This is a genomic window from uncultured Eudoraea sp. (genome assembly GCF_947260015.1).
In the GTDB taxonomy this organism is placed as follows: domain Bacteria; phylum Bacteroidota; class Bacteroidia; order Flavobacteriales; family Flavobacteriaceae; genus Eudoraea.
This window is the reverse complement of sequence record NZ_CAMYOM010000017.1, coordinates 1-44,251: the sequence shown is the minus strand read 5'-3', so window position 1 is coordinate 44,251 and position 44,251 is coordinate 1. Positions and strand designations below refer to the sequence as shown.

Annotated in this window: 48 protein-coding genes and 1 pseudogene; 16 read left to right on the top strand and 33 right to left on the bottom strand. The window is 35.9% G+C overall.

The features are described 5' to 3' along the window. Together Q0X66_RS09140 and Q0X66_RS09135 are read right to left on the bottom strand one after the other, a co-directional pair. Positions 1-825, bottom strand: a pseudogene (locus Q0X66_RS09140) (ABC transporter ATP-binding protein); the annotation flags it as partial. Beyond that, on the bottom strand, positions 818-1,504 hold the full coding sequence (locus tag Q0X66_RS09135; protein WP_297705560.1) for a TetR/AcrR family transcriptional regulator: 687 nt from the start codon (positions 1,502-1,504) through the stop codon (positions 818-820). The pseudogene Q0X66_RS09140 and the gene Q0X66_RS09135, both read right to left, overlap by 8 nt. A 175-nt stretch (positions 1,505-1,679) precedes the next feature. Between Q0X66_RS09135 and Q0X66_RS09130 the strand changes: the two genes are divergently transcribed. Together Q0X66_RS09130 and Q0X66_RS09125 are read left to right on the top strand one after the other, a co-directional pair. Next, positions 1,680-2,243 (top strand): DNA-3-methyladenine glycosylase I, encoded by a 564-nt coding sequence (locus Q0X66_RS09130; protein ID WP_297705559.1) that lies wholly within the window; start codon positions 1,680-1,682, stop codon positions 2,241-2,243. Next, positions 2,230-2,820 (top strand): hypothetical protein, encoded by a 591-nt coding sequence (locus Q0X66_RS09125; protein ID WP_297705558.1) that lies wholly within the window; start codon positions 2,230-2,232, stop codon positions 2,818-2,820. The genes Q0X66_RS09130 and Q0X66_RS09125 overlap by 14 nt, the downstream gene beginning before the upstream one ends. 145 nt (positions 2,821-2,965) lie before the next feature. Here Q0X66_RS09125 and aat read toward each other — a convergent pair whose 3' ends face one another. The 3 genes from aat to Q0X66_RS09110 form a co-directional block, all read right to left on the bottom strand. Beyond that, positions 2,966-3,628 carry a leucyl/phenylalanyl-tRNA--protein transferase gene (gene aat, locus Q0X66_RS09120; protein ID WP_297705557.1) on the bottom strand — a complete coding sequence of 221 codons (663 nt, stop codon included), beginning with the start codon at positions 3,626-3,628 and terminating at the stop codon, positions 2,966-2,968. Positions 3,629-3,692: 64 nt separating this feature from the next. Beyond that, entirely contained in the window at positions 3,693-4,070 is a 378-nt protein-coding gene (locus Q0X66_RS09115) for a DUF3127 domain-containing protein (protein ID WP_297705556.1), read from the bottom strand. Next, entirely contained in the window at positions 4,048-4,959 is a 912-nt protein-coding gene (locus tag Q0X66_RS09110) for a flavin reductase family protein (RefSeq protein WP_297705555.1), read from the bottom strand. The genes Q0X66_RS09115 and Q0X66_RS09110 overlap by 23 nt, the downstream gene beginning before the upstream one ends. A gap of 107 nt (positions 4,960-5,066) precedes the next feature. On the opposite strand from Q0X66_RS09110, the gene Q0X66_RS09105 reads away from it, so the two are divergent. Together Q0X66_RS09105 and Q0X66_RS09100 are read left to right on the top strand one after the other, a co-directional pair. Beyond that, positions 5,067-6,218 (top strand): HAMP domain-containing sensor histidine kinase, encoded by a 1,152-nt coding sequence (locus tag Q0X66_RS09105; RefSeq protein WP_297705554.1) that lies wholly within the window; start codon positions 5,067-5,069, stop codon positions 6,216-6,218. Beyond that, positions 6,218-6,574: a hypothetical protein gene (locus Q0X66_RS09100; RefSeq protein WP_297705553.1), complete on the top strand. Its 357-nt coding sequence runs from the start codon at positions 6,218-6,220 to the stop codon at positions 6,572-6,574. The genes Q0X66_RS09105 and Q0X66_RS09100 overlap by 1 nt, the downstream gene beginning before the upstream one ends. On the opposite strand, the gene Q0X66_RS09095 is transcribed toward Q0X66_RS09100, so the two are convergent. Together Q0X66_RS09095 and greA are read right to left on the bottom strand one after the other, a co-directional pair. Further along, positions 6,561-6,953, bottom strand: a complete 393-nt coding sequence (locus tag Q0X66_RS09095; protein ID WP_297705552.1) for an HIT family protein — start codon at positions 6,951-6,953, stop codon at positions 6,561-6,563. The two genes, Q0X66_RS09100 and Q0X66_RS09095, sit on opposite strands and share 14 nt — an antisense overlap. 69 nt (positions 6,954-7,022) lie before the next feature. Beyond that, positions 7,023-7,499, bottom strand: a complete 477-nt coding sequence (gene greA, locus Q0X66_RS09090; RefSeq protein WP_297705551.1) for a transcription elongation factor GreA — start codon at positions 7,497-7,499, stop codon at positions 7,023-7,025. 250 nt (positions 7,500-7,749) lie between these two features. Here greA and Q0X66_RS09085 point away from each other — a divergent pair, with 250 nt between their 5' ends. Beyond that, on the top strand, positions 7,750-8,187 hold the full coding sequence (locus tag Q0X66_RS09085; protein WP_297705550.1) for a hypothetical protein: 438 nt from the start codon (positions 7,750-7,752) through the stop codon (positions 8,185-8,187). A 37-nt stretch (positions 8,188-8,224) separates the two neighbouring features. On the opposite strand, the gene Q0X66_RS09080 is transcribed toward Q0X66_RS09085, so the two are convergent. The 6 genes from Q0X66_RS09080 to Q0X66_RS09055 form a co-directional block, all read right to left on the bottom strand. Continuing rightward, positions 8,225-10,369 carry a TonB-dependent receptor gene (locus tag Q0X66_RS09080; protein ID WP_297705549.1) on the bottom strand — a complete coding sequence of 715 codons (2,145 nt, stop codon included), beginning with the start codon at positions 10,367-10,369 and terminating at the stop codon, positions 8,225-8,227. 365 nt (positions 10,370-10,734) lie between these two features. Beyond that, on the bottom strand, positions 10,735-12,276 hold the full coding sequence (locus tag Q0X66_RS09075; RefSeq protein ID WP_297705548.1) for a DUF4301 family protein: 1,542 nt from the start codon (positions 12,274-12,276) through the stop codon (positions 10,735-10,737). After that, entirely contained in the window at positions 12,273-12,836 is a 564-nt protein-coding gene (locus Q0X66_RS09070) for an ATP-binding protein (protein WP_297705547.1), read from the bottom strand. The genes Q0X66_RS09075 and Q0X66_RS09070 overlap by 4 nt, the downstream gene beginning before the upstream one ends. Next, positions 12,791-13,429, bottom strand: coding sequence for a nicotinamide riboside transporter PnuC (pnuC, locus tag Q0X66_RS09065; protein ID WP_297705546.1), 639 nt, complete (start codon positions 13,427-13,429; stop codon positions 12,791-12,793). Before pnuC ends, Q0X66_RS09070 begins: the two co-directional genes overlap by 46 nt. Then, positions 13,413-13,673: a hypothetical protein gene (locus Q0X66_RS09060; RefSeq protein ID WP_297705545.1), complete on the bottom strand. Its 261-nt coding sequence runs from the start codon at positions 13,671-13,673 to the stop codon at positions 13,413-13,415. The genes pnuC and Q0X66_RS09060 overlap by 17 nt, the downstream gene beginning before the upstream one ends. Before the next feature lie 33 nt (positions 13,674-13,706). Continuing rightward, positions 13,707-14,345 carry a 4'-phosphopantetheinyl transferase superfamily protein gene (locus tag Q0X66_RS09055; protein WP_297705544.1) on the bottom strand — a complete coding sequence of 213 codons (639 nt, stop codon included), beginning with the start codon at positions 14,343-14,345 and terminating at the stop codon, positions 13,707-13,709. 84 nt (positions 14,346-14,429) lie between these two features. Here Q0X66_RS09055 and ahcY point away from each other — a divergent pair, with 84 nt between their 5' ends. After that, a complete protein-coding gene (gene ahcY, locus Q0X66_RS09050) occupies positions 14,430-15,746 on the top strand; it encodes an adenosylhomocysteinase (protein ID WP_297705542.1) in 1,317 nt (438 codons plus the stop codon). Positions 15,747-15,827: 81 nt separating this feature from the next. On the opposite strand, the gene rpmA is transcribed toward ahcY, so the two are convergent. The 3 genes from rpmA to Q0X66_RS09035 all read right to left on the bottom strand — a co-directional run bounded on the left by rpmA (position 15,828) and on the right by Q0X66_RS09035 (position 17,310). Beyond that, a complete protein-coding gene (rpmA, locus tag Q0X66_RS09045; protein ID WP_297705540.1) occupies positions 15,828-16,088 on the bottom strand; it encodes a 50S ribosomal protein L27 in 261 nt (86 codons plus the stop codon). Between the two features lie 45 nt (positions 16,089-16,133). Beyond that, positions 16,134-16,730: a 50S ribosomal protein L21 gene (gene rplU, locus Q0X66_RS09040; protein ID WP_297705538.1), complete on the bottom strand. Its 597-nt coding sequence runs from the start codon at positions 16,728-16,730 to the stop codon at positions 16,134-16,136. 124 nt (positions 16,731-16,854) lie between these two features. Continuing rightward, entirely contained in the window at positions 16,855-17,310 is a 456-nt protein-coding gene (locus Q0X66_RS09035) for a DUF4199 domain-containing protein (protein WP_297705536.1), read from the bottom strand. A 172-nt stretch (positions 17,311-17,482) separates the two neighbouring features. On the opposite strand from Q0X66_RS09035, the gene Q0X66_RS09030 reads away from it, so the two are divergent. Both Q0X66_RS09030 and Q0X66_RS09025 read left to right on the top strand, forming a co-directional pair. Next, the gene (locus Q0X66_RS09030) at positions 17,483-18,808 is read left to right on the top strand and encodes a pitrilysin family protein (RefSeq protein ID WP_297705534.1); all 1,326 of its coding nucleotides are present in this window, start codon (positions 17,483-17,485) and stop codon (positions 18,806-18,808) included. 4 nt (positions 18,809-18,812) lie between these two features. Next, the gene (locus tag Q0X66_RS09025; RefSeq protein WP_297705532.1) at positions 18,813-20,891 is read left to right on the top strand and encodes a pitrilysin family protein; all 2,079 of its coding nucleotides are present in this window, start codon (positions 18,813-18,815) and stop codon (positions 20,889-20,891) included. An 89-nt stretch (positions 20,892-20,980) separates the two neighbouring features. Here Q0X66_RS09025 and Q0X66_RS09020 read toward each other — a convergent pair whose 3' ends face one another. Together Q0X66_RS09020 and Q0X66_RS15930 are read right to left on the bottom strand one after the other, a co-directional pair. Then, a complete protein-coding gene (locus Q0X66_RS09020; protein ID WP_297705530.1) occupies positions 20,981-21,733 on the bottom strand; it encodes a head GIN domain-containing protein in 753 nt (250 codons plus the stop codon). Positions 21,734-21,794: 61 nt separating this feature from the next. After that, a complete protein-coding gene (locus tag Q0X66_RS15930; RefSeq protein ID WP_366938684.1) occupies positions 21,795-22,055 on the bottom strand; it encodes an EamA family transporter in 261 nt (86 codons plus the stop codon). An 80-nt stretch (positions 22,056-22,135) separates the two neighbouring features. Between Q0X66_RS15930 and Q0X66_RS09015 the strand changes: the two genes are divergently transcribed. Then, on the top strand, positions 22,136-22,555 hold the full coding sequence (locus Q0X66_RS09015) for a hypothetical protein (protein ID WP_297705528.1): 420 nt from the start codon (positions 22,136-22,138) through the stop codon (positions 22,553-22,555). A gap of 3 nt (positions 22,556-22,558) precedes the next feature. On the opposite strand, the gene Q0X66_RS09010 is transcribed toward Q0X66_RS09015, so the two are convergent. The 5 genes from Q0X66_RS09010 to mutY are packed head-to-tail and all read right to left on the bottom strand — an operon-like array spanning position 22,559 to position 26,963. Further along, entirely contained in the window at positions 22,559-23,494 is a 936-nt protein-coding gene (locus tag Q0X66_RS09010; RefSeq protein ID WP_297705526.1) for a pyridoxal-phosphate dependent enzyme, read from the bottom strand. A gap of 40 nt (positions 23,495-23,534) precedes the next feature. Then, on the bottom strand, positions 23,535-24,092 hold the full coding sequence (gldD, locus tag Q0X66_RS09005) for a gliding motility lipoprotein GldD (protein WP_297705524.1): 558 nt from the start codon (positions 24,090-24,092) through the stop codon (positions 23,535-23,537). Beyond that, on the bottom strand, positions 24,082-25,410 hold the full coding sequence (locus tag Q0X66_RS09000) for a gliding motility-associated protein GldE (RefSeq protein WP_297705522.1): 1,329 nt from the start codon (positions 25,408-25,410) through the stop codon (positions 24,082-24,084). Before Q0X66_RS09000 ends, gldD begins: the two co-directional genes overlap by 11 nt. 23 nt (positions 25,411-25,433) lie before the next feature. Further along, positions 25,434-25,901 carry a single-stranded DNA-binding protein gene (gene ssb, locus Q0X66_RS08995; RefSeq protein ID WP_297705519.1) on the bottom strand — a complete coding sequence of 156 codons (468 nt, stop codon included), beginning with the start codon at positions 25,899-25,901 and terminating at the stop codon, positions 25,434-25,436. Positions 25,902-25,916: 15 nt separating this feature from the next. Then, on the bottom strand, positions 25,917-26,963 hold the full coding sequence (mutY, locus tag Q0X66_RS08990) for an A/G-specific adenine glycosylase (RefSeq protein WP_297705517.1): 1,047 nt from the start codon (positions 26,961-26,963) through the stop codon (positions 25,917-25,919). Between the two features lie 125 nt (positions 26,964-27,088). Here mutY and Q0X66_RS08985 point away from each other — a divergent pair, with 125 nt between their 5' ends. From Q0X66_RS08985 to Q0X66_RS08965, 5 genes are all read left to right on the top strand, one after another. Continuing rightward, complete coding sequence (locus tag Q0X66_RS08985; RefSeq protein ID WP_297705515.1) at positions 27,089-27,379, top strand: HU family DNA-binding protein; 291 nt, start codon at positions 27,089-27,091, stop codon at positions 27,377-27,379. Positions 27,380-27,635: 256 nt separating this feature from the next. Continuing rightward, positions 27,636-29,183, top strand: coding sequence for a ribonuclease E/G (locus Q0X66_RS08980; protein WP_297705513.1), 1,548 nt, complete (start codon positions 27,636-27,638; stop codon positions 29,181-29,183). A gap of 175 nt (positions 29,184-29,358) precedes the next feature. Continuing rightward, positions 29,359-31,758, top strand: a complete 2,400-nt coding sequence (locus Q0X66_RS08975; RefSeq protein ID WP_297705511.1) for a glycogen debranching protein — start codon at positions 29,359-29,361, stop codon at positions 31,756-31,758. 62 nt (positions 31,759-31,820) lie between these two features. Then, positions 31,821-32,297 (top strand): regulatory protein RecX, encoded by a 477-nt coding sequence (locus Q0X66_RS08970; RefSeq protein WP_297705509.1) that lies wholly within the window; start codon positions 31,821-31,823, stop codon positions 32,295-32,297. An 84-nt stretch (positions 32,298-32,381) separates the two neighbouring features. Beyond that, the gene (locus Q0X66_RS08965; protein WP_297705507.1) at positions 32,382-33,041 is read left to right on the top strand and encodes a sterol desaturase family protein; all 660 of its coding nucleotides are present in this window, start codon (positions 32,382-32,384) and stop codon (positions 33,039-33,041) included. 9 nt (positions 33,042-33,050) lie between these two features. Here the strand turns inward: Q0X66_RS08965 and Q0X66_RS08960 are convergent, their stop codons facing one another. From Q0X66_RS08960 to Q0X66_RS08945, 4 genes are all read right to left on the bottom strand, one after another. Continuing rightward, complete coding sequence (locus tag Q0X66_RS08960; protein WP_297705505.1) at positions 33,051-34,217, bottom strand: hypothetical protein; 1,167 nt, start codon at positions 34,215-34,217, stop codon at positions 33,051-33,053. Positions 34,218-34,312: 95 nt separating this feature from the next. After that, positions 34,313-35,170, bottom strand: a complete 858-nt coding sequence (locus tag Q0X66_RS08955; protein ID WP_297705503.1) for a cupin-like domain-containing protein — start codon at positions 35,168-35,170, stop codon at positions 34,313-34,315. Between the two features lie 67 nt (positions 35,171-35,237). After that, positions 35,238-36,338 (bottom strand): biotin synthase BioB, encoded by a 1,101-nt coding sequence (bioB, locus tag Q0X66_RS08950; RefSeq protein WP_297705501.1) that lies wholly within the window; start codon positions 36,336-36,338, stop codon positions 35,238-35,240. 89 nt (positions 36,339-36,427) lie between these two features. Beyond that, positions 36,428-37,591 carry a beta-ketoacyl synthase N-terminal-like domain-containing protein gene (locus Q0X66_RS08945; protein ID WP_297705499.1) on the bottom strand — a complete coding sequence of 388 codons (1,164 nt, stop codon included), beginning with the start codon at positions 37,589-37,591 and terminating at the stop codon, positions 36,428-36,430. A 66-nt stretch (positions 37,592-37,657) separates the two neighbouring features. Between Q0X66_RS08945 and Q0X66_RS08940 the strand changes: the two genes are divergently transcribed. Further along, complete coding sequence (locus tag Q0X66_RS08940) at positions 37,658-38,086, top strand: cytochrome c oxidase assembly factor Coa1 family protein (RefSeq protein ID WP_297705497.1); 429 nt, start codon at positions 37,658-37,660, stop codon at positions 38,084-38,086. A gap of 3 nt (positions 38,087-38,089) precedes the next feature. Here Q0X66_RS08940 and bioA read toward each other — a convergent pair whose 3' ends face one another. The 4 genes from bioA to Q0X66_RS08920 all read right to left on the bottom strand — a co-directional run bounded on the left by bioA (position 38,090) and on the right by Q0X66_RS08920 (position 41,608). Continuing rightward, positions 38,090-39,373, bottom strand: a complete 1,284-nt coding sequence (gene bioA, locus Q0X66_RS08935) for an adenosylmethionine--8-amino-7-oxononanoate transaminase (protein ID WP_297705495.1) — start codon at positions 39,371-39,373, stop codon at positions 38,090-38,092. Between the two features lie 64 nt (positions 39,374-39,437). After that, on the bottom strand, positions 39,438-40,055 hold the full coding sequence (gene bioD / locus Q0X66_RS08930) for a dethiobiotin synthase (protein WP_297705493.1): 618 nt from the start codon (positions 40,053-40,055) through the stop codon (positions 39,438-39,440). Continuing rightward, entirely contained in the window at positions 40,056-40,442 is a 387-nt protein-coding gene (locus tag Q0X66_RS08925; protein WP_297705491.1) for a DUF2007 domain-containing protein, read from the bottom strand. It lies immediately after the preceding gene. Beyond that, positions 40,439-41,608, bottom strand: coding sequence for a pyridoxal phosphate-dependent aminotransferase family protein (locus Q0X66_RS08920; RefSeq protein WP_297705489.1), 1,170 nt, complete (start codon positions 41,606-41,608; stop codon positions 40,439-40,441). The genes Q0X66_RS08925 and Q0X66_RS08920 overlap by 4 nt, the downstream gene beginning before the upstream one ends. A gap of 60 nt (positions 41,609-41,668) precedes the next feature. Between Q0X66_RS08920 and Q0X66_RS08915 the strand changes: the two genes are divergently transcribed. Beyond that, a complete protein-coding gene (locus tag Q0X66_RS08915; protein ID WP_297705487.1) occupies positions 41,669-42,202 on the top strand; it encodes a GNAT family N-acetyltransferase in 534 nt (177 codons plus the stop codon). A 50-nt stretch (positions 42,203-42,252) separates the two neighbouring features. Here the strand turns inward: Q0X66_RS08915 and Q0X66_RS08910 are convergent, their stop codons facing one another. Both Q0X66_RS08910 and atpD read right to left on the bottom strand, forming a co-directional pair. Next, positions 42,253-42,531, bottom strand: a complete 279-nt coding sequence (locus Q0X66_RS08910) for a hypothetical protein (RefSeq protein WP_297705485.1) — start codon at positions 42,529-42,531, stop codon at positions 42,253-42,255. 16 nt (positions 42,532-42,547) lie between these two features. Next, positions 42,548-44,056, bottom strand: a complete 1,509-nt coding sequence (atpD, locus tag Q0X66_RS08905; protein ID WP_297705483.1) for a F0F1 ATP synthase subunit beta — start codon at positions 44,054-44,056, stop codon at positions 42,548-42,550. Positions 44,057-44,251 lie beyond the last annotated feature (195 nt).

Genomic DNA, 44,251 nt, shown 5'->3' with positions numbered 1-44,251 from the left:
ATTCATCTCCTGATTAAGGACAAGAATCCCCCCTATAAGCAATAGGCCAAGGGTAACCAGAACTTTAAAACCAATCATCTGAATAAACTGAATCACCAATATTTTAAAGTGACTTTCCCTGGCGCCAAGATAGTCAGACACTAAAACGTCAGTTTTGTTCATAGCCAATTTGGTTTTTCCGGATAACTTAAAACTAACTATCGATCGTGCTACCTCTTGTATCCAATGCGCAACCTTATATTTATTTTTTGACTCATCTAAGCTGGTCTCCAGGCCTCTTTGTGCAGTAAATTTGAATACTATGTATATTAGTAGTAGTAACAGAATCCCATAAATGATAAAAAAAGGATGATAGAATGAGAGTAAAAGTAAACCCAGAATTATCTGTAATAAAGCTGCCGGGAAATCAATTAATATTTTGGAAAGGCCTTTCTGCACATTTAAGGTATCAAAAAAGCGATTAGCTAACTCCGGAGGATAGAAATTAAGCAGCTGATTCATCTTTATTTTTGGGAATCGGTAAGCAAACTCAAATGCAGATCTGGTGAATATTTTTTGCTGCACATTTTCAATAATCCGTATCTGCATTAATTGCAGGACACCAACAAAAGCGACACCTAATGTTACAAGTATTACCAAAATTATCCAGGAAGTACTTACCTGGGCTCCCTGGATCAGGTTTATTATGGCTTGTATCCCTAAAGGAAGGGATAAATTGACTACCCCTGCAAATATTGCATAGTAAAATATTTGAAGAATATCTCGCTTGTCAAGCTTTAATAGTCCAATTAAACGCTGCCAGGCACTAAGAATATTTTTAGCCATTGCTTTTAATATTTAAGGTGTTAAACGTTAGGTGTTTAAAATACTCCGTGGGCGTTGTCGTCTTATTGCAACTTGTCAAAGAGGAAAAGTGATCCATTAAAAAATACTGATGTAAAGCACCGTCAATAATGGTACTTGCAAGACTTGAGGAATACGGGTAATCCGCATTTACTTCACTTATCATAAGACTCATTCTATTGACCAACCTTTTGTAGATTACAAAATATCCCTCCTTGTTTTCCTGATCTACTTCTTTTGTCAGATAAGACTTAGAATATTCATTAATTACAATTTTATTAAGTAGAACTTCATTAATATGAGTAAATGCCAAATCAATTTCTGTTGCCTGTGTCATAATTTCTATGGCTCTTTCGAGTTTAGAATTGGTATCAGGGATATTGTTTGTTGCAAAAACCAACTGATATTCAAGCCAACCCCAATACCAGGAAGCCAGATAAAGTAATAGTTTATGTTTATTTTCAAAATATCGATAAATGGAACTTTCATTGGATCCGATCTTTTGACCCAATTTTTTAAAAGTGAAACTCTCGAAACCAATGTCATTAATCATGAGAATGCTTTCCTCAACAATTCGTTTCCCTAAATTGGAAGATTCAGGGTCCTTTATATATAATTTATCATTAATCGTAATCCGCATAGAATGGAATAAACTTTCCATAAACTTTGATTTAAATATTGGGCAAATATAATAGTATTACTATCATTAACTAATAGTTTAACTATTTTTTAACGAAAGTATTACTATCTTATTGCTAGGAGCACCTTACAAATGACCATTCGTAAGTAATTCAATTCCGATTAATGCCATATCTTTATATAAAAGATTCGGCATTATGGAAGTGCATAAATGTGGTTGGTGTCTGGGTAATGACCTATACGAAGCCTATCATGATGAAGAATGGGGCGTTCCTGTAAAAGATGATCCGACGCTATTTGAGTTTCTTGTATTGGAAACTTTTCAGGCCGGGTTAAGCTGGCTGACAATTCTTAAGAAACGGGAAAATTTCAGAAAGGCTTTTGACAATTTTGAATACAACAAAATTGCGACCTACCAACAACCCAAAATTGATACCTTGCTAAAGGATGCCGGAATCATTCGAAACAAACTCAAAATTAGAGCTACAATTACCAATGCCCAGGCTTTTATTGAAGTACAAAAAGAATTTGGAAGTTTTAGCAAATATATCTGGGGTTTTGTAAAGGATAAACCCATAAAAAATAGTTTTGTAGATTATAGGGATGCCCCGGCAAAAACATCACTTTCAGATACTTTGAGCAAGGACTTAAAGAAGCGTGGGTTTAAGTTTGTTGGAAGTACCGTGGTTTATGCCCATATGCAGGCAACAGGAATGGTTAATGATCACGAAGTAAATTGTTTTAGATATGATGAAGTATAGATTTTTACTACTATTAATTATGGCCTTATTTCAGTTTTCAACAGGCCTCTCTCAAATAAAGGTTGAGCGCGAACATCGAATTAAAAAAAATCAATTCCCGGAAGCTGCACATGATTTCATCAAAGTGAAACTGCAGAATGCTAAAAAGCTTCGTTTTTATAAGGAAACAGATACTTCTAAAATTAGTTATGAAGCCAAGTTTAAAAAGGATAAATTGTATTATAGTATTGAATTTGATGAATCGGGCAAACTTGAGGTTATTGAAATTCTAATTAAGGAAGTGGATGTCCCTGAAGATTCATGGTCAAAGATCACAAAGTTCCTAAATGAAAAGTTTAATAAGTTTAAAATCAGAAAGATTCAACAACAATATCCTATCGCCTCTGATCAGAATGTCGAAACTACCTTAAATAATGCATTCCAAAATCTTTTGATTCCTTCCTTAAATTATGAATTATTGGTAAGGGGTAAAATACATGACGAGCATGCGGACTATGAAATATTATTTGGGGCGGAGGGAGATTTTATAAAAATGAGGGAATCTCTTCCGGCCAACTATGATCATGTCCTTTATTAGTGAGGAATAAACAATTTCTATTTGCTCCTATGAGATTCCACAAAATACAAGCTATGCTATAATTATTCTTGTTGTAATTCTGTAGTCTAAATATATCATATACCAAACTTGATGGACTCAAACCAGACACCTTATTCTTCGGGCCCTAAATACTGTCCTGCAATAATTTTAAGAATTCCTTCCTCGGGATTTCTTCTGCCCCTAAGCTTGCCAAATGCTTGGTATAAACCTGACAATCTATGAATTTATAGCTCTGTTCTTCAAGATCCCTTGCCAATTTAATAAATGCAAATTTAGATGCATTGCTCACCCTAGAAAACATACTTTCACCACAAAATACGTGTCCAAGATCAATACCGTAAAGCCCACCTACTAATTTCTTATCTTCCCAAACCTCATAAGACCTGGCAAACCCCAGATCATGCAATCGTAAATAGGCCTCTTTCATACTATTGGTAATCCAGGTTCCTTCCTGCCCTGCTCTCTCTATTTCGGCACAGGCTTCCAGAACTTCACCAAAGCATTTATCCCTGGTAAAAGTGAAGCGCGTACCCGATAAAATTTGTCGCATACTTTTAGAAATCCGAATCTTACGAGGGAATAAGACCATCCTGGGATCCGGGCTCCACCATAAGATCAAAGAATCGTCATTAAACCAGGGAAATATCCCTGATTTATATGCCAGTAGTAATCTTTCAGGAGATAAATCCCCCCCCACTGCCAGCAATCCATCCCCATTAGCATTATCCGCCGGAGGAAACTCTAACAGCTTTGTTAAAAAGTAAATATCGCTATTGTTGTTATTCAAGTTTAACAGTTCTTAAAATTACCCGTCAACTTAAAAATAATCTGCAGCTGAAAAGGGATTCTATCTAAAATGGCAGATCGTCGTGATCTTCTTCATTTAGTTCTTCAGCCGGTTCAAATGCCTCAATAGGAGGCACCGGTGGAATTCCACTATCCCCTTGATCGGGTTGTAAAGTTTCAATTCGCCATCCTTGAACAGAATTAAAATATTTAACCTCCCCCTGAGGGTTTGTCCATTCTCTTCCTCTCAGGTTAATGTTAATTTTTACAGTTTCTCCAACTTTGTGCTTATTAAGCAAGTCACATTTATCCTGAACAAATTCTACCAATATATGTTGGGGATACTGTTCTTCTGTTGTAATAACCACCTCTCTTTTTCTAAAACCGTTATTACCAAAGGTTTTAGTCTCATCAATCATTTTAATTTTTCCTTGTATTTCCATTTAATTCAGTATTTATTAGCAATACTTTCCATGCAGAAAGTATCTTATTATTATCTAAATATTCTCTTGCTATTCTGTGTAATTCTCTTGTATCCTTGTTTTTGACAATTGACCGAATTTGATCATTTGTTGCTATAAATTCATCGAGATCATTATTATCGGGGATTCTTTCAACATTTCCCAATAAGCCCAAATCGTTGGCTGTAAGCATTTTTATCAATCTTATTTCTTCAGGTATATTATCAACCCCCATTCCGAGCTTGGAAAGTGGTTTTGGAACCTCAAACATGCCCTTATTAGCCCTGCTATACCAATTACCTCCCATTCGGGCAACCTGATCAATTTTAAATTGGTCAATTGAGCCGTTTTCATCTAAAATTGATTCCCGGATGTGAATTTTAACAACTTCCGCAAAAACCAGATTACCAGCTCCCCCTTCCTTGCCTAAAGCCTCAACCTTTGTAACCTTACATTCAAACTGGACTGGAGATTCAGAAACCCTGAATGGTTTAACCAAATCTGAGTCTAACATGGTTAATCCAGCCTTTATGAATTCATTTACATTTTGATCATATTCCGTACTGGTCAAAGACATCTGCTGAACCAGCTCGAAATTTACAATATTGATAACCACTTCTTTTATTTTAAGCACATTATTTAGTGTATGCTTAGTAGTATTATCCCGTACTCTTCTGGCGGGTGAGAAAATCAATATAGGTGGATTAGCGCTAAACACATTAAAAAAGCTAAAGGGTGAAAGGTTTGGAATTCCTTTTTCGTCCATAGTACTTGCAAAAGCTATGGGCCTCGGCCCAACAGCACCTAAAAGGTAAGAGTGTAACTGCCCGGTAGTAATCTCAGAAGGTATTAGGGATATAGTTTTTTGCATCAAAACAAAGGTATATAAATTGTGTCCCATTTAAAACTTTAACTCGCTTGTAGAACACAACATTTTAGGCCAATTTCAGTTATCTTTAATGCTAATTAACCGAAAGGATGAATTTTAATTCCCAAAAGAAGACTTCTAATCTATTTCTATTAATAGCATCTTTTGTTATTGTGAGTCTTATTCTTTGGAATACCAATAGTTTTTTTAAAAAATTCAAGGAAGAAGAGCGCCATAAAATGGAGATATGGGCCACAGCTCAGTCCGAATTATTGCAGTCTTCAGAAGGCAGAGATCTGGGAAATCTACACGTTAAAATCTTTCAAAACAATACTTCAACTCCAATGATTCTGGTAAATATGGATGGATCCATAAGAACCAACAACATGCCCGAAGAAATAGTTGTTGATACAATTTATTTAAAGAAAAAGATAAAAAAATTTGAAGCAGAAAACACACCTATTTCTATTGATTATAACGATGAGCAATTAGCTACACTCTATTACGGTAATTCGGAAGTATTAAATAAATTAAAATACTACCCTATTGCCCTTTTATTAATTATTTTTCTGTTTGCTGCGGTTATCTTCTTTTTCTTTAAAACCAATAAAGCATCTGAACAAAACAAACTATGGGCGGGAATGGCAAAGGAAACTGCCCACCAGATTGGTACCCCGCTAACCTCACTTCTTGGTTGGAATGAACTATTGAAGAGCGAACAAGTAAACCCGGATATTACCAAAGAAATTGAGAAAGATATCGGAAGATTACAGAACATAACAGAACGTTTTTCTAAAATAGGTTCACTCCCCAAACTTCAAGAACACGACATTGTTAAAGAAACCAGGAGTGCCTTTGAATATCTAAAACTCAGAAGTTCTAAACTTATTCATTTTACTTTTAATTCTAAGGTTGAACAACTTCCCGTTCTATTAAACCGTTCATTATATAATTGGACCATTGAGAATTTGGTCAAAAATGGAATTGACGCCATGAAAGGTAAAGGTAATATTGCCATCGAAATTGTTCCGGACGGCAGATATGTTAATATATTAATTTCAGATACCGGACATGGAATAGCGAAAGGAGACTTCAATTCGATTTTTAATCCTGGTTACACCTCAAAAAAACGAGGCTGGGGTTTAGGCCTATCCCTTGTTAAAAGAATAATTGAGGAGTATCATAAAGGAAAGATAAAAGTACTTTCTTCGAGCAAGGAAGGAACTATAATGCAGATATCAATAAAATCAGATCAGCAATAATGGCAAAAGAAAAATTAGTTGTTATTAAAGAGGCCGACATTACGAATAATTGCCCTGAATGCTTTAATCAGGACATGAAAATTACGTTTTATCAAAAGCATTTATTTGGAAGACTTTATCATAAGATTACCCCAAAAGTTAGTCATCAAATTAAATGCAATACATGTGAAAGTATTATTTACCCGGTAAAGTGGACTGAAGATATTGAGCGCATATTTGAGTATTACCAAAAAATGGTCAATCCGGAAAAAGCTAGCACTAAATTCACTGCATTATTTTATATTCTTGTACTGTCGCCTATTGTTATTGCCGGGGTATTATTCTACCTATTCCAAACCGGTATCATTGCATTTTAGATTGTATTTTCCTGGCAATATCTTCAAATTCTTCTGGTGATAACTGAATTTTGTTCATAAAGGTTGCATCTGCCATCTTATTTAAGGGAATTAGATGCACATGCACATGGGGCACTTCCAAACCTATTACTGTAATTCCCACTCGTTTGCAGTCTATAGCTGCTTCAATAGCCTTACCCACGCTTCTGGAAAATCTCATTAACCCCAAATATAGAGCTTCATCCATATCCATTATTTTATCTACTTCTTTCTTAGGCACACATAAGGTATGCCCCTTTGCATTGGGATTAATATCCAGGAAGGCAAAAAAATTATCGTCTTCGGCAATTTTGTAAGATGGTATATCGCCATTTATTATTTTAGTAAAAATACTTTCCACAATCAATTATGGGTTAAATAAAAAATCCTATCAATATTGACAGGATTAAATATAAAGAATTAAAGTTTTTTAATTCCTGCTTATTTCAAGAATATCAAATTTTAGCGTGCCATTTGGCACTGTAATTTCGGCAACGTCGCCTACTTCTTTACCAAGAAGGCCCTTGCCAATTGGTGAAGTAACAGAAATTTTCCCGGACTTTAAGTCCGCTTCACTTTCAGCTACAAGAGTGTAACTAATAACCATACCATTTTGTTGGTTTTTAAGTTTTACAGTCGAAAGCACGAGTACTTTAGAAGTATCTAGCTGAGATTCATCAATTAATCTGGCATTAGACAAAGTCTCCTCCATTTTAGATATCTTTAATTCCAGTAATCCCTGCGCTTCCTTAGCTGCATCATACTCGGCATTTTCCGATAAATCACCCTTATCTCTGGCATCAGCGATTGCCTGTGAAGATTTAGGTCTTTCAACATCTCTCAGGTGATTTAATTCTTCTTTGAGATTTTTTAATCCTTCAGCAGTGTAATATGATACATTACTCATAACTTCCTTATTATTTGAACATAAAAAGTATGCCCAAAATCATTAAACAATAAATCCTACGAAAACGCAGGATTAGTTTAAACTACCATTTTGATTTAACTAATTTAAGATAAACACATTATGTGGGGTAATTAATCAAAATGAGGTTTAACTGATAAGAAAATCCTCTTTTTTAAAGAGGATTTAACGCAAATATACATATTTTTTGTTCAATTTTGTTTAAGATAGCTTAATTGAATTCTATTATTATATGAAAAGAATTTGCCTTTGGTTTGTGTTTATTGTACTACTGGCCTGTGGTAAAGATGAAGAAAACCGCAATCCTTATTTGCCGGAAGTTGGCTTCAGATTTGAAGCTAATCTTAATTTACCACTATATAGTCCCTTATCTAACACGGGGAATGCTATATTCATTGGAAACCAGGGCGTTGGAATAAGAGGTGTTTTTGTCATTAATACGGGTTTTGACCAATTTTTTGCCTGGGAAGCCAGTTGCCCAAATCACGCGCCAAATGCCTGTTCTACAATGGATCTTAATAGTCAAACGGTAATTTGTTCATGCGAAGATTTTGAATATATTTTGTTTACCGGACAACAATTAGACCGGCCTGATGACGGGAAACGTTATTATGACCTTTTATTTTACAACACTTCATTTGATGGAACAACAGTTGTAATTTCCAACTGAAAACAAGGTATTACATTCCAATTACTGATGGGCAACCTTAGAAGTTAAACGTTGCTCCCAATAGAAAGTTTATTCCGGCCTGTGGGTAATACCCGGCGCCTTCAATTGTGGTTATAGTTCCCGGATTGGAAAAATCGTCATCATAAGTAAAAAAGTAGCCGTTTGATACATAGCGGGCGTCAAAAACATTATTAATCAGTCCTGTGAGTACGATGCTTTTTATGAATGAATTTGTATGGAAAGTGTATTGTATATTAAAATCTGTTTGTGAATAGTCCTCAAGAACAGAGCCTTCCGCATCAATATTACCCATAAATTGTTTTCCAACATATTTCGTAAGTAACGACATTTGAAATTTTTCATTGGGCAAGTAACTAAGAATATTACCTGCCACAATATCTGGAGAGAAGGCAATATTCGTATTCCCTAAATTTTCTAACTCCCCATCTCTCTCAAAAAGAAAATCAATATTCTTATTTGTGCTTAGTGCTATATTGGGTTGTAATTTGAAGCGCTTACCAATGCTTATACTGGCATCAACTTCAAGACCAAGACGATAACTGTCACCAACATTGGCCCGTAGTGGAGCCCCTACGTCATTGAGTTCTCCGGTTAATACTAACTGATCTTTATACCTCATGTAATATATATTAGTGCTTAGCTGAACAGAAGGTGAGACATAACGCCATCCCAATTCAAAATCATTCAGTTTTTCTGGTTTAGGATTGCCATTCTCATAATCATTCCTGTTAGGTTCACGATTTGCTACCGCAAAGGAGAGATATAAATTATTTGAATTATTAAGATCATAGGTGACACCAACTTTAGGATTAAAGAAATTAAATCTATCATCTACCAATCCAGTTTCATCGCCGTTTGCGTTGTATCGCACAGTTCTAAATTGTAGATCTCCAAAAAGCTTCCAATTTTGAGAAATCTTATAGTTTATTTTTCCAAAAACATTGAAGTCTGTTTTTTTGGAATCATCATCATAATATCTATCTCTGATCATACTATTTCCTGCAAAACGCGCCCAGATTACTTCACCAAAATGATCTCCATTATAGGAATTCCACCCTCCACCAATGATAAGGTTTATTTTGTCTTTTTCATATTTGGCAGAAAATACAGTTCCGTAAAAATCATTATCAAGCCAACGACGGCGGATTAAATCTGTGGTATTCACTAACTCTCCATCAACCACTATTGGTGAAAATCCATAGGTTTCAAAATCATCGTCTTCTCTAAACTGCTCAAAGTAACCACGTCCTTTGGTATAGTGAAATGCAATATTTGTGCTCCATAAAGGTGATATGGTTTCATTCCAGAGTAGTTGAAAATGATCTTGTTTATAATTATCTTCTTCCCTGTCGTAAAATTGAGTGTTACCATTTTCATCGGTATATATTCCGGCCGGGTTAAAAGTCCGGTCAGTTGCAAGAGTTTCTGCATCAATGCCAAACCATGACTGGTAAGTAACTTCGTGTCCTCCAAAAAGGAGTGCTTTTATTAAGGTGTTATCATCAACATAAGAACCCTGTAAAAAATAGGAATCCAGTTCAGATGAAGCCCTGTCAATATAGCCATCAGATGTTATTCTGGATAATCTCCCGGAAATTTCAATATGTTCATTTAACAATCCTGTACTGAACTTGATATTGTTGCGAAGTGTATTAAAGCTGCCATAAGAAGATGATATATGCCCATAGGCTTCCATCGAGGTAGCATCTGTCAATATATTTAAACTTGCACCAAAAGCCCCTGCTCCATTTGTTGATGTGCCAACTCCCCGCTGTAATTGCAGGCTTTCTGTTGAAGATGCAAAATCGGGCATATTTACCCAAAATGTGCCATGTGATTCAGAATCGTTATAAGGTATTCCATTAATAGTAACATTTACACGAGTTGCATCACTTCCTCTAACGCGTATCCCTGTATAGCCTACTCCGGCCCCGGCATCGGAAGTTGTAACTACCGCAGGCAAAAAATTCATAAGAACAGGAATATCCTGTCCCAGGTTCCTTGGCATTATTTCTTCCTTTGTTAAATTGGAAAACGTTACAGGAGTTTCTTTAGTAACTCTTATGGCAGAAACAAAAACCTCGTCCAAAACAATTTTCTTAAGGGCAGTAGTGTCAGATTCTTGTTGTTGAGTATAGGATTTTGCACCAATACAAATCATGAAAAAAATTAGTATAACAGCCTTCATTCGTAGTTCAAGACGAATAAGAGGGGTTCTATTCTAATTTTTATGATTTTTTCTTTTTCTGAAGAGACAGAAATAAATCCAAATGGCGACTTTCGCCTCCCTTAGCAGCATTACCTGCCCAGGTTCCTTGGGTATAATCTCAGCTTATCCTGAAAGCATTGTAAAAATCGTGTTTAATGTAACCAGATTTATAGAATACTTTTTGTCAGGAGTTCGCACCCCTTTTGAGATGAAACAAAGTTACGATGGTAGTTCCGTTTTTCATAATAAAAGCTTCATAATTAAAATTCGATAAAATAAGAAAAAAACTTTTTTTCAAATAAACATATCTCCTTAAACTAAGTTACCTGATGTGCTGGCTTTAAAAGGTCGTTTACTGTTTTTACCGGATTAAAAGTGAGTAAGGGAACTTCAACAAATATTGTATTCCAAAAGGCCATAGCCCCGTTCCAAAGTCCTGGTAATTCAAGGGCCTTTAGTTCTTTGCCATCTTCTGTTTTTTGTGAGATAAACCCCTGTTTTGTATCAACAAAGTTCAAGAGATTATACTTCTCACCTCTAAAATTTCTTACTCCACATACAAGGTCGACCGGGTTAAAATGTGTTGAATTCTTTAAAATAGCCATCTGACTTTCATCGGAAGTATCCACCTGGGCAGATTCTACGATTTGCAGTGAAATATGATCATGTACGTCTCTTATCCAAAAAGGACCTCCACCTGGTTCACCTTCATTCTTAACCATCCCACAAATACGGATAGGTCTGTTGATCTTGTCTTTTAATATTTCCAATTGCTCCGCGATGCTAAAACTTGAAAAACTCTCTAAAAACCTAACATTGAGATCATTTTCTAAAAATGTTTTGATTTCGTGTAATTGTTCACCATTAATGTCATTTCTTTCCAGCTGATCTGCATAAGCAAATGCTTTTTGTTGTAATTCCAGAAGCAAGCCGGCAAGTACTTTCTTGCTAGTTGCCAGTTCAGCTTCGTGTTTAGGTACTACTACATTGTCAATATTTTTAATAAAGATAATATCTGCATTTTGTTCATTTAAGTTCTCAAGAAGTGCTCCATGGCCACCAGGTCTAAATAATAATGACCCATCATCCTTCTTAAACAGCTCATTATCCGGAGTTACCGCTATAGTATCTGTAGAGGGTTTTTGATTTGAATATGTAACTTCAAATTCCGTTTTTGCAGCTTTTGATACCCTGGGACCAGCTGTTTTAAATTCTTGAGAAAATAAGGATTGGTGTTGTTCTGAAATAGTAAAATGTAATTTTGCCGTATTGTTTACAACGGCATAGCTCGAAGCTTCTTTTAAATGTTCTTCAAAAGGAGTAGCAGTAAATTTCACGTAATTGTGAAAGGGTAAAAGTCCTTTCGGGTAAAAACCATAATTAAGGTTTTCTTTCAATAACATTTCACTTACAAAACGATATTTGATGTCATTTGCTGAACTGGCTTTGTTTTTTATTCGTTTTTGAACAATCTCGTAAAAGGGAAATTTTTTAATTTGTTTAAAAAAAGTCTTTAAATCCGTTTCATTTATTCTGTCTACATAGGTATCCAGATCTTCGGCGTCAGGATCATAATGCTCTAAAAAGTTAAAGAGGGATTTAAACATTCTTGATGCAGCGCCAGAAGCAGGAACAAATTTGAGTAAACTTAAAAGCCCTTTTAGTTCTTCGAACTTACTGACTAACTTTTTCTCCCGCGCTTTACTTAATTTCAAAATCCCATCCGAAACTATTGCGGCCTTTTCCAACCTTACAAATGGTATCCCCTCTTTAAAGGTCTCAATCTGATCCAGAACCTTTTCTTTTGAGATTCCCTTTTCCTCTAGTTGTTGTAAATCCATTGGTGAAAACTCAATCATTTGTGGAGTAGTTTATCGATAGATTTAATGGCCAGTGCAAGCCTTTTTCCATTATCCCCATTTAAAATAACAAAATTCTTATCATACTTTTCCAATGTTTCCTTAAAATAAAGAAACATGCGTTCGCGTTCATTAGGTTTATCCCGAAGATCGTCTTTTTCCCAGGGAATATCTATGGAAGTTAGCAAATAAAGATCATATGTATTCTGCAAAGCGTATTTTTCTAATACAGGATCGCAATAACCAAGGTAATATGCTTCAGAATATACTTTAGTTTCTAAAAGATCTGTATCACAAATAAGAAGTTTATTTGCTTTTTCCGTCAAGTCATTTTCCAAACTAATTTGGCCTTCTGCAATAGGTATCAAATCATGAGGTTCACAAGTAGTTTGTTCTTTATTCCATTTTTCCTGCAAATATTCACGCGCATATTCAGGGACCCATGTAGTTTGATAATGATTTGCAAGTTCCCGGGCCAAGGTAGTCTTACCTGTTGATTCAGGACCAAACAGAACTACTTTAATAAGGTTAGCGGGCTTTTGTTTAAGTTTTTCTTCCATGCCATATAACCATAAATGGCGATTATGGTAAATAATAAATATTGCAGTGATGTAAAAATAAGTCCTTTATACAAATATAAAGGAACTGTAATTACATCACCAATAATCCAATAGATCCAATTTTCGAGCTTTTTTTTGGCCATAAGCCACATCCCTACAAAGAAAATGGCCGTTGTAAGGGTATCCACATAGGCCGTCCAACTATTAAATTTATCGAACAAGGAATACACCAGAATAACAAAAACAACCGCTCCAATAAACAGGAGTGCGGACCATTTTTTCTCTTGCTTGTTCGTTTTTGTTATTGGGATAAAATGGTCGGCATCTACTTTTCTCGTCCATAAGTACCAGCCTAAAATACTCATGGAAAAATAATACGCGTTTATAAGCATGTCTCCCAATAGCCCATATACCCAAAGAATATATACAAAGATCCCTGTGTTGATTATTCCGGTAGGAAATACAAGGATATTTTCTCTTTTTGCATACCACACACTTAAAAATCCGAAAACAACACCTATCATTTCAAGGATGATTAGGAACGCAGGTGTATCCTGGTATTGAGCAAAAACCCAATCAAAAATCTGGCTCATAATTGCTTCGGTCTGTTTTTACAATTTTGATATACATTAAACCATTTTCCACTAATTCCAAAGTAATTTTAATTTCTTTAATAAGCAGTTTCATTATATCATCATAATCTCCATAAATCTGCGTACTTAAAGGATTTTCCAAGACGGTAAAACCGGAGGTCCTTATTTTTTTAATAAAACCTATAATTAGCTCTTCATAATTATCCTGTAACGGAGTTAAGGTCAGTTCAACAGATATATTCATAATTTGTAAATTAAAATCCAGCCAATCTTTATTTTAACCTTCTTTTTTGATTGCATATACACAGGTAAATTCTTCAAATTCCAGAAAAGAAATATCGTACTCAGATATGCACCCGTCATATCTGATAATACCTTTCGTAGTATTATCGATGTTTATAAAATCATCGATATAAATATGATTTATAAAACTCAGCCCATGGGTGGCATATATCTTATAAAGGGACTCTTTGGCGCCCCATATAATTGTTAGTTTTTTAACGATTTCTTTTGCGTTTTTAATATTGGCATATGCCTCTGTAGTAGTAAACTTATGCCCAATACGGATTATTTTATCCCTTTGTTTCTCGATATCAATCCCAACCTCATCTATCTGACTTACAATTATTCCTGTAAATTGATATGAATGTGTAATGGAGATATGATTACCGTCTTTCAGATGTGGCTTTCCCGCCAGGTCATAAAAAAGATCACTATCTACATAACCCGCTAACCCCATTAAGTGGCGTATGCTTAAAAACCCTCTCCTATGCAATTCAGACTTCATACTGTTCACTCTAAGCTGGCAATTATTAGTAAGCTCAATATTTAAGGAAAGTTCTTTCTCAGACTCTGTAATCTTCCAAATGTATACCTTGGTATATGGGTTTACTGTTATAGTTTTGTAAAGAGGCATACAATATTTTAAGTTATCATTATCTTTGCCTTTTGAAATTGTAAAAGAATTTCTGTAGGACGAATGTAAAAAAATAAAAAAGATATGCAAACCAATACAATACCATACGTTCCATTTAAAGTCAAGGACATTAGCTTGGCGGAATGGGGAAGAAAAGAAATAGAATTGGCTGAAGCCGAGATGCCCGGGCTTATGGCCTTACGTGAAGAGTACAAAAAAGAACAACCACTTAAGGGTGCCCGTATTGCAGGTTGTCTTCATATGACCATACAAACAGCAGTACTTATAGAAACCCTTACTGCTCTTGGGGCAGAAGTTACATGGAGTTCATGTAATATTTTCTCCACTCAGGATCATGCTGCTGCGGCCATAGCAGCAAGCGGCGTACCTGTTTATGCATGGAAAGGCATGAATGAAGAGGAATTTAACTGGTGTATAGAGCAAACACTGTTTTTTGGTGAAGAACGCAAGCCGCTTAATATGATACTGGATGATGGAGGCGATCTTACAAATATGGTATTGGATCTATTTCCAGAACTAACATCCGGAATTAAAGGTCTTTCAGAAGAAACAACTACCGGAGTCCACCGACTTTATGAGCGTTTCAAAAATGGGGTATTGCCAATGCCGGCCATAAATGTGAATGATTCGGTCACCAAATCAAAATTTGACAATAAGTATGGTTGCAAGGAAAGTGCAGTAGATGCGATTAGAAGGGCCACGGATACTATGCTCGCGGGAAAACGAGTTGTTGTTGCAGGTTATGGAGATGTTGGAAAAGGCACGGCAGCTTCATTCAGAGGAGCAGGAGCTATTGTTACAGTTACTGAAATAGATCCCATCTGCGCTCTGCAGGCCTCTATGGACGGATATGAGGTAAAAAGACTAGAAACAGTAGTTAGTAATGCCGACATTGTAATTACGGCTACCGGAAATAAGGATATCCTCAAGGAAGAACACTTTAGAGCCATGCGTGATAAAGCTATTGTTTGCAATATTGGCCATTTTGACAACGAAATAGATATGGCCTGGTTAAATGACAATTATGGTAATACCAAAGATGTGATTAAGCCGCAGGTAGATAAATATACTATTGATGGGAAAGACATTATAGTGCTTGCCGAAGGACGATTGGTTAATTTAGGATGTGCCACCGGTCATCCAAGTTTTGTTATGAGCAATTCGTTTACAAACCAAACACTCGCACAAATAGAGTTATGGAAACATAATGATAAATATGAAAATAAGGTATATATGCTTCCTAAGCATTTAGATGAAAAGGTTGCGAAACTGCATTTGGAACGTTTGGGTGCTGAACTCACAGAATTGCGAGAAGAGCAGGCATCTTATATTGGAGTTGAAGTTAAAGGCCCTTATAAGCCCGACTATTACAGGTATTAGAGGACTAAGCTTAATTTAGAAATACAAAAAACCCATTATGAAAACATAATGGGTTTTTATTTTGAGTTATTCAATTGAGTATTATGCCTCAAAAGGCTCTATAGAAACATAAGATTTTCCGCCTGCTTTCTTTTGAAACTTTACAAGTCCATCTACTTTTGCATGCAATGTATGATCTTTTCCAAGGTAAACATTATTACCGGGGTTGTGCTTGGTACCACGCTGTCTTACAATAATATTTCCTGCAATAGCAGCTTGTCCCCCAAAAATCTTAACCCCTAAGCGTTTCGATTCTGATTCTCTACCGTTTTTAGAACTACCTACACCTTTTTTATGTGCCATGATATTATTTTTTATACCAAGCCTGGGCCGGTATTAGTTATTAACTTATTTATTTAATGCCTCAATAAGATCGGCCTTTTTCATAGAAGAAATCCCGGAGATTCCTTTGGCTTTGGCCATTTCCTTTAATTCTGCTACTGTCTTTTTGCTTAAATCAACTTCTGCTTTAGGAGATACTTTCGCTTTTTCAACTTTAGCTTTAGGAGCTTCCTTCGCTTTTTCAACTTTAGCCTTAGGGGCTTCAGCTTTTGGTGCTGCCTTTTTAACTGGTGCTGCTTTTACAGGAGCTTCTTTTTTAGTTTCGGTCTTAGCTGCCGTTTTCTTAGCACCTTTGGCTACAATCCCTTCAATAACCAACTCCGTTAAATACTGGCGATGCCCATTTTTCTTTTGAAATCCTTTACGTCTTTTCTTTTTAAAGACAATTACTTTGTCACCTTTAAGGTGTTTAACGACTTTAGCCTCTACTGCGGCTCCGTCTATAGCTGGGGCGCCAATTGTAATGTTGTTACCATCTTCCAATAAAAGGACGTTGTGAAAAGAAACTTTTTTTCCTTCGTCTTCCTGTAAACGGTGAACGTATACTTTTTGGTCTTTTGCAACTTTAAATTGCTGCCCTGCTATTTCTACAATTGCATACATAGCTTAATATTAAATATTTTTATTTCCCTTTAAATGAGCTTTTTAGCATATTAAATACCAAAGGCGCTCTAAAGGCGGGTGCAAATATACTGCTAAATTGGGAAATCACAAGAGTTTTTTTATTCTAAACAGATTTTTTCTCGAGCTTCTTTGGAGTTTTAAACAGCTGCATAAAAGTAAGTGTCAGTACCAGCGTAGTTGCAAATCCCATAATTGCAACTGTGAAGAATACGATCCCTTCAAAGTTTTTGAAATTATTAAACCAACTGGTTGAAAGTTCTTTTAAAAAGCCTGTATTGATCTCAGTAGAGTATAAAGCAAAAAAGAAAGTAAAAATCAACGTTGCCACGACACCAGTTACCATTCCTGCTTTAAAGCCTACTCCATAGTTGAAGTTGTGTTTTTCCTGAAGTCTAAAATATTTTATGGCTTCATATATTCCGAAACCCGTAATCACGCCATTAAAAAGACTAAAAAACACGTTGGTATGTAAACCAAAAAGCGATAAAATCAAAAAATATGCAATAAGACAGCCACTTGTCGCAATACCAAAGCGTACAGGGAGCGCAATTCGTTTCATTTTTTTTGTTTTTCTTCTTGTCTCCTTTAAAATAATGATAATTGCGCAATTATCATATAAATTCTTGTTAAAGAAGAAGAGTTTTCTTTCTCATAAACCCAAAAAAATTATATTAGCAACTCTTTAAAAGCCTGTAAAAACAAGTATAAACCAATCCGTTAATTTAAAATTTATGAAAAGAAAATTTTACACAGCACTGTTAGCACTCCTGGCTTTTATGACAATTAGTGCGCAGAAAGTAATTTATGAAGAGTACAACCTGGATAACGGGCTTCATGTTATTCTTCATCAGGATAATACTGCGCCAGTGGTGACCACATCTGTGATGTACCATGTTGGAGGTAAGGACCGAACTGAAGGCCGTACTGGATTTGCACATTTATTTGAACATCTACTAACGACTGAAGGCACAAAAAATATGAAACGGGGAGATGGATTTAAAATTGTTCGTGCCAATGGAGGCCAGAATAATGCCAATACTTCTCAGGACAGAACTTATTACTATGAAGTATTTCCATCAAATAGTTTAAAATTAGGTTTATGGATGGAATCTGAGCGCATGCTTCATCCTATTATTGATCAAACAGGCGTAGATACTCAACAAGAAGTAGTAAAAGAAGAAAAGAGGCTTAGGTATGACAATTCTCCTTATGGACAATTACTTCCCGTCTTAGGAAAAAGCCTTTTTAGTGTTCATCCTTATAAGGATCCAAATATTGGTTATATGGAAGATTTGGATGCGGCTACCCTAGAAGACGTAATTGCATATCATAAAAAGTACTATGCCCCTAATAATGCAGTCCTGGTTGTAGCTGGCGATATTGAAATAGCTGAAACAAAAAAGATGATCAGGGATTATTTTGCGGATATACCGAAAGGAGAAACAATAGTCAGGGATTATCCAAAAGAAGAACCTATTGTAAAAGAAGTGCAAACCCAGGCCTATGATCCTAATATACAAATACCGGCATCACTTATTGCTTATCGCACTCCGGGATTTACACAAAGGGATGCTTATGTTCTGGACATGATCTCAACCTACCTCAGTGATGGTAAAAGTTCCAAATTGTACAAAAAACTAGTTGATGAGCAAAAACAAGCTTTACAGGTAGGTGCTCTTAAAATTCCACAAGAGGATTACGGGATGTATTTAGTTTATGCACTTCCTGTTGGAGAAACTAGTCCCAAAGTATTGGTCACTGAAATGGAAGAAGAAATTGCTAAGGTACGCGAAGAAATTATCTCTGAAAATGACTTTCAAAAACTGCAAAATAAATTCGAGAATAATTTTGTAAACTCTAATTCCAGTGTACAAGGTATCGCAAATTCTTTGGCTAGATATTATATGTTGTATGGAGATACTGAATTAATAAACAAAGAAATTGACATTTATCGTTCAATTACGCGGCAGGAAATCAATGAAGTCGCTGAGAAATACTTAAAACCTAATCAAAGGGTAATCATTTATTACCTGCCAGAAGAAAAAATTGATAACTAAGAAAATGAAAAAATTATATACAATATTTGGTTTGGTTTTTATGACCATGACTATACAGGCACAAGTAGACAGGACTGTAATTCCTAAACCAGGTCCGGCACCTGAAATTAAACTGGAAGATCCTCAACGTTTCGAACTCACGAACGGACTTAAAGTTTTGGTAGTAGAGAATCATAAATTGCCAAGGGTTTCTATGCAACTCACTATTGACAACCCCCCAATTGCCGAAGGACAAAAGGCAGGAGTTTCAAGTCTCACATCAAGTTTATTAGGAAATGGGTCCACATCAATTTCTAAAGATGATTTTAATGAAGAGGTTGATTTTCTTGGAGCAACGATAAATTTTGGTTCTCAAAGTGCCTTTGCAAGTGGGTTGTCCAAATATTTTTCCAGAATCTTAGAGCTAATGGCAGATGCCGCTATTAACCCCAATTTTACCCAGGAAGATTTTGATAAGGAAAGAGATAGACTTATCACGGGTTTAAAGACAGAAGAAAAAAATGTGCCGGCAATTGCAAGCAGGGTACAACTTGCGTTAGCTTATGGTACAAATCATCCTTATGGTGAGTTTATTACTGAAGAGACCGTAAATAATGTTAAGCTCGCAGATGTGGAAAGGTTTTATCAGGAATTATTTGTTCCTGCCAATGCTTATCTGGTAGTGATCGGCGATGTAAAATTTACTGAGGTAAAAGAATTAGTGACCAAAAATTTTGATGATTGGGTTAAGGCGTCACCCCCTTCACTAGGATACTCAGAACCTTTGGATGTCCAATATACCCAGATAAACTTTGTAGATGTTCCAAATGCAGTACAATCCGAAATTACTGTTGAAAACCTGGTAAATCTAAAAATGAATAGCGAGGACTATCTTGCAGCATTAATGGCCAATCGCATATTAGGCGGCGGACCTCAAGCTCGTATTTTTCAAAATCTCAGATCAGATAAAGCTTATACCTATAGTGCTTACTCAAGTGTCGGTAATGATAAATACGCTCCATCAAGGTTCAGGGCAGGAACCAGTGTTCGTAACTCCGTAACGGATAGTTCTGTGGTGGAAATCTTAAAAGAAGTAGACAGAATAACTAAAGAGCCTGTTACTGAAAAAGAACTAAAGGACGCAAAAGCACTATATGTAGGGAATTTTGTTATGGCTTTAGAGCAGCCTTCCACTATAGCCCGTTATGCATTAAATATTGAAACAGAAGGCTTACCCAAAGATTTTTATAAGACCTATTTAGAACGTATAAATGCAATTACCGTTGAAGACGTGCAGAAAGCTGCTCAGAAATACTTCCATATAAACAATGCAAGGGTTGTCGTTGCAGGAAAAGGAAGTGAAGTTTTGGAAAATCTCGAAAAAGTTCCTTTTAATGGCAGAATGGTTCCTGTGAAGTATTATGATAAGTACGCCAAAGCTGTAGAAAAACCAAATTATGATATTGCTTTACCCGAAGGAGTTAATGTACAGACTGTCTTAGACTCGTATTTTGAGGCGATCGGGGGAAAAGCTGAAGTGGAGAAGATTCAATCCTTAAAACTGGTTTACGAAGGATCTGCTATGGGATCAATTATTAAAACTGAGGAAAAAAGAACTGCCGACAAATATGTACAAACTACCTTTATGAATGATGCCCCAATGATGGGTGTTATTGCAAAAGGAGATGAATTATTTATGAAACAGGGTGGCAACAAAGTTCCTTTACCCCCGGAAATGCAGCAGGATATGAAAGCTGCTATTGGAATTTTTCCTGAACAGGGAATCGCTTTAAGTACAAAAGCAAAACTTACAGGCACGGAAGATGTAGATGGTAAAACCGCCTACAAAATAGAAGTTCCCGGAGAAATTGTTCAGGCTACCTATTTTTATGATGTCGAATCTGGATTAAAGGTAAAGGAGACCACGGTAATCACTATGAATGGGCAAACCCAGAACCAGGAGGTTAATTATAAAGACTATCAGGAAGTGGATGGAATAAAATTTCCTTCGCTTAAAGTGGGTTCTATGGGACCACAAATGATAGAGACCAAATTACTTGAGGCAGTTATTAATGTAGAAGTAACCGCGGAAGATTTTGAATAATCACTCCTAAGGATATCCATAAAAGAAAAGAGGACCCGCTAAATGGCGGGTCCTCTCTATATTAATTGAATTGTAATTGAAGTTAAGTACTAACCAATTTTTCGAATGGACGCCTCACCTATAACAATACCTGTATCTACTTCCGCATTTCCTTTATATTCTATTTCAGTTTCCCCATAGCATGTTACTTTCAATTTGTCTGAAACATTTACCTTAAATTCACTTTCACCATAGGCGGTAATTTTAGTGGATGAATTATCCATCTTGAGTGTATTTACCTCACTTTCACCATAGGCTTTATATTTTTGGTGATTGACTGAACCACTTTCAACTTCCAGATAGCTTTCGCCATATATGGCGACAGAAAACTTTTGTAATGAGACCTCATTTAAATAAACTTTTGATTCCCCATAAATTGTTAATTGTAAGTCGTTTTGCTCAATCCGGCTGCTGCATCTTATAGTCTCTTCACCCCTCACAGATAAATTTTCTAGTTTTTTATAGGTAATATTTGCTGTAACCATTGTACCGTTGTAAATGTCTTGCCTTCCCGACCATTCCTCATCTTTTACTTTTTTGCTCTTGGTATACATCTTGGCATCGTCCAAATATATACGTAAGGTACCGTTTACCACTTCAACATTAATTTTCTCCCGAGGCACTTCTGCATTCTCAAGAACCACATTCTCCTGATCCCCTTCCTGTAAATTAACTTCTATGTGCGGACTGATAATAACTTTGGTAAAAGGCTCTATGGCAATGGTCGCAGATTGACCAAATAATTGTGGTAATCCTGTAAAAATGAGTGCAACTAACACTCCTGTCTTAATTATTCTTTGCATGATGTGTAATTTTTATAGTTAATACCTACTTTGTACCAAAGAGTATACTTTGATGCCAATGTTACACAAAAATAGATTTTATTTTGTTTTTTTTTCTGTTAACTAAGTACACGCCAAATATTAGTATGCAAGCAGCGAGGAACTGTTGTAATACAAAGTTTTTCCCATACAACCGACCCCGAAAAACACCTGTTACGGGTAATAAATAGTTGGCCAAAACCCAAAAAACAGGGGATGATATGTGGATTAGTTCATTAAACAGCACCTTGGCAATAGAGGTTCCAAGCACATATAAGACCACTATATATACCGGTGAATTCAGAAATTTTTCAACTTGTATTATTTTTTGATGGAATAAGGCCTTAGTTTTTCTTAATTTTACAGTCTTAAAAACCGGCTATTATGAAAATAAAATATACATTTTTTACCGCTCTAACATTGGTCTTATTTTTATCGTGTAAGGAAGAAGAAAAGAAATCTGAAACCCCTTCACAAATGAAAGAAGTTATGGCAATCCATGACGAAGTGATGCCCAAAATGGGGACAATTGGTAAGCTTGTTTCAGAACTTAAACCAAAAGTAGACTCCACAGAAACCGGGATTGAATATGAGAAGGCCATGAAAGATTTACAGACAGCTCATAAATCTATGATGGATTGGATGAAAGGTTTTGGAGATCGTTTCACTTCAGATGAAATCCTCAATGGCGCTGCACTTACCGAACAAAAACAAGAGTGGTTAAATGAGGAAGAAGAGAAGGTTAAAGCATTAAAGCTACAAATCAACAGCAGTATTGAAAATGCAGAAGAATTATTGGAATAGGCCTTAAAAAGGCAAATTATTCAAATCTACATTGCCCCCTGAAATAATAATCCCTATTCGCTGCCCGTGATAGTTATCCTTTTCTCGAATCAAAGCTGCAAGTGCAACAGCACTGGAAGGTTCCACTATGATCTTTAAACGTTCCCAGATTAAGCGCATTGCAATAACTATTTCATCTTCAGTGACACGTATAATATCGTGTACGTATTTTTTAATTATTGGAAAGGTTTTGTCTCCCAATACTGTTTTTAAACCATCTGCAATAGTGTTTGTGGTACGATTTGATTCAATCTCACCGCTATGAAAGGAACGGTAAGCATCATCTGCCTCATAAGGTTCTCCACCAACAACTTTGCAAATATCCCCAAAATAATCTGCTGCCAAAGCCGTACCTGCTATCAATCCCCCTCCACCAATAGGAGCAAATATGTAATCCAATCCGGGAAAGTCTTCCAATAGCTCCATGGCTGCAGTCCCTTGCCCAATTATAACATTCATATCGTTTGAAGGGTGGATAAAAGTCGCCCCCTTTTCGCTGGCTATCTTGTTCGCTGCAGACGAACGAGACTCTATTGTTGGGGCACATTCTATAATATTACCGCCGTATTGACTTACAGCTACTTTTTTAACCTCAGGCGCATTTGATGGCATTACGATATATGCCTTAACGTTAAGGCTCTGAGCTGCTAGTGAAAGTGCTTGGGCAAAATTCCCTGATGAATGTGTAACAACACCATTGGCCCTTTCTTTATCTGATAATAACAATATGGCGTTGGTGGCGCCACGCATTTTATAGGCACCCATTTTTTGAAAGTTCTCACATTTAAAGTACAATTCAGCTCCGGAAAGGTCATTCAATAAACGGGAAGTTAATACCGGTGTGCGATGTATATATGGTTTTATCCTAATATGGCAGTCGAGAAGTTGTTTTTTGTACATAGATTACAAGTCTTTTCAATGGCAGAACTATAGGCTTAATTTATTCTTTCCAACGAAGAGATTCCATAATTGTCCTTATATCTTTTTGTAAATAAATGGCAGCTGGATAAATAGAATCATAATTGGGTTTCGCTCTGAAATAAAGTGAACCTGTTACAAAATGTTGAGTACTGTCTGTTACATAAAATTGTGCCTGTGATGCGGCATCCCCCAATACTTCGTAGTACATACCATACACTCTGTCTTTTTCATTAATAAAAGGCTGTTCAGTAATGTTATCGGCCTTTACCACATGTTCATAGGACAGTTTTTGCGCGTCTGCCAATAACTTTTCCAAATTACTGTTCACTTCTTTATAGGTTATAAAAATAGACCCTTTCATCAAAGGGTAATCTAAAGTAACAGCAAAGTTTTTATTCTTTTTTATTTGCGCCTGAGAATTATGCTCAAATTGGAATTTCTCTGTAACCAGCAATTCTACAAGAGAATCTGGGTATTCTAAACGAAGCATTGCCTTTGGTTTTGGAAGGACGTTATCATCACATGAAATCAAAAATGTGAAGAATATTAGAATAATTAAATATGACTTAGTATTCATTAGGTAAGGTAACTTTAATTTGCTTTAATCGTTTCTTATCAAGACTCTCCACCAAAAACTGGTAGTCCATATAAGTCACAATTTCTCCGCGTTTAGGAAAACTCCCTGCTATTTCCAACACAAATCCCGCAATGGTTTCAGATTCACCCTTTTGTGCTTCAAAGTCCTCCTCATTTTCAATTTTTGCTACCCTGTAGAAGTCCTTTAATGTTGTTTTCCCCTCAAAAATATAAGTAAAGTCGTCCAGTTTGGAGAAAATCAAGTCTTCATCGTCAAATTCGTCAGAGATATCACCAACAATTTCTTCAATTACATCCTCTAAAGTAACAATCCCTGAAGTCCCGCCATACTCGTCCACAACCACTGCAAGGTGGTTTTTTTTATCCTGGAATTCTAAAAGGAGGTCATCAAGTTTTTTGTTTTCAGGTACAAAATATGGCTCCCTGATTAGCTTTAACCAATTAAAATTTTTCCTGTCTATATACGGGAGTAAATCCTTAACATATAGGACTCCTAAAACGTTATCCATATTCTCTGAAAATACAGGAATACGCGAATATCCATGCTGCTTAATTTCTTCCAAAACTTCTGTGAATTTCATGTCCTCACTAAGAGCGAAGATATCAATACGCGGTCTCATCACCTGTTTTGTGTCTGTATTGCCAAAGGATACAATTCCTTGCAAAATTTTTTGTTCCTCTTTCGTGGTGTCCCCTTCTGAAGTAAGTTCAAGTGCTTGTGAAAGTTGATTTACATTTAGACTGGATTTTTGTTTTGCAAGTCTGTTATGCATAAATATAGTTGCCGAACGCATCGGAGAACTAAGAGGTGTTAAAAGTATATCAAGAAGCTTTAAAGGGTAAGCCATAAAAAGTGAAAACTCAAATCTATTTCTATTCGCGTAGATCTTAGGAAGAATTTCACCAAACATTAAAATTAAAAAAGTAGCTACCAAAACTTCCAACAAAAAACGCACAGATATTAATCCAAATAATTGATAGTTAATTTTGGAAAATATGGTGTCTCCTATGGAATTAAACAAAAGGACAATCCCAATATTAATAGCATTATTAGAGATCAGGATTGTTGCCAGAAGTTTTTTTGGACGCTCTAATAACTTAACCACTATTTTCCCTCTGGCTGTCTTATTTTCTTCTATTTCATTTAAATCGGTTTGGGACAAGCCAAAAAAAGCTACTTCAGCACCTGAAATAAGGCCTGAACAAATTAAAAGCACTAATAGCATTACACCTTTTAAGGCGAAAGTGCCATCAATTACTAAAAAATTAAAAAATAAACCAAGGGGGTCAGGATCCAATAGTCAAAATTTACTTTATTTGTTTAGAATGGTAAATCATCATCCTGTACCTGCTCATTTACAGGCTGTATTTCCTTAGTGGAATTTGGTTGGTTTGCTTCGGAATTTGGTTTAATCTTTGGAGTATTGGCGGAAACATTAGCCGTACTTTCCTTCTTGGTTGAAAGAAACGTGAAGTCCTGTACATGAATCTCCGTCGTGTATCTGTTATTACCATCCTCTCCTTGCCATTGGCGGGTTTTCAATCTACCTTCCACATATATTTTATCTCCCTTACTAAGGTACTTTTCACATATTTCTGCTGCCTTATTACGCACAACAATATTATGCCACTCTGTATTGATAACCTTTTCTCCGGTTTGCTTATTGGTATAAGACTCATTTGTGGCGACAGGAAATCTACCAATACAGTTACCACCATCAAAATAATGCATTTTTACTTCGTCTCCCAGATGCCCGATTAGCATCACTTTATTCAATGTTCCGCTCATAATATTTTTATTATATCAAAAGTACGAATTTTTGAGGGTTTTTATAAAATCGGCAATTAAAACTGGTACAGGATATTTATCCAACTCCGCAGGCGACAATCCATCTGCTAAACTATCTGATGTTTTCACTATCCAAAATTTCGTATACAAATGCTGATGAGACAATTTATGTACGATAGTTTTATCCGAGGACTCATATATGAGGGGGGGTTCTTCCAGAGTCAGAATTTCCGGCAATCTTTGTTTTACCTCTTTTAAGCCTATTTCCTCCCGGGCCTCTAATAGCGGGAATTCATACAAATTCTGCCAAATATCTTTTCCCGATCTTTTTATGAGATGCGTATTTCTATCTTCATCCAAAACTACCAGATAATTAAAAAATCGCTTTTTTACTTTCGCCTTTTTTAATTTTACAGGGTATTTATCAACACTATTTGTCTGAAGTGCCACACAAGTCTCATTTAATGGACAGGATAAACAAAGAGGCTTTTTAGGAGCACACTGTATAGCCCCGAATTCCATAATTCCCTGATTATAATCTCTTATATTCTCTGAGCTCAAAACATTCCGGGCCAGATTTTTAAAATATGCTATTCCTTCTGAAGCATTTATTGGCATATCAACCCCAAAATATCTTGATAATACTCTGTAAACATTACCATCCACAACCGGTTCTGGTCGGTTATAACTTATAGACGCTATCGCGCTTGCTGTATAATCTCCTACCCCTTTTAATTTCAATAATTCTTCATAAGTATCAGGAAAGTTCCCATTGTATTCTTCAACTATTTTATTGGCGGTAAAATGCAGGTTTCTGGCACGTGAATAGTATCCAAGCCCCTGCCATAGTTTTAAAACTTTTTCTTCACTCGCATCCGCCAGGTCATAAACAGTTGGGAATTGTTCAATAAATTTAATATAGTATGGCGTTCCTTGAGCAACTCGTGTTTGTTGCAACATTATTTCTGAAAGCCATATCCTGTATGGGTCGGTTGTATTTCTCCAGGGAAGTGACCTTTTGTTTTCAGAATACCAAAGTAGAATTATTTTTGAAAACATCATCACTTAAATACTAAGGAGCAAAAGTAAGAGTTTATATACTTAAAATTAGTTGATTAAGATGAAAGAATGAATTTAATTTATATATTTGCAGGCTTGAAAAACTTACAGAAAACTAAAATATTAAAATGACGAAAGCGGACATTGTATCGAGAATCTCAGAAAAACTGGGTATAGAAAAAGGAGATGTACAAGCAACTGTTGAAAGTTTTATGGAAGAAGTAAAATCTTCCTTAGAAAATGGAGATAATGTTTATCTCAGAGGATTTGGCAGTTTTATTATCAAAACTAGAGCGGAAAAAACCGGTAGAAATATTTCTAAAAATACTACTATCAAAATACCGGCTCACAACATTCCGGCATTTAAACCTGCCAAGGTCTTTGTAGAAGGAGTAAAAAGCAACGTACAAATAAAATAATAACAGTAACAAAAAGTATATTTTCATGCCGAGTGGTAAAAAAAGAAAAAGACATAAGGTAGCTACCCACAAACGAAAAAAACGAAGGAGAGCTAACCGCCACAAGAAAAAGTAGTTAGATAACTGCTTTTTCATTTTATACGTTCATTGACATAGAAATTCCAAAAAAGAATTTCAACGGGTTTATACAACCTGTGACAACTATTGTTTAATCCATTCGGCCTATTTTATAGGTGACGAATATAAATTGAATCAGGTGAATAGAGAATTAATCGTAAGATCCAATTCTGATACCGTTGATTTTGCCTTATTAAATGATGGAAAACTCATAGAACTTCATAAAGATGAAGACGATAATAATTTCAATGTTGGTGATATTTTAATCGCCAAAGTCAGGAAACCGGTTACCGGTCTCAATGCGGCTTTTGTTAACGTAGGTTACGAAAAAGATGCATTTTTACATTATCATGACCTTGGACCGCAATTGTCCAGCATGTTGAAGTTTATTAAATTAGTGAGTACCGGGAAATTAAAAGATTTTTCCCTTAAAAATTTTCCATTTGAAAAAGATATTGATAAACATGGTAGCATTAATAATGTAATTAAAGCCAATCAGTCTCTTTTAGTGCAAATTGTTAAAGAACCCATTTCTACCAAAGGCCCCCGAATTAGTTCGGAACTTTCCATAGCCGGACGATATTTGGTTATGGTGCCTTTTTCAGATCGTGTTTCCGTATCACAAAAAATAGGAAGCAATGAAGAAAAAGACAGGCTAAAAAGGTTAGTAAAAAGTATTAAACCTAAAGGGTTTGGGGTAATTATAAGAACAGTTGCAGAAGGCAAAAAAGTAGCAGAATTAGATAAAGATCTTCAGAACTTGCTGAACAAATGGACAGCAATGTGTAAGAAATTGTATAAAGCGCCGACACCTTCCAAAGTTTTGGTTGAGCTAAATAGAGCTTCCTCAATATTAAGAGATGTTTTTAACGATTCATTCAGCGGTATCCACGTTGATGATGAGACGCTTTATGACCAGATTAAAGATTATGTGCAAGAGATTGCACCAAAAAAAGAATCCATAGTTAAGTTGTATAATTCTTCTGTACCAATTTTTGAAAAATTTGGTATCGAAAGGCAGATCAAGACTTCCTTTGGGCGAACCGCATCCATGAGCAAAGGTGCCTATTTGGTGATAGAGCATACCGAAGCTCTTCATGTAATAGATGTGAATAGTGGTAATCGCTCCAACAAAGCAAAAAATCAAGAAGATACTGCTTTGGAAGTCAACATTTCGGCCGCCTCAGAAATTGCAAGACAGTTACGTTTGCGAGATATGGGCGGAATCATTGTTGTTGATTTCATAGACATGGTAAAAGCCGACCACAGAAGAAAACTTTTTAATCACCTTAGGGATGAGATGAAAGAAGACAGAGCCAAACATAAAATATTGCCTCCCAGCAAGTTTGGTCTTATACAAATTACCAGGCAAAGGGTACGTCCCGAAGTAAATATTAAAACAACTGAGGTAAATCCCAGTGGCCAGGGCCAGGAAGTAGAGGCTCCAATAGTTTTAGTTGAAAAAATAAATGTAGATCTTGAAAGATTAATGAAAGGACCTGCAAGGGATAAAAGAATTGTGCTGAATACACATCCTTTTATCGCCGCTTATTTGACTAAAGGATTCCCCTCACATCGTTCCAAATGGTTTATGGAACATAAGAAATGGGTAAAAATTCAGCCAAGAGATGTTTATACATATCTCGAATACCATTTTAAAGATAAAGATGGCAAAACCATTAGATAAAAAAAGCGACTTCCAAAAGGGAGTCGCTTTTTTTTTGACATAAAGGGAACTGTCACAAAATACCAATCGTAAAAAATTTGTATCGCACTAAAGGTAATTTGAAAACCTGTTTTTATTGAATTTTAACTGTTATTCATAAATTTGTTCTTAACAGGTAATAGTCAAAAAAATAATTATGAAAAATCAGGTCAGTATAATTTTACTAATATTTTTACTGATTATTTCTTGTAATTCCGCCACTGACAATAATGATCTTTCTGCAATAATTAAAGACAGTCCTTTTATAAATGGTAAAAGTGACTATTTAAATTCTCCATATGTTACAGCGGGGGATCGGGTTTATATGGTGGGCCACCAAAATGGATCTTTCCCCGATTTGGGATGGCATGTTAAAGGTGAAATGGGCGGTATCTGGGATCACCCTATAAAATTAATGGATGGGTTTGAGGTAACGCTGGATAGGCCAGATCAAAGTTTAAAACTAGATGCGGCAACTTCCTTTGTTAACTATCCTTATGCAAATAAACATACGTATAATCTCAGTGAAAATAACCTGCAAATTGAACGCTTTCAATTTGTGCCTGATGGCAAGGAGGGGATTCTCATTCAATATAAATTGAAAAGCCTAACAGACAAAACACAAAACTTTGACTTTATATTCAGCGGATTTTCCGATTTAAGACCTGTTTGGCTAGGAGAGCGAACAGGGATGATAGATAGTGAAGACGAGGCTGAATTTCTAATAAATTCTAATGCATGGCTTATAAAAGACAGCAAAAATCCATGGTATGTCATTTTTGGCACACATATGCGACCATCTGAATACAGTTTTGAAAAAAGTATTCATCAGGGTCTGGGGATATCAGGTAGTTTGACTTATAAGATTTCCCTTCAACCTAATGAAATTAAAATAATAAATTTTACCATAGCTGGTTCTTATAATTCCAAAAAACAAGCATTGGCTACCTATGATTCCATTCAAAATAAATGTGCTGATTACCTTATAACTAAAAAACAACGGTATAGTCAACTTGCAGAACAATCGAAGCTGACAATTCCGGATAAGGAATTACAAAATGCATTTGAATGGTTAAAATACAATTGTGATTGGTTAATTAGGGATGTTCCTGAAATTGGAAGAGGAATAACTGCAGGCATTCCTGATTATCCATGGTGGTTTGGGGTAGATAGTGAATACGCCCTGCAAGGATATATGGCAATCGGTCAAACAGATATCGTTTATAAAACAATTCACCTCCTGGATAGTGTTTCAAAAGCAGTTAATGGCAATGGTAGAATCCTTCACGAAATGTCTACAAATGGCACCGTTTTTAATCGGGGTAACATAAACGAAACCCCCCAGTTTGCATCATTAATATGGCAGACATATCTATGGAACGGAGATTTACAATTTTTGGAAAAATATTTCCCAACAGTTAAGAAAGGACTAAACTGGTTAATGTCTGAAAATGATTCTAACAATAATCTTTTTCCCGATGGCTTCGGCATGATGGAAATACACGGCCTGAATAGTGAAATGATAGATGTAGCTGTTTATACTCAAAAAGCTTTTGCTGATGCTTCTAAAATGGCAAAGGAACTGCAAGAGGATTCATTAGCCTCAGATTATGGAAAGATAGCTCGCACTTTAAAAGACAAAATTAATATAGACTTTTGGGCTGAAGAATTTAACTCCTATGCAGACTTTATTGGTACAGATAAACAGGCCTTGCATTTAATAGACGATGCTATAATTAGAGCAGATACCCTAAATAAGCCGTGGGCGATTGAAGAATTGGAAGAGACTAAAAAATCTATCCTCAATAATCCTTCTAAGGAACTCAGGCCATTTGTTCTTCATCATAACTGGGTAGTAAATACACCAATGGAAATGAAAATTGCAGAGAATGAGAAAGCAATTAAAGCGCTGCAAACATCTGAGAAATTTGTAAATCCTTTTGGTGTTTTTGTGACAGGTATAGATAGAGATGCCTCTGCAGGTTCTGATGACGGTTCCTTTAAAGGAAGTAAAAAATTTTCATATACGGGTGCCGTAATGACCCTGCCTACAGGTGTTCAGGCCATTGCAGAAAATAACTATGGCAGGCCCGATAAGGCCTTGAATTATCTTAAAAGGATGACCCGCACCTTTAGTTATGCCCTTCCTGGTAGTATTTATGAAGTTTCCCCTGATTATGGAATGATTACTCAAGCCTGGAATATCTACAGTTTTGCAATTCCTATAATTCATCAATTTTTTGGAATCCGACCCAAAGCATCGGAAAAAAAAGTTCAGATTATGCCTCAAATGCCCGAAGAATGGAATTCAGCAACTTTAGAAAATGTGATTATTGCAGAAAACAAAATTTCGGTTTTCTTTGAGAAAAAAGATAAAATAACCACAGTAAGAGTAACTCAATCCAAAAATGATTGGACTTTGGAAATAGTGCTTCCAAAAATAGAAAATGCTAATTATGAAATAGTAAAGGGTAATGCAGAAATAATCATAACTGAAAATCAAATATTCTATCTTTCCCAGGACCCGATCATTGAAGTTAAAACAGCCTCTAAGTAATAGAAGTTAAAATTAGAATTTATGCATAGCTTCTTAATAAAACTGTTGTCATTATCCTTAATATGAATTATTCTGAAAAAACTTATACAATAAATGAAGCCAAAAAAAAGGCAGAAAGTTATTGCGCTTATCAGGAGCGTTGCCATTTGGAGGTAATAACAAGATTACGGACAATGCGAATGATCCCGGAAGCAATAGATCTAATAACCACTCATTTAATTCAAAATGACTTTTTGAATGAAGAACGATTTTCAAGGAGTTATGCCAGAGGAAAATTTAATATCAAAAATTGGGGCAAACGAAAAATTGTCTCAGAATTGCAACGACGAAACATATCAAAATTCAACATAAAACTGGCTATGGAAGAGATAGATGAAGAAGATTATGTAGAAAAATTAGATTTGATAGCCAGAAAAAGATTAATTCAAATTAAAGAAGGGAATTTGCAAAAACGGAGAAAAAAATTGGCAGACTATTTATTATATCGCGGCTGGGAAACAAATTTGGTCTATTCAAAAATTTCTGAACTTATATCTTAAAATATTAAAAATATTATCGTTCCTAAAACAAAATACTTGTATTTAGGACAGTATTTCGTAACTTTGCCGCTTAAATTTAAAGATATGAAGCCAAAAGTCACTACAGAGTTTCATCACGGTCAGGCAAGAATATTCAAAAATCCATTTTTGGAAAGTCTTACCAAAACCAATCCAATTCAAAATATCATTGTTTATGGAATTGCCATTATAGCAATGATTTCCTTGGCATATATAAAAATAGGTTTATCTCCTATTGAGATTATCGGGCTTTTTATCGCTGGTGTGTTCGTTTGGACATTTGCGGAATATATGTTACATCGCTTTGTTTTCCATTGGGTTACTGAAGCAAAATGGTCTCAGCGTTTTCATTTTATCATGCATGGTTCACATCATCATTATCCCAGAGATGAAGAACGATTGTTAATGCCTCCTGTTCCGGGATTAATAATGGCAAGCGTATTATTCCTTCTCTTTTATTGTATTTTCTGGGTTCTTGGAATATCTCAACTATCCTTTGGCTTCTTCCCGGGATTCTTTTCTGGATATCTAATGTATTCGTTTGTTCACAGGGCCACACATGTTATGCGACCTCCAAAGAGATTCAAGAATATATGGCAGCATCATAGCCTTCACCATTACAGATATCCTGATAAAGCTTTCGGTGTTTCAAACACCCTCTGGGATAAAGTCTTTGGAACTATGCCTCCGGCTAAGGTGAAAGGTAAAAAAGAAGAATTGGCATAATTTATAGTTCTATTTTATCGCCTTCATTCTTTCGAAAGGTATTGTTCTATCAAATAAGTATCGATAGGTGGTATGTATTTTACAAATCTCACCCCCTACCTGCTTTACTACAATAATCATTTTTCTATTAAAATCACCAATTCCATTAATTTCAATAACTTCATATTGGTTGGATAGGCTTTTTGCCATATTATGAAATGCATGAATTATTCCGCCATCCAGTCCTTTACCCTGATGCTCCGGCACAACCCCAAATACAAATCCCAACATTTTTTTATTTCTTTTTCGCCATCTATGCCACACAAATTTTAATTTCCCGATAAGATCTAACTTCCCGTTGACATATTTGAACCATTGATTCACTTCCGGAATATTTATGTAGAAGGCTACCGGCTCTCCCTTATAATAGGCAAACCATATTATTTTTTCGTCAATAATTGGTTTCAATTTTTTCATAAGTAAATGTCCTTGTTCCCTGGAAATAGTAGAGACTCCTTCATGATTGACCCATGCTTTGTTATACATATCTATTATACTATCTGCATGTTCTTCAAACTTTTCCATTTTGAAATGATCAAATGTATAATCGGGATTACTATTTACAATTGAGGCCTTTCGCTCTAATCTGGGATTCACATCCTCCTTAATTACTTTTAAAAAGGTATAGTGCTCAAAATATGTCTGAAAGCCATAGTTTTCAAACAGTGCCTTATAATAAGGAAAGTTGTAATTGCATTGATAATTGGGTTCCAGTTCGTATCCTTTGGTTAGGAGCCCCCACCATTTGTCTCTTGCTCCAAAATTTATTGGCCCATCCATAAACTCAACTCCCCCGTCTAATAACCACTTTTTACCTATATCGAATAATGTATTAGCAGCATTTTGATCATTAATACATTCAAAAAATCCTATCCCTCCAAAAGTTTGGGTTTCGCCTTTTGCAGAAGTTTTTCTCAAAATAAATGCTGCAATACGACCAATAATTTTATCATCTTTTAATAAAAGCCATCGGATACAATTACCGCGTTCAAAGTTTTTATTGACTTCAGGATCAAAAATATCTGCAATATCCTTATCAAGAGGTCTTATATATTGTTTTTGATTTTTGTAAAGATCAACTGGGAACAAAACGAATCTTTTACAATCGGGATGGGACTTTACTTCGACAAGATGCATTAAATACAATTAAAGTAATGTAAACATAATCATAAATAGAAAGAAAAGATAAAGAGGTGAATAATTTTTATTTTGAAATCACGCTGAATATGAAATTAGGAGAATATCCTGTTCGTCCTTTTTATTGCCTGATCATTTTTCCAGTCAATCCATTGCTGTCCTTTTATTCTTCGCATAAGATTATCAAAATGTCTCATTACAAAGACATTGTATACTGCTTTTCCAAGATTTTTGGAGTTATGGGCAATCCCGCGCAAACTCATTGAAAACCCTGGTGTAATATATTTCATATAATGCCAAAAACCTTCCGGTATATATAGAACTTCACCGTGATTCAATTGCGTCTTATATCCGTTAGCCAGTTCTAAAGCAGGCCATTCATTTAAATTTGGGTTAGAAAAATCTATACTTTCATGTGTAATTAGTGAATGAGGCACTTTATAGAGAAATCTATTCTGAGTCTGTGGAAAAAGAATACATTCCTTTTTACCCTCGAAATGAAAATGGAAAATATTAGCAAGATCAATATCATAATGCATAAATGTATGCGAATCCGTCCCGCCAAAAAATAACATCGGAAGTCCCTTCATGAATCGAAGTCCAAAATCTGGATAGGAGAAATCATTTTGAAGTTGTGGTGCTTCCTTGATTAAATTCCATAAAAATATTCTGTATTTCGTTGGCTGCTGTCTAATAAGGTCGATATAGTCAGCCATCTTCATTTTTGAGTGAGGCTCATTAAATCCGTCTTTATAATCAACTGGCCTGTCGTCATATAGAGGCACTGTAATATCACCTGCGACCTGTTTCATGTACTCAAAATTCCATTTAGAATACGCAGGCCAATCTGTTATGAGTTTTTCAATTACTACAGGTTTCTGAGGCTTGTAATAGTTTTTTATAAAATCCTCCCTGCTAATGGTTTTTACTCTTGGTATATCCTTTAATTGCAAAATCTCAGATGTATTTTAAACTTTAAAGTTAAAAAAGTTGATAAAAGCTATTCTAGTTTAGCGTTTTCTAGGACCTTCCATTATGTTTGGATTTAACCTTAGCAAGCTCATTACGCTCTATCTTGTGTTCCGGTCTTGACCATTTTGGTTTTTCTCCAATTGGTTGCAGCTTAGATTCAGTTGCTTCCACAGTCTTTGGTTGCGGTGCCTTAACAAAAGGTTTTTGGGGAATAAGACCTAATTGCTTAAACATATCCAAATCTTCATTTACATCAGGATTTGGTGTTGTCAATAACTTATCACCTGCAAAAATCGAATTGGCTCCTGCAAAAAAGCACATTGCCTGTCCTTCCCTGGTCATTTCCGTTCTCCCGGCGGATAATCTTACCTGGGTTTTAGGCATAACAATTCGGGTTGTAGCAACCATCCTTATCATATCCCAAATGGAAATAGGGTCAATGTCCTCCATTGGGGTGCCTTCTACGGCTACAAGTGCATTAATAGGCACAGATTCCGGCTGAGGATTTAATGTAGATAACGCTACCAACATTCCTGCTCTGTCTTCCAGCCTTTCGCCCATTCCTATAATACCGCCACTGCAAACGGTTACGTTGCTTTTCCTGACATTTTCAATGGTCTTTAATCTATCGTCAAAAGCCCTTGTTGAAATTACATCCTTATAATAATCTTCAGACGTGTCCAAGTTGTGATTGTAAGCATAAAGACCTGCTTCTGCCAAACGTCTTGCCTGGTTTTCAGTTAACATTCCTAAGGTACAACAAACCTCCATCTCCAGTTTATTGATTGTTCTTACCATTTCTAAAACCTGTTCAAACTCCTGTCCATCCTTTACATTACGCCATGCAGCTCCCATGCAAACCCTTGAACTCCCCGATTCTTTTGCGCGCAATGCTTGCGCCTTTACCTGACGTACAGTCATCAAGTCATTGTTTTCAATATCTGTGTGATAACGTGCTGCCTGGGGACAATAACCACAATCTTCAGGACAACCGCCGGTCTTAATAGATAGTAAAGTAGATACCTGAACGGTATTCGGATCATGAAACTTGCGATGTACAGTGGCTGCTTCGTATAATAATTCCATCAAGGGCTTATTATATATTTCAAGAATTTCCTGTTTTGTCCAGTTATGTCTTTCTACAGCCATATGTAAGAATTTTATTTAAACATCAAAAATAATCTTTAATCCGTAAAAAATTCGATAAATCAAATCTTAATTACGATGATTTTTGTAGGTTAATTTTTGGTATTTTTTAATAAAATACTAACTGCGTTTCCGCCGAAACCTACCGCATTTATAAGTACTCTGTTTATTTTCTGTGGCGAATTAGACTTCATAAAAGGAACACCTATAAAGCTTTGGTGCTGTAGCATTAAAATTGCCATTTCTAAACTTAGGATTCCGGATGCACCAAAAGTATGTCCTATTTTCCATTTATTGGTGGTAAGTGCAGGTATGGAATTGCCGAAAATTTCCTGAATTGCAGTAAATTCAGCTTTATCACCTTTAATGGTGCCCGGAGCATGCATCACAATAACATCTACTTCTTTAGGGTTTAGTTTATCAAGTGCCATAAGCATTGAATCCTGAAGACATCGGGCGTCTGCCGAAAGAGAAATATTATGTTCCAATGGTTCTGTGGCAAATCCAATTCCTTCAATGATAGCAAGGGATCTTTTCTGAATTCCATATTCCAGACAAGCAACACCTGCACCCTCTCCAAGTACCATAGAATTCTGACCTTTACTAAGGTCAAGAGCTCTACAGGGATAATCGCTTTTATCCTCCTGCGCATATATCTTAAGTGCCCTCATTTGGGCAATAGTAAAAGAAGTCAATGGTGCTTCACTGCCGCCTACTAGAAACTTTTTCGTCATCCCACTTCTAATCCACGCCACACCATTTAATATGGCGTGAAGAGCCGAAGAACAGGTTATAGAGTGTGAAATATTGGGGCCCTTTGTCTTAAGGTCATGGGCTATCCAGGAAGAAATATTACCCAGGGTGGTTGTCGGCGAGGTCAATACGGCGGTAGTGCCATTTTGCAAAAACTCCTTGTGATATTTTTCAAAAAGTCCGGTTGCTCCTCGGGAAGAACCAATATTAATTCCAAAATTATCATTTTCTTCCCAGCCTGCATTTGCTGCAGCTCTCCTGGCAGTAAAAATACCATAAAGGACACTATCATCCAGGCTTTGATACTTGGAATTGCTACTTCTAAGCACCTTTATTTCTGATTTTTCTGATTCAGATAATGATGATACCCATGCAGTCTTACCATCAAAAGTTACTTCTTTTAAGAGGTGATTTGAATGTTTATAATTGGCCCAAATATCCTCTGTATTAATTCCCAAAGAGGAGATGGAAGCAATTGATGTAATCGTAATAGGTTGAGTCAAGGAATGAGTATTTAAAGTAAAAATAAAAGTTCTTACCTTGAAAGTGCAAAAACAATATAAAAAACAATGAACAATGAATTGATACCTCAGCCGAGTTGGTGGAAAAGAAATTGGCCATGGGTTGTTCCTGTTGGCGGATGTTTGACTATTCTTATTCTTATAGGGGTTACTATTGCTTCTATATTTTTTGGTGTTACTTCAATTATGGATGATTCTATTCCCATGGAATATGCCATTGAAAAAATTAATGCAGACCCTGAAATAATTGAACTAATGGGTTCTCCTATTGAAAAAAATGGCATGATTCAAGGTAATTTTAATTTAAATAATGATGAAAAAAGTGCCAATATGAAAGTACCTATTACCGGCCCCAAGGAAAGTGGCACTTTGTTCATTAAAGCCACCGCTAAAGGTGATAAGTGGACTTATCAGGAAATAAGGGTTGTTATCCAGGATAATGAAGAAGTAGATCTAATGAGTGATGACTGGGACTAGAATCTATGGTAAATCCGATATTACTGTATCTAGTGCAAGCTCAATTGTATCATAAATCTGTTTTAACTGGGTATCGGTAATAATATAGGGAGCCAAAATATAGATAGTATTCCCCAATGGACGTAAAAACAGACCATGCTCCATAAAAAAATTAAACAGCCGGTCACGTAAACTACCGTAACGTTCCATTTTAATATTCAAGTCCAGTGCAAAGATGATTCCACACTGACGAATTTCAGCCACCTTCGGATGTTCCTTAATTTTCAATCCAAACTCCTGATGAGATTCAATGACTCGTTGGATATCCTTTTGAATTTGTTCAGATTGCAGTAATTCAATGCCAGCCAGGGCCGCTACACAAGCCAATGGATTTGCCGTATAAGTATGGCCATGGAAAAGGCCTTTAGAAATATCTGTGCTGTAAAATGCGTCATAGACCTGCTGAGTGCATGAAGTTACACCCATAGGCATTAAACCGACAGTAAGTGCTTTAGAAAGGCATATGATATCGGGCTTAACAGGGATATGATCTGAGGCAAAATACTTCCCTGTCTTACCAAATCCGGTCATGACCTCATCTGCAATTAGCAGGACCTCGTGTTTTTTGAGCAAGTCAAGAATCATATTCAAACCTTCTGCATCGTGCATCTTCATAGCCGCTGCTCCCTGTACCAAAGGTTCATAGATAAATCCCGCTATATCGTTTTGCTTAAGTCTTTCAGTAAGTTGAAATAAAATATCTCCTATATTCTTTTTTGTCGGGGTCGGAATACGTTCTACTTCAATGAAATAATCTTCAAACGGACCATTATAAACGGAAAGTCCCGAGACAGACATAGCCCCAAAAGTATCCCCGTGAAAACCCTCTTCAAATGCGAGAAGTACTTTTTGTCTATTACCCTGATTAAAATGATATTGTAAGGCCATTTTAATTCCTACCTCTGTAGCCGTCGAGCCATTGTCAGAAAAGAATATTTTCTGTTGATTAGAGGGTAATATTTTTATTAATTCTTCCGATAGTCTTACGGCAGGTTCATGGGTAAAACCGCTAAATACTACCTGATCCAGTACCTCCATTTGCTTTTGTACCTTTTCTAAAATATATTCATTACAATGTCCGAACATTGAAGTATACCAGGAAGCAATACCATCAATGTATTCACTACCATGTTCATCGTACAGAATAACCCCTTTAGCCTTCACTATACCAAGCATATCAGAATTAATCTTATGCTGCGTAAGGGGGTGCCACAAATGTTTTTTATCTCTTTCTGTTAGGTTTTTCAATATTTCAGATTATAAATGTCAGTTTCAGTGCCTGACCTTTGATTAGACTTCATCATAACAGCACTCAAAGTGTTTGCAGCATTGGATAGAATTTTGCAGCATATTGTTTAATAAGGGGTTTATCGAAATTAGTTTCCTCCTCAATCCTGCCTATTACTTTTACCCCTGTCTTTCGTATTATAATGTCTTCCGTGCCTGGATGTTCATTACCACTGAATATAACAGCCACATTAAACCCTTTTTGCTTTAAGCTTTCAATGGTTAACAAAGAATGGTTAATACTTCCTAAATAATGCCTCGAAACTACTATTACCAGATAATTAGCTTTAATTATATCTAAAATGGTCTCCTTTTCGTTTAAAGGCACCAGTAAACCTCCTGCTCCTTCAATTACAAGATGATTTGTAGTTTGTGGTTCTATAATTTGGTTTGTATCAATTGTGAGATTATCTATTTCTGCAGCCGCATGAGGGCTCATAGGAGTTTTTAATTCGTAGCTACTCTTGTGAATTTTAGTTTTTTCATTAGAGATAAGTTCAGCGAGTTTATTACTATCTGTATTCGTCAAATCTCCTGCTTGTACAGGTTTCCAGTAATCGGCATTTAGAGACTCGGTCACAATAGCCGCAGCAATGGTTTTCCCAACATCTGTAGATATTCCGGTTATAAAAATTCGTTTCATTCAGCGCTGTGGTTGGGTAATCATATTACATTTCAGACATTTGTATTTTTTCTTTTCTAAAAATGGAAATAGCTTATTAATTATGCCCTTTCTGCTATGGTATACTTCAGATCTTTGTGCTCTGCAATTTGGGCATGTAATAAGATTCCCATGGTTGTCCATAGCATAACTTCTTATTTCATTATATATATTTATTGCTTTGTCTTTATCTTTTGAGTGGACCTGTAACTTAACCCCTCCAATAGCCTGACTTATCAAAGGATCTGTATTTATAGTGTTTTCGTCCTTTAAAAAGACCTGAATACCTTCAGACTCAAGTTTCCCCTTAATAATTTGTACATCAGCAGCATACTCAAATGCACCAAGCGTATAAAATTCCTGATTCATATCTTTTTAATTGCAATTGCCAAGTTTTGTAATATAATGCAAATATCCTCTTTTGAATTAAAGCTGTGCAAACAAAAACGTAAACGTTCCTCTCCTTTAGGTACGGTAGGAGATAAAATAGGTCTAACGTCAAAAGAATTATTTTGAATTATTTGTGCTATTTTCTTTACTTCTTTATTGCCTTTAATAATACAGGAATGAATGGCCGAAGAACTGGGAATAAAAAAAGATGAAATACCCAAACGCTCCTTTTCCTGATTAAACAATGCTATATTTTCATGAAGCAATTCTCTTTCTTTAAGCCCTGCAGAGCCTGTCATAAACTGATATGCCGCTATAATAGTTGCTACAGTGTGAGGCGGCAACCCGGTAGTATAGATAAAGCTTCTTGCAAAATTTATCAAATATTTATTCAGGTCTGCACTTCCCAAAATAGCTGCACCATGGCATCCCAGGGCCTTACCAAAAGTGATTATCCTGGCAAAAATATTTTCCTGCAGTTCCATTTCCTGAACCATGCCGCAGCCATTTGAACCAAATAAGCCGATTGCATGCGCTTCATCAATAATCAGGTGACATTTGTATTTCCTGCATAATGCGGACAAAGCTTTCAGGTCTGGCGAATCTCCATCCATTGAAAAAACAGATTCAGTAACTATATATATTTCCCTTTGGTTATTAGTGTTTTTTTCTTGTCCTGGCAGAATGTGCGATAATAAGTCTTTAAGATCGTTATGCTTAAACTTATAGTTCCGGGCATTACTCATTTTAATGCCATCTCTAATGCTGGCATGAATAAACTCGTCGTATAATATTATATCATCTCTTTGAGGAACTGATGAAAAAAGTCCAATATTTGCATCATATCCGGAATTAAAAATCAAGGCCGAATCTGCCTGGTGTAAATTCCTAAGAAATTCTTCCGCATCACTAAATAAAATACCGTTTCCCGTAAGCAACCTTGAACCTGTAGCACCATTGTTAGCAATCCCTTTTTCAGAAAGAATGCTAATGGCCTTTTCAAAAACGGTATTGTTCTGTCCAATACCCAAGTAATCATTGGATGAAAAATCAATTCCCCGAATATTTTCTGGTAAAGCTCTTAGGGTATTTATTTCCTCCCGCTCTATTAATTTCTTTTGTAATTTTTCAGGTAAGTTACCCATATCACAAATGTAATATATCCTATATTTAAATAGTATATTGAATCTTAGAAACTCCAAACAATGACAATTCAAATAGGCCGGGTGCAGAGCAGATTGGAAATGGAACAAATTCTCTCTTTGCAGAGAGAAAATAGTCCAAACGTATTATCTATGAAAGAAATGGAACAGGAAGGTTATGTAACCGTTACTCATACCCTGGACTTATTGGAGCGTATGAATAAGGTATGCCCGCATATTATTGCTAAGGAAAATGATAAAGTTATTGGATATGCCTTGTGTATGCATCCTAAATTTGGCAATGAAATAGATATACTAAAACCTATGTTTAAAGAAATTAATTCTGTCTTGCCCCCTGGTGAAAAATACTTGGTAATGGGACAGGTTTGTATTCAAAAAGAATATCGAAAAATGGGCATATTTCAAAATCTTTACAAGAAAATGCAAGTTGTCAACAAGACAAATTACAATTGCATTATTACTGAAGTAGATGCATTAAATAAACGTTCACTTAACGCACACTTTGCGGTTGGTTTCATCGAACTTAAAACTTATAATTCCAATGGAAGGAAATGGCATATATTAGCCCTGAAATAAAAAAGCCATACAACATGTATGGCTTTTTTTATTTATATTTTCAAAGTACTTTAATCTGCAAGAACTATTAATTTATTATCATTTAATTCTATTGTACCGCTATTAATATGGAGAATGGTTTTACCATTTGAATCTTTGGTAAACTTATCTTCATATTCTTCCTCAATCTGAATATCTCCCTGAATCTTCACCTCACCTTCTTGAAGTATTGAAACTATTGGTGCATGGTTTGTAAGCATCTGAAATTCCCCATTAACTCCGGGTACAGTCACAGAAATAACTTCTCCGGCAAATAATACAGCTTCAGGGGATACAATTTCTAGGTACATAGTTTAAATATTATTATTAAACTTCGGCCAACATTTTTTCTCCTGCTTCAATCGCCTCTTCAATAGTTCCTTTAAGGTTAAAGGCAGATTCGGGTAAATGATCTAATTCCCCATCCATAATCATATTAAAGCCTTTTATAGTCTCCTTAATTTCAACCAGAACACCGGGTATACCAGTAAATTGTTCAGCTACGTGGAAGGGTTGTGACAAAAATCGTTGTACCCGTCTGGCCCTGCCAACTGCCAATTTATCTTCTTCTGAGAGTTCTTCCATTCCAAGAATAGCGATAATATCTTGTAATTCCTTATAGTGCTGCAGTAGCTCTTTAACCCTTTGAGCACAGGCATAATGATCATTTCCCAATACCTCTCGGGTAAGAATTCTGGAAGTTGAATCCAGAGGATCAACAGCCGGATAAATACCAAGTTCCGCAATTTTCCTCGACAAAACAGTAGTAGCATCCAAGTGAGCAAAAGTAGTTGCAGGCGCCGGGTCTGTTAAGTCATCCGCCGGTACATAAACCGCTTGTACTGAGGTAATAGAACCCCTTTTTGTTGATGTAATTCGTTCCTGCATTGTTCCCATTTCTGTAGCCAAAGTGGGTTGGTAACCTACCGCTGAAGGCATCCTGCCCAAAAGTGCAGACACTTCTGAACCTGCTTGTGTAAAACGGAAAATATTATCAACAAAAAATAGTACATCTTTACCTTGTCCGTCTCCTGCTCCATCCCTAAAATATTCTGCAATCGTAAGTCCTGATAGTGCTACCCTTGCACGAGCTCCGGGAGGTTCATTCATCTGCCCAAAAACAAATGTCGCTTTAGATTCTTTCATAACCTTCTTATCAACCTTAGATAAGTCCCATCCGCCTTCTTCCATAGAATGCAAAAAGTCATCTCCATATTTTATAATTCCGGATTCCAACATCTCACGTAACAAGTCATTTCCTTCTCTGGTTCGCTCACCAACTCCAGCGAATACTGAAAGTCCACCATGGCCCTTGGCTATATTATTTATCAATTCCTGAATCAATACGGTTTTACCAACACCGGCACCACCAAACAGTCCAATTTTACCTCCTTTAGCATAGGGTTCAATAAGGTCTATGACTTTAATTCCAGTAAATAAAACTTCTGTTGTAGTAGTTAAATCTTCAAACTTCGGAGCTTCTCTATGTATTGGAAGTCCATTTTTACCGGCCTTTGGTAAATCTCCCAGACCATCAATGGCATCACCAATTACGTTAAACAATCGTCCGTAAATATCATCCCCAACAGGCATTTGAATAGCGTTACCTGTAGATAAAACCTCAGTGCCCCTGCTCAAACCATCTGTAGAGTCCATAGATATAGACCTAATTGTATTTTCACCAGTATGTGATTGTACTTCTAATACCAAGAGAGAACCATCTTTCATTGTGATCTCCAGGGAATCATAAATTCTTGGCAGTTCTTCGCCTGATGGAAATTCAACGTCAATAACCGGTCCAATTATCTGAGATACTCTACCTGTAACTTTAGCCATTATGCAAGTATTTATATTTAAAAATTATACCAATTTAAAAACAACTTAAGAAAAAGTATAAATTGATTGTTTTTTCAGGCTGCAAAGATATGTTTTTCCTTTTTAAATAAGAATGTAATGCTTTGATTTTTTGATATAAAAAAAGCACCTACTTACAGGTGCTTTTCTATTGTCTTGTGATTTTTTACTGCAACG

What these genes read in the sequence shown, in the direction of transcription:
- Q0X66_RS09135 (WP_297705560.1), bottom strand. Translation starts at nt 1,504, where the DNA reads ATGGAAAGTTTATTCCATTCTATGCGGATTACGATTAATGATAAATTA.
- Q0X66_RS09130 (WP_297705559.1), top strand. Translation starts at nt 1,680, where the DNA reads ATGGAAGTGCATAAATGTGGTTGGTGTCTGGGTAATGACCTATACGAA.
- Q0X66_RS09125 (WP_297705558.1), top strand. Translation starts at nt 2,230, where the DNA reads ATGATGAAGTATAGATTTTTACTACTATTAATTATGGCCTTATTTCAG.
- Q0X66_RS09115 (WP_297705556.1), bottom strand. Translation starts at nt 4,070, where the DNA reads ATGGAAATACAAGGAAAAATTAAAATGATTGATGAGACTAAAACCTTT.
- Q0X66_RS09110 (WP_297705555.1), bottom strand. Translation starts at nt 4,959, where the DNA reads ATGCAAAAAACTATATCCCTAATACCTTCTGAGATTACTACCGGGCAG.
- Q0X66_RS09105 (WP_297705554.1), top strand. Translation starts at nt 5,067, where the DNA reads ATGAATTTTAATTCCCAAAAGAAGACTTCTAATCTATTTCTATTAATA.
- Q0X66_RS09100 (WP_297705553.1), top strand. Translation starts at nt 6,218, where the DNA reads ATGGCAAAAGAAAAATTAGTTGTTATTAAAGAGGCCGACATTACGAAT.
- greA (WP_297705551.1), bottom strand. Translation starts at nt 7,499, where the DNA reads ATGAGTAATGTATCATATTACACTGCTGAAGGATTAAAAAATCTCAAA.
- Q0X66_RS09085 (WP_297705550.1), top strand. Translation starts at nt 7,750, where the DNA reads ATGAAAAGAATTTGCCTTTGGTTTGTGTTTATTGTACTACTGGCCTGT.
- Q0X66_RS09080 (WP_297705549.1), bottom strand. Translation starts at nt 10,369, where the DNA reads ATGATTTGTATTGGTGCAAAATCCTATACTCAACAACAAGAATCTGAC.
- Q0X66_RS09075 (WP_297705548.1), bottom strand. Translation starts at nt 12,276, where the DNA reads ATGATTGAGTTTTCACCAATGGATTTACAACAACTAGAGGAAAAGGGA.
- Q0X66_RS09070 (WP_297705547.1), bottom strand. Translation starts at nt 12,836, where the DNA reads ATGGAAGAAAAACTTAAACAAAAGCCCGCTAACCTTATTAAAGTAGTT.
- pnuC (WP_297705546.1), bottom strand. Translation starts at nt 13,429, where the DNA reads ATGAGCCAGATTTTTGATTGGGTTTTTGCTCAATACCAGGATACACCT.
- Q0X66_RS09060 (WP_297705545.1), bottom strand. Translation starts at nt 13,673, where the DNA reads ATGAATATATCTGTTGAACTGACCTTAACTCCGTTACAGGATAATTAT.
- Q0X66_RS09055 (WP_297705544.1), bottom strand. Translation starts at nt 14,345, where the DNA reads ATGCCTCTTTACAAAACTATAACAGTAAACCCATATACCAAGGTATAC.
- ahcY (WP_297705542.1), top strand. Translation starts at nt 14,430, where the DNA reads ATGCAAACCAATACAATACCATACGTTCCATTTAAAGTCAAGGACATT.
- rpmA (WP_297705540.1), bottom strand. Translation starts at nt 16,088, where the DNA reads ATGGCACATAAAAAAGGTGTAGGTAGTTCTAAAAACGGTAGAGAATCA.
- rplU (WP_297705538.1), bottom strand. Translation starts at nt 16,730, where the DNA reads ATGTATGCAATTGTAGAAATAGCAGGGCAGCAATTTAAAGTTGCAAAA.
- Q0X66_RS09035 (WP_297705536.1), bottom strand. Translation starts at nt 17,310, where the DNA reads ATGAAACGAATTGCGCTCCCTGTACGCTTTGGTATTGCGACAAGTGGC.
- Q0X66_RS09030 (WP_297705534.1), top strand. Translation starts at nt 17,483, where the DNA reads ATGAAAAGAAAATTTTACACAGCACTGTTAGCACTCCTGGCTTTTATG.
- Q0X66_RS09025 (WP_297705532.1), top strand. Translation starts at nt 18,813, where the DNA reads ATGAAAAAATTATATACAATATTTGGTTTGGTTTTTATGACCATGACT.
- Q0X66_RS09020 (WP_297705530.1), bottom strand. Translation starts at nt 21,733, where the DNA reads ATGCAAAGAATAATTAAGACAGGAGTGTTAGTTGCACTCATTTTTACA.
- Q0X66_RS09015 (WP_297705528.1), top strand. Translation starts at nt 22,136, where the DNA reads ATGAAAATAAAATATACATTTTTTACCGCTCTAACATTGGTCTTATTT.
- Q0X66_RS09010 (WP_297705526.1), bottom strand. Translation starts at nt 23,494, where the DNA reads ATGTACAAAAAACAACTTCTCGACTGCCATATTAGGATAAAACCATAT.
- gldD (WP_297705524.1), bottom strand. Translation starts at nt 24,092, where the DNA reads ATGAATACTAAGTCATATTTAATTATTCTAATATTCTTCACATTTTTG.
- ssb (WP_297705519.1), bottom strand. Translation starts at nt 25,901, where the DNA reads ATGAGCGGAACATTGAATAAAGTGATGCTAATCGGGCATCTGGGAGAC.
- mutY (WP_297705517.1), bottom strand. Translation starts at nt 26,963, where the DNA reads ATGATGTTTTCAAAAATAATTCTACTTTGGTATTCTGAAAACAAAAGG.
- Q0X66_RS08985 (WP_297705515.1), top strand. Translation starts at nt 27,089, where the DNA reads ATGACGAAAGCGGACATTGTATCGAGAATCTCAGAAAAACTGGGTATA.
- Q0X66_RS08975 (WP_297705511.1), top strand. Translation starts at nt 29,359, where the DNA reads ATGAAAAATCAGGTCAGTATAATTTTACTAATATTTTTACTGATTATT.
- Q0X66_RS08970 (WP_297705509.1), top strand. Translation starts at nt 31,821, where the DNA reads ATGAATTATTCTGAAAAAACTTATACAATAAATGAAGCCAAAAAAAAG.
- Q0X66_RS08965 (WP_297705507.1), top strand. Translation starts at nt 32,382, where the DNA reads ATGAAGCCAAAAGTCACTACAGAGTTTCATCACGGTCAGGCAAGAATA.
- Q0X66_RS08960 (WP_297705505.1), bottom strand. Translation starts at nt 34,217, where the DNA reads ATGCATCTTGTCGAAGTAAAGTCCCATCCCGATTGTAAAAGATTCGTT.
- bioB (WP_297705501.1), bottom strand. Translation starts at nt 36,338, where the DNA reads ATGGCTGTAGAAAGACATAACTGGACAAAACAGGAAATTCTTGAAATA.
- Q0X66_RS08940 (WP_297705497.1), top strand. Translation starts at nt 37,658, where the DNA reads ATGAACAATGAATTGATACCTCAGCCGAGTTGGTGGAAAAGAAATTGG.
- bioD (WP_297705493.1), bottom strand. Translation starts at nt 40,055, where the DNA reads ATGAAACGAATTTTTATAACCGGAATATCTACAGATGTTGGGAAAACC.
- Q0X66_RS08925 (WP_297705491.1), bottom strand. Translation starts at nt 40,442, where the DNA reads ATGAATCAGGAATTTTATACGCTTGGTGCATTTGAGTATGCTGCTGAT.
- Q0X66_RS08920 (WP_297705489.1), bottom strand. Translation starts at nt 41,608, where the DNA reads ATGGGTAACTTACCTGAAAAATTACAAAAGAAATTAATAGAGCGGGAG.
- Q0X66_RS08915 (WP_297705487.1), top strand. Translation starts at nt 41,669, where the DNA reads ATGACAATTCAAATAGGCCGGGTGCAGAGCAGATTGGAAATGGAACAA.
- Q0X66_RS08910 (WP_297705485.1), bottom strand. Translation starts at nt 42,531, where the DNA reads ATGTACCTAGAAATTGTATCCCCTGAAGCTGTATTATTTGCCGGAGAA.
- atpD (WP_297705483.1), bottom strand. Translation starts at nt 44,056, where the DNA reads ATGGCTAAAGTTACAGGTAGAGTATCTCAGATAATTGGACCGGTTATT.